Below are 57,671 nucleotides of genomic sequence, written 5' to 3'. Positions count from 1 at the left end.
ACATGATTCGTCGTGGTGTACAAGGTGTTGAGTTCATTTGCATGAACACAGATGCAGGTGCACTTCAACGTTCTAAAGCAAGCGTCAATATTCAGTTGGGTGCAACAGGTTTAGGTGCTGGTGCCAAGCCTGAAGTAGGTGCATCTTCTGCTGTTGAAGCTAAGGCACGCATTGCTGATGCATTGCAAGGTGCACACATGGTCTTTATCACAGCCGGTATGGGTGGTGGTACAGGCACAGGCGCAGGTCCAGTGGTTGCTCAAGTTGCAAAAGAAATGGGTATCTTGACTGTTGGCGTGATCAGCAAGCCATTTGATTTTGAAGGTGCTAAGCGTGGCAAAGTGGCTGAAGCTGGTGCTCATGAAATTGAAAACTATGTAGATTCATTAATTGTTGTTCTTAATGAAAAACTATTTGAAGTCATGGGTGAAGATGCTGAGATGGACAAGGCCTTTGGTTGTGCAGATGATGTATTGCACAACGCTGTTGCCGGTATCGCTGAAATCATCAACGAGCAAGGTTTGATTAACGTCGACTTTGAAGACGTTAAAACAGTGATGAGTGAGCAAGGTAAAGCCATGATGGGAACAGCCACTGTTTCTGGTATGGATCGTGCTCGTTTAGCTGCTGAAGCTGCTGTTGCATCACCATTGCTTGAAGGTGTTGATTTATCAGGTGCACGTGGCGTGTTGGTGAACATCACAGCAAGCCGTTCATTGAAGTTGTCAGAGACTCGTGAAGTAATGGGCGCCATTCGTGGATATGCTGCTGAAGATGCCACAGTGATCTTCGGTACCGTTTACGATGAAAGCTTGGGTGATGCTTTGCGTGTCACAGTGGTTGCTACTGGTTTAAATGGTGGCAAGCGCAAAGAAAAGCAGCCTGAAGTTATTTGGCGTAATACACAAGCCACAGGCACTTATGATGCAGCACCAACCATGGCTGATTTAAGTACTTTCGCACCACAAAGTGCAACAGCAACCATGGCTATGGCAAATACAGCCAGCAACGTTAATGCCGCAAGCATGACTGCGCCAGCGATGCCGGTGGGATCTGCCAGTGATTATGCAAAATATGATGTGCCAAAAGTGTTTCGCAGCAATCGTGAATCAAATGAGCCGCGTTTGGGCGCAAATAGTTCACCAGAAGCGCAAGCAATGATGGATAAGGGTGCTGATTACTACGATATTCCAGCTTTTTTACGTAAGCAAGCTGATTAAGAATTAGTCGTAATTAGAAAAAAGTATAAAAAACAATGGCATACAGATGCCGGTGGTAACGCGCCTCCTGCGAAATGACGACGCATGCGATACCATCGGTGTTCTGGCAAAAATAAATGCCAATAGTTATAAACAAAAATTACTATTTAAATTAGTTAATTTAAAGACCCTTATTCAATGGAGAAGACAATGATTGCAGTAGGACAACAATTACCAAACGCCACAATTCATGAATTTTTAGAAGTTGCTACAGAAGGTTGTTCTGTAGGACCAAATGCTTTTGAAGTGAGCAAATTAACAGCAGGTAAAAAGATTGTTATTTTTGGCTTGCCAGGTGCATTCACACCAACATGCTCAGCTCAGCACGTGCCAGGTTACGTGGCTAACTTTGATGCGATCAAAGCCAAGGGCGTTGACGAAATTTGGTGCTTATCAGTGAATGATGCATTTGTGATGGGTGCCTGGGGTAAAGACCAAAAGGTGAACGGAAAAGTTCGCATGATGGCAGACGGCGCAGCAGAATTGACCAAGAAGCTTGGTTTGGAATTTGACTTAACAGCTCGTGGTATGGGTGTTCGTTCACAACGTTATTTGATGATTGTTGATAATGGCGTAGTGAAGCATTTGGCTGTTGAAGCGGCTGGTAAGTTTGAAGTGAGTGATGCGGCTTCTGCACTAAAAGCACTTTAATCTATAGATAAATCATGTTGAAACAGCGCACCATTGCAGCCCCTGTTAAAACCGTTGGTATTGGATTACACACGGGCCGCAAGGTGACGCTTAAATTAATACCTGCACCAATTAATACAGGCATTATTTTTCATCGAGTCGATTTACCCAATGCCCCTGGCATCAAGGCTGATGCTCACTTGGTGACTGATACACGTTTGGCCACGGTGTTACAAAATGGCGACACTCGAGTTTCTACCGTAGAACATTTGTTATCCGGTTGCGCAGGTCTTGGCATTGATAACTTGATCATTGAATTAGATTGTGAAGAAGTGCCTATCATGGATGGCAGCGCAGCTTCATTTTTATTTTTAATCGAATCAGCAGGCCTTCAAGAGCAAGAAGCTCCTCGTCAGTTCATTGTGATTAAAAAGCCAGTTGAAATCAGAGAAGCTGGCAAATTGGCACGCTTGGAACCTTTCGATGGATTCAAGTTAGATTTCACGATTGATTTCAAACACCCTGCAGTCGATAAGACTGGTCAAAGACATGTGATTGATTTTGCAGACAGCACGTATGCAAGAGAAATTGGAAGAGCCAGAACATTTGGTTTTGCTCATGAAGTAGAAGCTCTGCGCGAAATGGGTTTAGCTCGCGGCGGTAGTTTGGATAACGCGATTGTGTTGGATGAGCACAGAATTTTAAATAATGAAGAATTGCGATATGACGATGAATTCGTGCGTCATAAGATTTTGGATGCGATTGGTGATTTGTATTTAGCAGGCCATCCAATTGTGGGCGCTTATATTGCAGAGAAGTCAGGCCATGCTTTGAACAATGCATTGCTCAGAGCTTTATTTGCAGACCCAACAAGTTATGAAATAAAAGGCTTTGACGAAGCCAGTGCGCCACAAGCTTATCAATTAAAAAATAAGCCTTTGTTTGCCTAAAAATTAGGCAAATCAGCCTTTTTTCCGATTTTTTAAGAGTTTTTCAACCGCGATCCGCAGCGGAGAACTTTCATCGAGCTGATTCATCAATTTAGACCAAGATTTTTCAGCGCTTGAGGGAAAAACAGGGGGTTTTTCAGTGCTTTGAACCTTGTTTGGGGCTGGTATTCCAAGCCCTCCAGGAGCCTGTTTAACGGCCAAAGAACGGGCTTGATAACCTTGTTCTTGAAGTTTTAAGAGTATTGAGGGGGCTTTTTGACTGATTCGGGTTGCAATGGCTGCATTTGATACCAACAGGGTCAATTGCCCTGTTTCATCTGAAAAGCCACCTGCTTTAACCAAGCCAATAGCCTTCTGAAGCCCATTTTGATTGAGGCTCAGGTCAATCGCTTGCTGAACTAAAAGATTGTTTTCTGCCCTTTGCAGCAGGTCTCCCAGAGGGGTATTTTTTTCAATGCAAGCTAATGCATCACGGGCATTCGCAGATGTCCGTCTGGGTGCTAAACTTTGAGGCTTAAATTTCCTCGCAAAAGTCATGGTTACTGGTCTTCTTAAGAAAATATTTGGCAGTCGAAACGATCGACTCTTAAAACAATATAAGCGCATTGTCGCTCAGATTAATAGTCTGGAGCAGGGCATCGCCTCGCTTGACGATGCTGCATTGCAAGCAAAGACAGCTGAATTCAAGTCAAAACTGGCTGCAGGCCAAACAATTGATGAAATCTTGCCTGAGGCTTTTGCGGTTGTTCGTGAGGCCAGCAAGCGTGTCATGAACATGCGTCATTTTGATGTTCAGATGATTGGTGGCTTGGCTCTTCACCAAGGAAAAATCTCTGAAATGAGAACCGGTGAAGGTAAAACCTTGACCGCAACTCTCCCTGTGTATCTGAACGCCTTAACAGGTAAAGGTGTTCACGTTGTGACGGTCAACGATTACTTAGCAGAGCGTGATGCTGAGTGGATGGCAAAGCTCTATAACTTCTTGGGTCTAAGTGTTGGCATTAATTTGTCACAAATGGAACACGAGGCCAAGAAAAAAGCTTACAACTCAGATATCACCTACGGAACAAATAACGAATTTGGTTTTGACTATTTGCGCGACAACATGATTCAAGAATTGGATCAGCGTGTGCAGCGTGGTTTGGCATACGCCATCGTTGACGAAGTTGACTCAATTTTGATTGACGAGGCACGCACGCCTTTGATTATTTCTGGTCAAGCGGAAGATCACACAGAAATTTATGTGGCGATGAATGCATTGCCACAATATTTAACTCGTCAGTACGGCGAAGAAAAAGCAGACGGCTCAGGTGTTATCACCCCAGGTGACTACATTGTTGATGAAAAATCTCACCAAGTATTTTTGACTGAAGTGGGTCACGAAAAGGCTGAGATTGCTTTGGCTCAAATTGGTTTGATCAAAGAAGGGGAGTCTTTGTATGCTCCTCAAAACATCACTTTGATGCACCATGTGTATGCTGCTTTAAGAGCTCACACACTATTTAATAAAGATCAGCATTACGTTGTACAAAATGGTGAAGTTGTCATTGTTGATGAATTCACCGGACGACTCATGCAAGGACGTCGTTGGTCAGATGGTTTGCATCAAGCGGTTGAGGCAAAAGAGGGTGTGGCGATTCAGCACGAAAATCGCACCTTGGCGACGATCACCTTCCAGAACTATTTCCGTATGTACAGCAAGCTTGCTGGTATGACGGGTACAGCTGATACAGAAGCTTATGAGTTCCAAGAGATCTATGGTTTGGAGACAGTGATTGTTCCTCCTAATCGCGTCAATGCCAGAATTGATAGACAAGATCAAATCTATCGTTCATCGATGGAGCGTTACAACGCTGTTATCAAAGATATCCAAGATTGCTATGAGCGCGGTCAACCAGTGTTGGTTGGTACCACATCGATTGAAAACTCAGAGTTAATTTCATCATTATTGGATAAGGCTAAATTGCCTCATCAAGTATTGAACGCAAAACAACACGCCAAAGAAGCTGAAATCATTGCGCAAGCGGGTCGTCCAAAGATGATCACCATCGCAACCAACATGGCTGGTCGAGGCACGGATATTGTGTTGGGCGGTAACGTTGAAAAACAAGCTGGCTTGATTGAGCAAGATGCTGCGATTTCTGCACAAGATAAAGCTGCTCGCATTAAACAGTTGCATGATGAATGGCAAGGTTTGCACGACCACGTGGTGAGTGCAGGTGGTTTGCATATCATCGGTACTGAGCGTCATGAAAGTCGTCGTGTTGATAACCAATTAAGAGGTCGTGCTGCGCGTCAGGGTGACCCAGGTTCATCAAGATTCTATTTGTCATTGGATGATGCTTTGCTGCGCATCTTTGCTGGTGAGCGTCTGAAGTCCATCATGGATCGATTGCGCATGCCTGAGGGTGAGCCAATTGAAGCCGGCATGGTGACTCGCTCAATTGAGTCTGCACAGCGCAAAGTGGAAGCTAGAAACTTTGATATTCGTAAGCAGTTATTGCAATACGACGATGTGGCCAATGATCAGCGTAAAGAAGTTTATCGTTTGCGTAATGAGGTTCTTGAATCAAAAGATGTTGGTGATTTAGTTGCTAACTTGCGTGAATCATATTTCACAGATTTGTTCCATGATCATATTCCTGACGAGTCAGTGATTGAGCAGTGGGATGTTGCTGGATTGCAGCAAGTGTTATCGAACGATTGGGGCTTATCAGTTGACTTACAAGCCATCATTGATGCTGCAGACACTATCGAGCCGGAAGATCTGCTTGCCAAAGTATTGGAAAGCGCTAAGAGTCTTTACGATGCAAAAGTTGAATTGGTCGGTAGAGAATCTTTTGCTAAGTTTGAATGTTCAGTGATTTTGTATGCTCTAGATACTTCTTGGAGAGAGCATTTAGCCGCTTTGGATCATTTGCGTCAGGGTATTCATCTGCGTGGCTATGCACAAAAAGATCCTAAGCAAGAATATCGCCGTGAAGCATTTGAATTATTTGCTCGCTTGCTAGACACAGTGAAGTTAGAGGTGACTCGCACCATCATGGTGGTCAGAATTGAAACTGCTGAAGAGTTAGAGCGTGCCTCAGAATCCATCCAAGAAGATTTGGCGGATGTGAAGGGTGTTCAGTATCAACATGCCAGCGCTGATCAATCAGATGATGAGCCTACTGCACGTGCTGCGGCCCCTCAAGCTGCTCAGGCTGGCCCTAAGGTGGGTCGCAATGATCCTTGCCCATGTGGTAGTGGGAAAAAATACAAGCACTGCCACGGGCAGCTCAGTTAATTGAATGTTTGTTTGAATCATTGACTCATTTTTAGAGATAAAACACCATGCCAGTGAATTCCCCATTACCGATTGCCAGTGAATTAAGTCCTGTGAATGGTGTCCGTTTGGGGCATGCAGAAGCTGGTATTAAAAGACCTGGCCGCAAAGATGTTCTGATCATTGAACTCAATGAGGGCTCTAGCGTTGCTGGTGTTTTTACAAAAAATCGCTTTTGTGCGGCGCCAGTGCAAATTTGTAGAGAGCATTTACAGGCATCAGCAAACAGTGGTGCGGATATTCGAGCATTGATCATCAACACAGGTAACGCCAATGCAGGCACAGGTGAGCCTGGTTATAAAAATGCGATGCGCACCTGTGAAGAGTTAGCAAAGTTGATGGGCTTGAAAAAAGAGCAAATCTTGCCTTTTTCAACTGGAGTAATTCTTGAGCCTTTGCCAGTAGAAAAGGTGATTGCTGGTATGCCTCAAGCGATTGGCAATTTAAATGCGGATAACTGGTTCAATGCTGCTCATGCCATCATGACCACTGATACTCAGGCAAAAGCATATTCGAAGCAAGTTGAGATCAATGGCAAAACCATCACCTTGACTGGTATCAGCAAGGGTGCTGGCATGATTCATCCGAACATGGCCACCATGTTGGGCTATGTGGCAACTGATGCGAAAGTACCGCCGGCTTTATTACAGCAATTAACCACAGCGGCTGCTGATTTGTCTTTCAATGCCATCACGATTGATGGTGATACATCCACCAATGATTCTTTCATTGTCATGGCCAGTGGGGCTAGCCAAGTAGAGATTCCAGCTTCTGGTCAGGCACATGACATCTTCCGCCAAGCATTGATTGAAGTTTGTCAAAAATTGGCTCAAATGATTGTGCGAGATGGTGAGGGTGCGACTAAATTCATCACGATTCAGATTGAAGGCGGTAAGACCGACGCTGAATGTAAATTGGTGGCTGAAGCGATTGCTCATTCACCGTTGGTGAAAACCGCATTTTTTGCCAGTGATCCTAATTTAGGTCGAATCTTGGCTGCGATTGGTTATGCCGGTATTGCAGATCTTGATGTTGGACGTGTGCAGTTATGGTTGGATGATGTTTGGGTTGCCAAAGATGGTGGCCGTCATCCTGAATATAAAGAAGAAGATGGGCAGCGTGTGATGAAGCAAGCAGAAATCACGGTTCGCGCTAACTTAGGTCGAGGTCAAGCGACTCAAACTGTCTGGACCTGCGATCTATCTCATGAATATGTTTCTATCAATGCGGACTATCGTTCTTAAAGCGATCCCGCTGAATTTACAAAGATCATAGGAAAGTCATGTCTGATAAGTTTGATCGTTTAGATAATCTATTGCAAAGACTTGATGAGTGGATGCCAAAATCTTTGACAGAAAAAGATTGGAATTCTGCGGTTGCTTTTAGGTGGCGTCGCAAAGATACGCTCTTGGGTAAGTTGGGCTATCTACAAGCTGTGCATCACATCTCTGGCATCACATTCAAAGACCTTCAGCACATTGAGCGTCAAACAGATCTCATTTATAACAATACCAAGCACTTTGTTGAAGGTAAGCCTGCTAACAATGTGTTGTTAACGGGCGCTAGAGGCACTGGTAAATCATCTTTGATCAAGGCTTCTTTGAATGAGTTTGCTGCGCAAGGTTTGCGTTTGGTTGAAGTCGATAAAGAACATTTAACAGATCTTGGTGACCTCACTGATTTGTTGGCAGCGCGACCTGAGAAATTCATCATCTTTTGCGATGACCTCTCTTTTGAGGATGGAGAGTCAGGTTATAAATCTTTGAAGTCTGCTTTGGATGGTTCTATTTCTGCGCAGGTTGATAATATTTTGATTTACGCAACATCTAACCGTCGTCATTTGTTGCCTGAGTACATGTCTGACAATGAATCTTACCAACATGGCGCCGATGGAGAGTTGCATCCTGGTGAAGTGGTTGAAGAGAAGATATCTTTATCTGAAAGATTTGGTTTGTGGATTTCTTTTTACCCTCCAAAACAAGATGAGTACCTTGATATCGTTTCGCACTGGCTCAAACATTTTGGCTTGAGCGAAGAAAAAATTGCTGCAGCAAAACCAGAAGCTTTGATTTGGGCATTAGAGAGAGGCTCAAGATCAGGACGAGTGGCTTGGCAGTTTGCGCGTCATTGGGCTGGACAGCAGAATTGATGACATTGGCTGCCGAACAAGAGCCGACATCATCCAGACCGGTTGTAGAGGTTGCAGTAGGCGTTTTAATCGATGGTGCCGGGGCTGTATTGCTTGGCCAGCGCCCAGAGGGAAAGCCTTATGCCGGTTACTGGGAGTTTCCTGGTGGAAAAGTAGAGGCTGGTGAAACTCTTTTCGCAGCTCTTTCTCGAGAACTTCAAGAAGAAATTGATGTGCGCATTGATCAAGCAGATGAGTTCATGGTTTTAGAACATGACTATCCTCATGCGTATGTGCGCTTACATATTTGTTTCGTGAAGTCTTGGCAGGGTCAGCCACGTGGATTAGAAAATCAAGCCCTAGGATGGTTGAACATCAAAGATATTGATCAGCTTGGCATCGCAGGGTTTGATCCAGTCTTACCGGCTACATTACCAATTTTGGAAAAGCTAAAGAGCTTAAAAGTTTTTTAGAAGTTATTTTTAGAAATTACAAAGAGATAGTTCAAAAGGAACATCTTCTGCAAAAGCTCTTGGCTTAGCTTCACCATCACAAGTCATGAAGCGAGTCCAAAGCATGTACTTGTTGGCACTGATTTCAGGAATCAAGTGTGCTTGATGAATGCCAACACGCATCAATTGATATGTTTTACCAGAAAGCATTTGTTGGTAGGAGCCTTTAGGCGCAAGCATTTCAGCAGGTTTGCCTGAGCCTCTCAATAATTTTAAGAATAGCTGGCTGGCATATTTCCATGACATCAAGGGCTCTACAAATTTCTTTAAATTCGCACGACGTATATTTGCGTCTGTGAATTGCCATGCGTAATACGCTGGTAAATCTACTGGACTGGTACCACCTGGGATGCTTAGACGTGAACGAATCAAATTCAACCACTCACTCTCTAAGATCTGAGCATTGGTCTTGCCGGTCTGATTAATCTTGCCCCAGATGATGTTCATTTCTTCAAGCGTGTTGAGCAAAGCATCTTGATCAATGTTGCTAGAGTTCTTCAAAGATAACAAACTATTTTTTTGGCGATCAAGCTCTTTCATGAGACTTGATTTCAAATCTGCGCGTGCAGTGATTTCACCTAAGTCAAATAATATTGAAATGGCTTGATGTTGATCTCTTGCATCATCTTTTTCTACGAAGTACTCGAAACGGTCAAAGAGGTACTCCAGTCTCAAAAGACTGCGCACCAGTTCATTGAAGGGGTATTCGTAAATAATCACAGATTCATATTCTAGACTGAAATTCTGTGATTTTTGGCAAAAAAAGAGCCTTTTTAACTACTTTTATGCCTCAAAAGTATTTGATGAAGTCGTTGGGCCTCAATCTTTAAATCTTCAATCCCTTGATTGTTTTCAATCACGTGATCAGCAATCACCAGTCTGTCATGACGGCTGGCCTGACTGGCAATGATCTTTTGAATCATGCCTATTTCAAGACCATTTCTTTCTTGGACCCTAGCAATTTGCTGGGTTTCTGGGCAATCAATCACCACAATACAGTCCAAGGCTTTTGGGGATTGATTGATCCAAAAGCTGGATTCAACCAATAAAGGCACCACGTAAACAAGGTAAGCGGGGTTCTTGGCTTGATGTAGGAGGCTCAAGCGCTTGGTTTCTTGATAAATCAAAGGATGGGTGATCTTTTCAAGCTTTTCTTTGGCTTTGGGGTCAGTAAAAACAAGTTCCCTCATCTTTTGTCTGTCCAAAGACCCATCTTTGAGCAAAAACTCGGGACCAAAAGATTGCTCAATGGCGCTCATCGCCAAACCATTGGCTTTTGTGATGTCATGAGCAATGAGGTCGGTATCGATGATGGCTGCACCACATTTCTCTAGCTCTGTGGCAACGGCACTTTTCCCGCTGCCAATACCTCCGGTCAACCCAACCCTCAAAAGATGAGATGGATGAGTGGGGCTATTCGAAGACTTGTTTTTTAAATCTGCCATAACAAAACAATGATGCCACCAAATGCAATAAAAGGGCCAAAAGGAAATGCATGGCTGTGATCTTGTTGATGAATCTTTAACCAAGCATAACCACCGATCAGGCCAGAAGCGGAGGCAATCAACAGTATGTAAGGCAAGCTTTGAATGCCTAAGCAAGCGCCAAGGCCAGCCAGTAATTTCGCATCACCCATACCAATGCCGTGATGTCCTCTGATTTTTAGATACAGTTGGTTCAGTGCATAGAGACTCACAAAACCAAACACGGCTCCCAGAATGGATGATTCAGTATCGGCCCAAGCAAGCCCCAGGAAAATATTTGCGACAAGCCCGTAAGCCATCAATCCATAGGTCAGGTAGTCGGGCAAGATAAAAGTCTTGAAGTCTATCCAAGACAGTATCAATAGGGCGCCAATGATGATGATGGCGGAGAAAATTTCAATCAAAGAATCTGTCCCATTTCAAAAATTGGCAAATACAAAGAAATGACCAAGCAAGCAATGATAAGCCCCATGATGATCATCAAGCATGGCTCAATGCTTTGAGCCAATTGATCAATCATGTGGTCTAAGTGATCTTCTTCTTGATTGGCGATATTGGCAAGCATTTGAGGTAAATCTCCTGAAACTTCACCCACTTTGATCAACTGAAGTTGCTCTTTTTGACTTAGTAGAGATTTTCCGGATATTTGTTTGATAGATTCCGAGAGTGACCAACCTTGTGCCAAGGAAACATTGATTTGTGCGCAAAAATTAAAACTGATCCAGTCGTTTGAATGCAGGGCCGTTTGTTTTAAGGCCTCAAGAATTGGCACGCCTCGAGAAGTTAATAATGAGATATTCCGACTCCACTGAATCAGTAAAGAACTTCTTCTGATCGAGCCAACAATGGGAAGGGTCAGTAAGAGTTGATCAACCACCTGTTGCGTTTGAGTGTGACGTCTCCAAATGAGATGAAATGCTCCCAGTAGACTTCCGAGTGCAATCGCTACCATCAGAGAATAATTTTGCACCCAGTGAGAGCCTTGAATTAACAATCTTGTTGGCCAGGGCAGCTCTGCCTGAAAGTTGGCAAACATATTTTCAAAGCTTGGTATCACCCAATGAAACATGGCCAGCAAGACAAGGCTTGAGACAAAGAGAACGATGCATGGGTAACTCAGTGCTTTTTTAATCTTCTTTTGAAGCTTAATTTGTTTCTCAAGATAAATCGATGCTTGCGACAAGCTGTCTAAAAGATTGCCGGTGGCTTCTCCTGTTTGAATCAAGCTGACACAAAATGGATGAAATCCCATTTTAGATAATGAGTAAGTGAGGCTGTTGCCAGTGGCCAAAGATTTTTGGATGGTGTTCAGCCCCATCATTTGAACGGCATCTAGCAAAGACAAACCAGACTTCAAGAGGGAATAGAGTTGTCTGATCAAGTGAAGTTGAGTAGCGTCTTTCATGCGAATTGACGCCTGATTTCATCTTCAGAGCTGAGCCCTGACGCAATAAGAGTTTGCGCAGATTCTTTCAAAGTCGATATTTTTTCAGTGTGACATTGAGTTTGGATAGCACTTAAGGGAGCTTCGCTTTCAATCAGTTGTCTGAGCTGGTCAGATACGCGCATGACCTGATGAACAGCCTTTCGACCATGAAAGCCACTACCGTTGCAAATGGAGCATCCTGCTATCAGGTCTTTTGATGAATTCCCTGAGCAGGCTGTACAAAAAATGCGCACCAATCTTTGAGCTGTGATGCAGCTGACATTGTTTGCAATATCACCGTGCAAACACCCTAATTGTTTTAATCTGAAGATTGCGCTGGGCGCATCGTTGGCGTGCAGCGTCGCTAAAACCAAATGACCTGTTTCTGCAGCCTGTAATGCAATTTTTGCTGTGACAGCATCTCTGATTTCTCCGACCATGATGACATCGGGATCTTGTCTCATCAATGCCCTTAATGCCACATCAAAGCGCAAGCCTGCTTTCTCATTGATCGGCACCTGATTAATGCCCTGTAGTTGAATTTCAACTGGATCTTCAATGCTCGTGATGTTACGGCTCCCATCCATCAAATACTTGAGGCAGCTATAAAGCGTTTGAGTTTTGCCACTGCCGGTTGGCCCGGTGACCAAGATCATTCCTTGAGCCTGATCAAGGCATTGCAGTAAATGTTGCTTTTGATTTTCATCAAGACCAATCTTGCTGATATCAAGATCACCTTCTTGTTTACTTAATACCCTCAAAACAATTTTCTCGCCATGCAGTGTGGGTAAAGTTGAAACACGGCAATCGATGTTGTTGATCTGTGCGCTCTGCGAGCTGCTCAATAACATTTGACCATCTTGAGGCAAGCGTTTTTCAGAAATATCCAAGCGCGCCAAAATTTTGATCCGACTAGATAGTCGGTCATGCCAATGTGCAGGGGAACTGCTTAAGTGACTCAGGCAGCCATCAACGCGCAAGCGCACATGGCTTACTCCGTTTTCTGGCTCAATGTGAATATCGCTGGCTTTTGCCAGGAGTGCTTGATCAACAATGTCTTGCCAGTAATGAATGATGACATCATCTTGTTCAATCATTCGGCTGATAAATGCGAACCGTCTTAATGATCTGTTCATCTACCTGGATGATTTCCATGACCACACCACCTATTTTGACGCTCACGTTGTTGTCTGGAATATCCTCGAGTGTCTCAATCAATAAACCATTCAAAGTCTTGGGCCCATCGGTGGGAAGATCAAGATTTAAAAGACGATTCAAATCACGCAAACTAGCAGTGCCATCTGCAATGTAGGTGTCGTCATCAGACCATTTTGTTTTGATGGCAAGGTCTGGCAGAGATGTTGTGAATTCACCAATCAACTCTTCCAAGATGTCTTCAATCGTCACAAGTCCTTGAACAATACCGTATTCATCGACAACGAGTCCAATGCGCTCCTGATTTTCCTGGAAGAATTGAAGCTGTTGCAAAACGGGGGTGCCACTTGGAATGAAATAAGGCTCGCTCAATAATTCTTTGAAGTTGTTGTGCTTTAGATCTTCATCACCTAATAAGCTCAGAGCTTTTCTGACTGCCAGGATGCCAATCACTCGATCAGAATCTTCATCGCAAACCGGTAGCTTGTTGTGATAACAAGTTTCTAGTTGATGAATCACATCTTCAATTGGTTTTGAAAAATCGAGAACTTCCATGCGTGATCTTGGCGTCATCACATCATCCACCTTGATGCTTTCAAGGTTGAATAAATTAACCAAGATGCTTCTGTGTTTATTTGGAATGAAATGGGTTGACTCAAGAACGACTGAGCGTAATTCTTCTGGCGTCATTTGAGTGTTTTGATTTGCTTTTGTGTTTACCCTTAAAACTTTGAGTAAGCCTGACACAAATACATTGATTAACCACATCGCGGGTTTGAGAATCACGATCAAGGGTCTGATCACCCAGCTTGTGAAAATTGCGAATCTTTCTGGATAAGTTGCGCCGATCACCTTTGGAGTGATTTCACAAAAAATAATGATCAATACAGCAGCAACACCAGTGCTGATTGAAAGAACAGATGCGTTGTTGCCAAAAGCATGCATGGCGATGGCAGTTAATAAAACAGGTAGGATCGTATTGACAACGTTATTGCCAATCAAGATAACTGATAACAATTCCTCTGTTTTTGAAAGAAGAGTTTGCGTGTTTTTTGCTCCGCGGTTGCCGCGGTTAGCCAAGTGCCGGATTCTGTGACGGTTGGCTGCCATCATGCTGGTCTCAGTGATTGAGAAAAAAGCAGAAATAGCCAAAAGTAAAATTACTAAACCAACTTGCGCCCACCAAGGCCAATCATTGAGCCACGAATCCATGAATGCTTTCTTAAGCAAAGAACATGAGGGTGACTATAGCAAACTAAACTTGGTTTGTATTGTTAAAGCCTTACAAATACTGGTGTGAAACGCTGATTCTCTTGTCAGAAAGATCTGACAAGGAAAAAAGGCTTAGCTTGAGCGTTTGAGCGAGTAATCACAAAGATCAATCAAGCTTTGTGTCGCTGCGTTTTGAGGGAAGCATTTCAAAGATTCTCGTGCCAATTGAGCTTCACGCAAGGCTGCAGCTTCTGTGTACTTGATCGCATCAGAATTCATGATTGCTTGGTAGACTTGTTGAAAGAGATCTTCTGGCAGTTCTTCTGCTTGTTCAATGGCAGATCTGATCAAAGATTTTTGTTCGGGAGTGCCGTGATCGAGAAGATAAATCAATGGCAAGGTTGGCTTTCCTTCGCGCAAATCATCACCAGCATTTTTACCCATCTGTTCTGCGCTGGCGGTGTAGTCAAGAATGTCATCAACCAATTGGAATGTCGCGCCGATGTGCTTGCCGTAGGCCTGTGCGGCAGCATATTGTTCTGGAGTCGCTTTTGCTAAAAGGGCGCCAAGAGCAGATGAAGCTTCAAACAACTTGCCAGTTTTAAAGTGAATCACTTGCATGTAACGCGCTTCATTGACATCCGGGTCATGCATGTTCATCAACTGCAACACTTCGCCTTCAGCAATGGTGTTTGTGGCATCAGCCAGTATTTCCATGATTCTGATGTCGTTGGGCGCCACCATCATCTGAAAAGCTCGTGAATATAAAAAATCGCCCACCAAAACACTGGCAGCGTTTCCGAATGCAGCATTGGCTGTTGCTCTGCCGCGACGCAAATGAGACTCATCCACCACATCATCGTGCAACAAGGTGGCGGTGTGGATGAATTCCACCACGGCTGCCATGTCTAGATGATGTTTTAAGGGGGTGCCGTTTGAGATGGCCTGACTGGTTAACAGTAGGAGGGCCGGGCGTATTCTTTTACCGCCAGCTTCAATGATGTAGGCGGAAATTTGATTGATCAGGGCGACTTCAGAGCTTAAGCGTGAGCGAATAACGTCATTCAGCGACTGCATATCTGCTGAAATAGGACTTAAAATTGTCTGTAAGTTAGTGCTCATTAACTATTTATACTTCCCTGTTTTTAACTCTTATTAGTTTAACCTATTGAATTAGTTAAGTTTTATTATAAAAAACATGAGAATGTCTCTTAGATTCCTCTGAATTTTACTTTTTGACTAGAAATATAGCTAGAGCTATAATTTAGGGCTCTACACGGCACGGGGTCGTGTGGATATTTATAGAAAGATTTCAATATGTACGCGGTCATAAAAACCGGTGGCAAACAATACAAGGTTGCTGCTGGTGAAAAATTGAAAATAGAACAGATACCAGCGGATGTAGGCAGTGAAATCACTATTGACCAAGTTCTCGCCGTAGGCGAAGGCGAATCACTGAAGTTCGGTGAGCCATTGGTGAGTGGTGCAACTGTTAAAGCCACTGTTATTTCTCAGGGTCGTCATGACAAAGTGAAGATTTTTAAGATGCGTCGACGCAAGCACTACCAAAAGCGTCAAGGACATCGTCAGAACTTTACTGAGATTTTGATTAACACGATCAAGGCCTAATAGGCAGAGGCGGAGTAGAAAATGGCACAGAAAAAAGGCGGCGGTTCCACACGTAACGGCCGTGACTCAGAGTCAAAACGATTAGGCGTTAAAGTTTATGGCGGTCAAGCCATCAACGCAGGCGGCATCATTATTCGTCAACGCGGTACACGCGTTCACCCAGGTGTGAACGTTGGTTGTGGCAAAGATCACACATTGTTCGCATTGGTAGATGGTCATGTTCAATTTGGCGTTAAAGGTGCAGATAAGAAATCATTCGTTTCTGTACTTCCGACAGCTTAATTAGCCTTAACTGAGATAACGAAGAACATTCAGAACTCAGCATAAGGCCTCGCCAAATAGCGAGGCCTTTTTTATTGGATCTTATGAAATTTATCGACGAAGCTCGTATTGAAGTAGTGGCAGGCCATGGCGGCTCTGGAAGCGCTTCGATGCGTCGCGAAAAATTTATTGAATTTGGCGGACCGGATGGTGGTGATGGCGGTCGAGGTGGCAGCGTGTATGCCATCGCTGATCGAAACATCAATACCTTGGTAGATTATCGTTTTGCTAAAAAACATTTGGCGCAAAATGGTGAACCAGGCAGGGGTGCGGATTGTTATGGTCGCGCAGGTGAAGACATTGAATTGCGTATGCCAGTGGGCACCATCATTCATGACATGGATACCAATGAAGTCATCGCAGATTTGACTTATCACGGTCAGCGTTTGTGTTTGGCCAAAGGTGGCGCTGGTGGTTGGGGAAATTTACATTTCAAGAGCAGTACCAATCGTGCGCCAAGACAAAAGACCAGTGGTTTACCTGGTGAAGAACACAAGCTCAGATTAGAACTAAAAGTGTTGGCTGATGTTGGTTTACTGGGAATGCCTAACGCTGGCAAGTCAACATTGATCACAGCAGTCTCGAATGCACGACCTAAGATTGCAGACTATCCCTTCACAACTTTGCATCCTAATTTAGGTGTGGTGCGAGTAGGCGCTGAGCGAAGCTTTGTGATAGCTGATATCCCAGGATTGATTGAAGGTGCAGCAGAAGGTGCTGGCCTTGGGCATCGTTTTTTACGACATTTACAGCGTACCAATTTATTGTTGCATTTGGTCGATATGGCTCCATTTGATGACAATGTCGATATTGTTGGAGAAGCCAAAGCGATTGTGAATGAGCTGAAGAAATACGATGAATCTTTGCATGACAAACCTCGTTGGTTGGTTTTGAACAAGGTCGACATGATTCCTACTGAGGAACGTGCAGCCAAAATCAAAGCTTTCATCAAGGCTTATGGTTGGAAAGGTCCTGTCTTTGAAATTTCAGCTTTGACTGGAGAAGGTTGCCAACAACTTTGTTATGCGATTCAGACGGATTTGGATGCTAAAAAAGCTCAGCGAGATGAGGCTGAAGAACATGATGCTGATCCACGTTTTCAGAATCAAGATTTGGATGACGACGAAGTTAATGACTAAAAGTTAATGATTAAACATTAACGACTAAAAATAAATGTATTCAAGGAGTGCCTGGTGAGCAAAGCAATACAAGATGCAAATTGCATCGTGATCAAAGTAGGTTCAACACTCGTGACCAATCGTGGTCAGGGGCTTGATCATGCGGCGATTGGTCGTTGGGCCGCTCAAATGGCTGAATTGCGCACAATGGGCAAGCAAGTAGTGATGGTCAGTTCGGGTGCGATTGCAGAGGGCATGCAGCGCTTGAATTGGACCAAGCGTCCTACCGATATTCATGAATTACAAGCTGCTGCTGCTGTTGGTCAAATGGGCTTGGTGCAAGTTTATGAAACTTGTTTTGCTCAATATGGCATTAGAACGGCACAAGTGTTACTCACCAATGCTGACTTGGCAGATGAGCAAAGAAATCAAAATGCACGCATGACTTTATTGACTCTTCTAAAGCATGGCGTTGTGCCTATCATCAATGAAAACGACACTGTGGTCACTGATGAAATCAAGTTTGGTGACAACGATACTTTAGGTGCTTTGGTTACCAATTTGATTGAAGCGGATGCTTTGATTATTTTGACTGATCAAGGTGGCTTATTCAGCGCTGATCCACGCAGCGATTCAAATGCACATTTGATTCAAGAAGCACAAGCTGGTGACCCTGCTTTAGAAAAAATGGCTGGTGGTGCAGGCAGTGATATTGGTAAAGGCGGCATGCTCACAAAAGTATTGGCAGCAAAGGTTGCTGCTCAGTCAGGTGCTGACACTGTGATTGCGTCTGGTCTTGAAGACAATGTCTTGGTTCGTCTGGCTAAAGGTGAGCCTATCGGCTCTCAGCTCACAGCTAAGAAGTGAGCAAGTCTAAATAAATCTTAAGCTTAAGGTTTTAGCAAAGGAATGATTTCTTTTACGCTTCTGCGTGGAATCACGCTTTCACAAAAGGCATCTTTAACCAGAGCAGCATGATACGAGTTGTAGCTTGTATTTCTAATGCCTTGCCAACGACTGTTGGCAGATTTACTCCACTTACCGTCCGATAGCATCGTGGCATACAGGCGCCACTCATATTTTTCACAACGAATTCCTTCGTAACTAACTTGTTGGGCGCCACTGGATGAAGTGATGACAACAACATAGCGAATCACTCCATCCTTGCCAATATTGATTGATTGCGCATCCAATGAAAATTGAAGTTGAGTGGCTGTTGAAACATAAAATGGTTTTAAGTCTGTGGTTGGTGGAGTAGCTGGAATCTTAACCTCTATCTCTTGCCAAAAGCGCGGGGCATCAAAATCATCCTCATCAGCTGGATCTAGTGTTCTATATTGTGCAAAAGATAATGAACTTGCCAGAGCTAAAAAGATAAAAAATGTCTTAAAAAAGAATGTGATTTTCAAGAAGGCTCCGAATCTTTTTTGATCTCATGATGAGAGGTTTTACAAAAGTCTAACGGTGAACCCCAAGGCATCATCATCATGCGAGGTCCGCGGGAGATATACCTGGCCAACTCAGATAAGGCCAATTCATATACTTCACGTTTGAAATCAATCACCACATCCAACGGAATCCAATAAGGACTCCAGCGCCAGGCATCAAATTCTGGGTGGTCTGTGGCTCGCAAACAAACATCGCTGTCACGACCCACCATGCGTAAAAGGAACCAAATTTGCTTTTGGCCACGGTAAGCTTGGCGTGTTGAGCGACGGGCAGTATTTGCTGCTGATGGACGACGCAAGAACTCCTGTGGCACGTCATAACGTAGCCATTCACGGGTTCGTCCAATAATTTGGACGTGTTGCGGCTCTAGACCGATCTCCTCATGCAACTCGCGATACATTGCCTGCTCTGGGTTTTCACCGTGTTGGATACCACCTTGCGGGAACTGCCAAGAGTGCTGGCCAACACGTTTCCCCCAAAATACTTCGTTGCGTTGATTGAGTAGAACGATGCCGACGTTGGGTCTGTACCCTTCTCTGTCGAGCATATTCGTGCCTTAATCCTTTAATCCTTTAAAATCAATAAATTGATTATAGCTATATAGCCTATCCATTATTTTATAAAGTGAACCATGAAAGCCAGTCAATTTTTTATCCGTACCTTAAAAGAAGCCCCAGCCGATGCGGAAATCGTTTCCCACAAGCTCATGATGCGTGCTGGCTTGATACGAAAGCTGGGCGCCGGCATCTACAACTATATGCCCATGGGTCTTAAGGTTATTAGGAAGGTCGAGGGCATCATCCGTGAAGAGATGGATAAGGCTGGAGCCGTTGAGCTTTTAATGCCAGTTGTTCAGCCAGCTGAACTATGGCAAGAAACAGGTCGTTGGGACAAGATGGGCCCAGAGTTATTGCGCATCAAAGACCGTCATGATCGCGACTTTTTGATTCAGCCAACGTCTGAGGAAGTGGTGACTGACATTGCTCGTCATGAAATCAAGAGTTACAAGCAATTACCCGTCAATTTTTATCAAATTCAAACAAAATTTAGAGATGAGCGCCGTCCACGCTTTGGCATCATGCGCGGCCGTGAGTTCAGCATGAAAGACGCTTATTCTTTTGACAGAGATGTCGAAGGTATGAAAGTGTCTTACGCCAAGATGTTCGATGCCTATACCCGCATTTTCCAGCGCTTAGGACTGAACTTCAGAGCCGTTAATGCAGATAACGGTGCTATTGGAGGAACTGGTAGTCAAGAGTTCCACGTGATCGCAGATACGGGAGAGGATGCCATTGCATACTGCCCAAGCTCTGACTATGCCGCAAATATTGAAACTGCTGAAGCGCTTTCATTGATTGCAAGCAGAGGCGCTGCCTCTCAAGCGATGGCCTTAACACCGACACCTGGTCAGGTGAAGTGTGAAGAGGTGGCGCAATTCTTAAAGTGTTCGATTGAGAAAACAGTTAAGTCAATTGTCTTGGCGGTTGATCAAGAAGAGGGTGCGAAGCTATTTTTATTATTGATTCGTGGCGATCATGAATTAAATGAAATCAAAGCAAGCAAAGTGCCAGGCTTAACTGACTTCCGTTTTGCCACAGAAGCAGAGATCATTGAGTATTTTGGTACTCCTCCTGGCTATTTAGGCCCAGTGAAAACAAACAAGCCATTGACGATTGTGGCCGATAGAACAGTTGCCAATATGAGCGATTTCATTTGCGGTGCTAATCAAGAAGGCCACCATTTAACAGGTGTTAATTGGGGTCGTGATTTACCTGAGCCAATCGTCGCTGATTTGCGCAATGTGATTGCTGGTGATTCATCACCAGATGGTAAGGGTGTTCTAGAAATTTGTCGTGGTATTGAAGTGGGCCATGTGTTTCAGCTAGGTACCCGTTATTCAGAGTCGATGAATGCTGTTTATTTAGATGAAAAAGGTCAGTCTCAACCAATGGTGATGGGTTGTTATGGCATTGGTGTGACTCGTTTATTGGGCGCTGCGATTGAGCAACGTTTTGATGATCGCGGCATCATGTGGCCAGTATCGATTGCACCGTTCCAGGTGGTTTTATGCCCAATGGGTTATGACCGTTCTGACATGGTTCGCGAAGCTGCTGACAAACTCTACCAAGACTTAATGTCTGCAGGCATCGAGGTAATTTTGGATGATCGCGGCGAGCGTCCTGGTGCGATGTTTGCAGATTGGGAATTGATCGGCGTGCCATACCGTGTGGTGATTGGTGAGCGTGGTTTGAAGGAAGGTCAGTTGGAGTTTCAAGCTCGCACCGATGCTGAAGCATCAGTGATACCAGTAGGTGATGTCGCTAAAAAAGTGACTGATTTAGTGAAAGCTCAATTAGCATCTTGAGGATTCGTTCAAATCAAAAGTAAGGCCCACAAAAAAGCCAGATCATTGATCTGGCTTTTTGTTTGAATGTTTAAGTGAAAATTAAGTGAAAAATATTTAACGCTTGAACATATTCCCCATGCCCTTGGCTGCCATGCCACCGAGCATCTTTGCCATCTTGCCGCCTTTGAATTGTTTCATCATAGATTGCATTTGTTCAAATTGAGCCAAGACACGATTCACTTCTTGTACTTGAACTCCTGCACCAGCAGCAATACGACGTTTTCTACTTGCTTTAAGAAGTTCAGGTTTTCTTCTTTCTGCTGGCGTCATGCTGTCGATGATGCCTTGTGTGCGCGCCACTTGTTTATCAGCAACACTCATGTCCTGCTTGGCGGCTGCTTGAGCAAACTTTGCCGGTAATTTATCAATCATGCTACCTAAACCACCCATTTGGCGCATTTGCGTGATTTGCATGCGGAAATCATTTAAATCAAAGCCACCTTTTTTAACTTTGTCAGCTAATTTTTGAGCTTGGTCGAAATCAACATTCTTTTGTGCTTGTTCAACCAATGCCAGAATGTCGCCCATGCCCAAAATGCGGCTGGCCATTCGGTCCGCATCAAATGGTTCAAGACCATCCAGCTTTTCAGCAACACCTGCAAACTTAATTGGAACGCCGGTGATATGTTGAACTGAGAGCGCTGCACCACCTCGTGCATCACCATCTAGCTTGGTCAAAATCACACCGGTTAATGGCAGTGCTTCATTGAATGCTTTTGCTGTGTTGACAGCATCTTGACCCAACATCGCGTCGACCACAAAGAGTGTTTCGATTGGGTTCAAGATTTGATGCAAGGAACTGATTTCTTGCATCATCATTTCATCAATACCCAGGCGGCCTGCCGTATCCACAATCAATACATCGTGATAGTGGCGTTTGGCCCAATCCAAGGCATCGCGCGCAATGTCTTTGGGCTTTTGGTTTTCATCGCTAGGAAAGAAATCTGTGCCAGCTTGCTCGCTGACCATTTGTAATTGTTTGATGGCGGCTGGACGGTAAACGTCGCAAGACACGGTCAATACTTTTTTCTTCTGTGTGTCTTTTAACCATTTAGCTAATTTGCCAACAGAAGTTGTTTTACCCGCACCTTGAAGACCTGCCATCAAAATAATGGCCGGTGGTTGAGCTGCTAAGTTGAGTCGACCCGCGCTTGGATTGCCCATGATCGCGGTGAGTTCTTTTTGAACAACACCCACCAATGCTTGACCAGGGCTTAAACTATCAAGAACCTCAACTCCAAGAGCTTTTTGTTTGATGTTATTGATGAGTTCTTTGACAACGGGGAGTGCAACGTCAGCCTCTAATAGGGCTAAACGTACCTCGCGAAGCATTTCGGCGGTATTTTCTTCGGTCAGTCTGGCCTGACCTCGCATGGTTTTAACCACACGACTTAAACGATCTGTTAGATTTTGAAACATATGAGCATTAAACTGTAGATATGAACATTTTAGGTCACCCCAGCTTCGCATGGATACCCAGCGCTTTATATTTCTTGTTTTTTTTACGAGAAATCAGGGTTTACTCGCAAAATTCTGAAAAGAATCAAGACTCTCCAGTGGTGTCGAGTCTATCCCAATGGCTTTTGTTGCCGATCATTCTTTTGCATGGCGTCACCTTGCATGAATCTATCTTTACTCAGCAAGGTTTCATTTTTGGTTTTGCCCAAGCCCTATCAACCATGGCTTGGATTGGTGTCACATTTTTTTGGTTTGAAAGTTGGTATTTACCAATCAAGGGCTTGAGAGCAATCATTTTGTTGGCGGCCTGTGTCACAGCCATCTTGCCGATCATTTTTTCTGGATCAGTTCTATCAGCTCGCTCCATTGATGATCCATGGTTCAGAGCTCATTTCATTGTGGCGAATGTGGCCTATGGTTTATTGAGCCTTGCTGCGCTTCATGCCATTTTGATGCATTGGCAAGATCGTCATTTGCACATGCCAACTCATGACAAAGCAAATAGTTTTTTTGCTAAATGGGGTAATCGTTTGCCACCATTGATGAGCATGGAAAGCATTCTTTTTAGAATCATCACGGTTGGATTTGCTTTGTTAACTTTGACTGTGTTCTCTGGATTGTTTTTCAGCCAAGCATTGTTTGGGCGCGCTTTGTTTTGGGATCACAAAACAATTTTTGGATTCTTATCTTGGGTGATGTTTGCCGGATTGTTGATCGCACGCTGGCGTGTTGGCTTGCGAGGTTTAACAGCCGTTCGTTGGGTGCTGGGATCTTTTGGAGTTTTATTGATGGCTTATGTAGGTAGTCGTTTCGTTTTAGAGGTATTGATCCAACGATGAAATGGTTACTCTTCACCTTGATCCTCACGGGTTTGATCATTTGGTGGCGTTATGCGCAAATTTCTCAAAACAATCGATCAAGTGCCAAGCCGCAAGCAAAGCCAGCGCCCAAGACCTCATCTCCAGCCAAATCAGTTGAGCCCAAAAATATGGCGCAGTGTCCTCATTGTGGTTTGAGGTTTCCGCAAGGTGAAGGAGTCGGTGCCTATTGCTCTCGTGAGCATCGTTCCAGTATTGATCCCAAAGGTTGGTGGGGTGAAGCAGAGTGGATCAAATCTCCAAACTATGATTCGAGACCTGAAGGGATTCCGGTTGAGCTGGTGTTGATGCATCACATCAGTTTGCCGCCAGGGCAGTTTGGTGGGAATCATATCGCTGATTTTTTTCAAAATAAATTAGACCCCAAAGCACATCCTTATTTCGCGGAAATTGCCGACCGACAAGTGTCGAGTCATTTTTTAATTCGGCGCGATGGTCATGTTCAACAGTTTGTATCAACTTTGAATCGTGCTTGGCATGCAGGGGTCTCTGATTATTTTGGGCGCGAGCGCTGCAATGATTTTTCAATTGGTATTGAATTAGAGGGTAGTGATGATGTGCCTTTTGGTCCAGCCCAGTACACGGCACTGAAAGAATTGGTCGCCGCTTTGCAAAAATTTCATCCAATTTCTGCCTTTGCTGGTCACAGTGATGTGGCTCCTGGTCGAAAAACTGATCCAGGGATTCACTTTGAATGGCAAAGATTTGCTCAGGATGCCAATATCCCGTCAAGGCAACTTCCCTACGGTCTTGAAAACAGAAATTAGGCTTTTCAATTAAGTCTTAGCTTATTGGGTTAGTAAGTACTAACCATCCAAATATTTATTCTAAAAAGCCCTAAAACGGTGCCAAAAAATCAATAAAAAGTGGCTCAGATTAGGGATTTCGATAGGTATTTTTGACAAAAAATCCTTATCAAAATAATCATAAATACCCTATACTTAGTACCGTTGTCGCAGGAAAAACACTAAATGTAGTGTTCTTTACAGCGAATAGCCGTTGAAAAAATCAAAAAAATAGACTTTTTACCCAATTAATACATATATATAGATAGATAAAGGGAGTTCGAATGACCTACGTAGACCCACAAGTTTCAGGCCAAACATCCAATCCATTTTCTGGCCAAGCAACTGGTCAAGTTAGTCAAAGTCCTTCAGAGGGCTTTGTGGCCGGTGGGGTCGGTGGTGCCCAGGCAACTCAATTAAGCGATTACAAAATCATTCGTCGCAATGGTTCAGTTGTATCGTTTGAACCATCAAAAATTGCCATCGCAGTTACAAAAGCATTTTTAGCAGTTAATGGTGGCCAGGGTGCTGCATCAGCACGTGTGCGTGAGCAAGTAGAGCAATTAACTCAAGTGGTTGTGCGAGCTTTATTGCGCAGCCGTCCTAATGGCGGAACTTTCCACATTGAAGATATTCAAGACCAAGTTGAATTGGCGTTGATGCGCAGTGGTGAGCACAACGTGGCGCGTGCTTACGTGCTTTATCGTGAGAAGCGCAATCAAGAGCGCGCAGCTCAAGTGGCAGCTCAGCCGGTAGCTCCAATCGTTGATCACCCAGGAATCAACGTGAGTGACAACGGTGTGATCAAGCCATTAGATATGGTTGCGTTACAAATGGTGATCCAGGCTGCTTGTGAAGGTTTAGGTAATGCAGTGAATGCAGAGCCAATCATCAAAGAAACTATCAAAGGTTTGTATGAAGGCGTTCCAATGGCTCAGGTCTATGACTCAGCTATTTTGGCTTCACGCACATGGATTGAAAACGATCCAGCCTACAGCCAGGTGACTGCACGTATTTTGATGCACACCATCCGTAAAGAAATCCTAGGCCGTGAAGTACCACAAGGCGCAATGGCTGCTGAATACATCAGCTACTTCCCACAATTCATCAAGCAGGGCGTGGATGCAGAGTTACTAGACAAGCGTTTATTGACTTATGACTTGGTTAAGTTGGGCGCCGCTTTGAAAGCTGATCGTGATTTGCAGTTCAACTATTTGGGCTTGCAGACTTTGTATGACCGTTATTTCTTGCACATTGAAGATCACCGCATTGAAATGCCTCAGGCATTCTTCATGCGCGTGGCGATGGGCTTGGCATTGAATGAAGTGAATCGCGAAGATCGTGCAATTGAATTCTATGAAATCTTGTCAACATTCGATTTCATGTCCAGCACACCAACTTTGTTCAACTCAGCCACATTGCGCTCACAGTTGTCTAGCTGCTACCTCACAACAATTCCAGATGACTTGGATGGTATTTACGAAGGTTTGAAAGAAAACGCTTTGTTATCTAAGTTTGCAGGTGGCTTGGGTAACGACTGGACGAATGTGCGTTCTTTGGGCAGTCATATCAAAGGAACTAATGGCAAATCTCAAGGCGTTGTACCGTTCTTGAAGGTGGTGAACGACACAGCGGTTGCGGTTAACCAAGGTGGTAAGCGTAAAGGCGCGGTTTGTGCCTATTTAGAAACTTGGCACTTAGACGTGGAAGAGTTCCTAGAGTTGCGTAAGAACACTGGTGATGACCGTCGTCGTACGCACGACATGAACACCGCTAACTGGATTCCAGACTTATTCATGAAGCGTGTGATGGAAAAAGGCGAGTGGACATTGTTCACGCCATCAACTTGCCCAGATTTGCACGACAAGTTCGGTTTGGAGTTCGAAAAAGCATATTTGGCTTATGAGCAAAAAGCAGCCAACGGTGAAATCAAGCCATTCAAAAAGGTCAGTGCCTTGGATATGTGGCGCAAGATGTTGGGCATGTTGTTTGAAACAGGCCACCCATGGATCACTTTCAAGGACCCATGTAACGTTCGCAGCCCTCAGCAGCACGTTGGCGTGGTTCACTCATCAAACTTGTGTACAGAAATCACTTTGAACACCAATGAGACAGAAATCGCTGTTTGTAACTTGGGTTCAGTGAACTTGGCTGTTCATTTGAAGACCGATGCCAGCGGCAATTTGGTACTTGATCACGAGAAACTCCAAAAAACCATCCGCACAGCGATGCGCATGTTGGATAACGTGATTGATATTAACTATTACGCAGTTGCTAAAGCCCGTAACTCAAACATGAAGCATCGTCCAGTTGGTATGGGCATCATGGGCTTCCAGGATTGCTTGCACATGTTGCGCATTCCTTATGCCAGCGATGCAGCGGTTCAATTCGCTGATGAATCTATGGAAGCTGTTTGCTATTACGCTTACTTGGCCTCAACAGAGTTGGCCGAAGAGCGTGGCACTTACGAGACTTACAAGGGTTCTTTATGGGATCGCGGCATCCTGCCACAGGATTCAGTGAAATTGTTAGCTGAACAGCGCGGTGGCTATGTTGAAGTTGATATGTCATCTAAGATGGATTGGACACCAGTGCGTAACCGTATCAAGCAGTTCGGTATGCGCAATTCAAACTGCGTGGCGATTGCACCAACAGCGACAATCTCTAACATCATCGGTGTTTCAGCTTGTATCGAGCCAACATATCAGAACTTGTTTGTGAAATCTAACCTTTCAGGTGAATTCACCGTGGTGAACGACTATTTGGTTCGCGATTTGAAGGCTCGTGGTCTGTGGGATGAAGTCATGATTGCTGACTTGAAGTACTTTGACGGCTCATTGTCAAAAATCGATCGCATTCCTCAAGATTTGCGTGATTTGTACGCAACAGCATTTGAAGTTGAGCCCCAGTGGTTGGTTGAAGCTGCCTCACGTCGTCAAAAATGGATCGATCAAGCTCAGTCATTGAATATTTACATGGCGGGTGCATCTGGTAAGAAATTGGATGACACCTATAAGCTTGCTTGGTTGCGTGGTTTAAAAACAACATATTACTTGCGCACGATTTCTGCCACTCACGTTGAGAAATCAACGGTCAAAGGTGGTGCTTTGAACTCAGTGTCAAACGGTGATCCAACTTTGGCAGCGGCTGCGGCAGCAGCAGCTGAAGCAGATGGTCCGGTTTGCACAATGCGCCCAGGCGATGCTGGCTTTGACGAATGCGAAGCTTGCCAATAAGTCGTATAGTTGATGCTTATAAAAATGCAATTTAAAAAGAATTTGGAGAACACATTATGTTGAATTGGGAAGAAGAGACGGCCGCAACACCAGTTGCAAAAGCAGCGCCAGTAATGACCCCATCTGTTACTGCGGAAAACAGTCCTTTGCCAAACCGCCCAATGCCGATGCCAATGTCATCAGCATCAGCTCCTTCAGCAACGATTGACCCAGAAGATGCTGCTGCTCGTCGCGTGAACGTGGCCGATAAGCGCATCATCAACGGTTCAACAGATGTGAACCAATTGGTGCCATTTAAATATAAATGGGCTTGGGAGAAGTATTTGGCTGGTTGCGCAAACCACTGGATGCCTCAAGAGATCAATATGACTCGCGACATCGCTCTTTGGAAAGACCCTAATGGTCTAACTGAAGACGAGCGCCGCATCATCATGCGTAACCTAGGATTCTTTGTGACAGCTGACTCATTGGCAGCCAATAACATCGTTTTAGGTACTTATCGCCAGATCACTGCCCCAGAATGCCGTCAATATTTATTGCGTCAGGCTTTTGAAGAGGCGATTCATACCCATGCCTACCAATATATTGTGGAATCTTTGGGTCTAGACCAGGCTGAGATCTTCAATGCGTACCATGAAGTGAAGTCAATTCGTGACAAAGACGAGTTTTTGATCCCATTCATCGATGTTTTGACTGATCCATCATTCAAAACAGGTACTCCGGAGAACGATCAGAAGCTTCTCCGCTCACTAATTGTGTTCGCTTGCATCATGGAAGGTTTGTTCTTCTATGTTGGTTTTACGCAAATTTTGGCGATGGGCCGTCAAAATAAGATGACCGGTGCCGCAGAGCAGTATCAGTACATCTTGCGTGATGAGTCATTGCATTGCAACTTTGGCATCGACATGATCAACCAGATTAAGTTGGAAAACCCACATTTGTGGACGCCAGAGTTCAAAGAAGAGTTGCGCGGTTTGTTCGAAAAAGCGGTTGAGTTAGAGTACCGCTACGCCGAAGACACTATGCCTAGAGGGGTTCTAGGCTTGAACGCGCCAATGTTCAAAGGTTACTTGCGCTACATTTGCAACCGCCGTTGCATGCAAATTGGTCTTGAAGCAATGTTCCCGAACGAAGAAAATCCATTCCCATGGATGAGCGAAATGATCGACTTGAAGAAGGAAAGAAACTTCTTTGAAACTCGCGTTATTGAATATCAAACTGGTGGTGCGTTGAACTGGGAGTAAATTTTTTTTAAAATAATTAATGACAACGCATCTCTTAAGTTGTACTATCACGAAAGTTATAAAAACACTAGGAGAAAAAACTGTTGATAGGTAGTAGCCAACAACACGGATTAAAACCGAAAACTCTGAATCATCAGAGCGAGTTGTCATCTATTTCTTTTGATAGTTCTAAACGTTCTTCTGACTTATTTAAAAAGCCGTCACCTGCAGAGGTCACGGCTTTTTTTCCAAGATTCATTAGCGTGCGACGTGTAGTGAGTGGCGCGCCGATGAATGGCTCGCTCACACGAAGTTGGTGTGGTCGGGTTTCTTTAATCAGTAGTATTAGTAAATCACTCTCACGTGAAGGAGTTTAATATGGCAACTGCCAAGAAAAAACCTGCTGCAAAGAAACCAGCTGCTAAAAAAGTAGCTGCAAAGAAACCAGCTGCTAAAAAAGTAGCTGCTAAGAAGCCTGCTGCTAAGAAAGCTGCTGCTAAGAAGCCTGCTGCTAAAAAAGTAGCTGCTAAAAAGCCTGCTGCTAAAAAAGCTGCTGCTAAAAAGCCTGCTGCTAAGAAAAAAGTAGCTGCTAAGAAGCCTGCTGCTAAAAAAGCTGCTGCTAAAAAGCCTGCTGCTAAGAAAAAAGTAGCTGCTAAGAAGCCTGCTGCAAAAAAAGCTGCTAAAAAAGTAGTAAAAAAAAAGTAAGTAAGCCTGCTGCTAAAAAGCCGGCTGCTAAAGCTGCTCCTGCCTCAACAGCAAAGACAGTTTTAAATCCGGCTGCTGCTTGGCCTTTCCCAACGGGTTCTCGTCCTTAATTTATTAGGGACTGGTTCCCAGAGGGAATCAAACCCGCTATAGCTTAACGCCTTAGCGGGTTTTTTCTTTGGTGGAACTGATGAGTTGCTAGTTTAGAAATTAGTAGCTGTAGCCAAATGCTTGTTTGAACTGCATTTGAATGGCTTCTTGAGATGGGCAATGATTTTGAGGACCTTGGCTGGCAATTTTGATGGAGCCCATTAAGCTTGCTAAGCGACCGGTCACTTCCCAATCAAATCCTTGCTCGATACCATAGAGTAATCCACCCCTGAAAGCATCCCCGCAACCAGTTGGATCAATCGCTTTTCCGACAGGCACCACTGGAATTTCGATTTTCTTATCTTGGGTATGGATTTCTGCTCCTTGAGCACCTTTGGTGACAATTAAAGCTGAAACCCGTTCCGCAATCTTTTCTAAAGATAGGCCAGTTCTTTGAGCCAGCATTTCACCTTCATAGTCATTCACGGCCACATAGGTTGCTTGCTCAATGAAAGCCAAGAGTTCTTGACCATCAAACATTGGTAAGCCCTGGCCTGGATCAAAAATGAATGGAATCTTTGCATCTGCCAATTGCTGACAATGTTCGACCATACCTTGTCTGCCATCTGGAGCCACAATCGCAATTTTTGGTAATTCAAGTTGCTTCTTCTGGCGTTGATTGATCACCTCAGCCACTGTGTTCAGATGTGACTCACCCATGGCGCCAGGATGAAAAGCGGTGATTTGATTGTTATCGCGGTCTGTTGTGATCATCGCTTGAGCAGTGAAAGCTTCTGGTAATTCGCGAATATGATCAGCGCTGATGTTGTATTTGGCTAATTGATCAAAGTAAGAGCCAGCATCGCCACCAACAGTGGCCATGATGATCGGCTCGCCACCCAATAGTTTGTGGTTGTAGGCAATATTGCCAGCACATCCACCAAATTCTCGACGCATGCTTGGAACTAAAAAGGCAACGTTCAAGATATGAATTTGGTCTGCCAAGATTTGATCTTGAAAGCGACCTTCAAAATTCATGATGGTGTCGTAGGCGATAGAGCCACAAATTAAGCTAGACATAAAGTTCCTTGGGTGGGTAAATTGGTTTAAATGAATGAAATGTGCGAATTATTGGGGTGATGTTTCCGTTGGCCTGTCATCAACATAGAGCAGGCGCACTCTAAATCCAGCAGCTTGTTGGGGTAAGCTCAAGAAAACATTGCTTGAGACTTCCTGAAGCGCTTGTGAACCCTTTGGAGTGATTTTGGCATCATCCTCTGGTAACCAATCTTGAGGGCTGAGAAGTTTCTCTGAGATCACCGCATCATTGGCATCCGTGATGGTGAGCATGACATGTGGCCAAGTGATTATCAAAGGTAATTTATTGCGGATTTGTAGTTCTAGTATTCCGGTGGCAGTTTGATTATTGCCAGGATTGATTTTTAGATTGGCTAATTCAATGGCCCAAGCAGAAAAGTCTCTTAAAGGGATGTCTTGGCAAGCAAACTGTTTGCAAAGTGACGCATCGATAGATTTGAACGCTTTAAACAAAGGTTCTTGAATACTGGTAGGCGCTTTGGAGATTTGTAATGCAATGGCATGTCTGCCAAGGTGCATTAGTTGTAAAACAATCACCATCATTAATGCAACTAAGCTGACCCAGCCAAACGAAGTGAGAAGTTGATTCTTTATTGGGGAGATAGCCGACTTGCTTAAGTTTTCGCTAGTTTTTGCTGTTTTTTTTTGAGTGTCAGAAGCTTGGCTTATTTGGTCTGAAGTTAATTGGCCAGTTAAGCACACCCAACCATCACATTCACGCCAAACGTGCAGTTGAATCCATGGTTGATAAGTTCCGATGACTTCTTCAGCTTGGCGCTCAAGAATGCCTGATAAAACAATGTGACCATTTGGTGCAATGCGTTGGCAAAGTGCTGGGGCAAGAACTTGAAGTGGATTGGCCAAGATGTTCGCAACCACCACATCGTGCTGGCTATGAGTGCCATCTTCTTCTGGCAATCTAAAGTCAACAGTTACTTCATTGCGTTCGGCATTATCTTTGGCGGAAATGACTGCTTGAGGATCAATATCAATGCCAAGTGCGTCACCGCAACCCAAACGTTTGGCAGCAATTGCCAAAATGCCTGAGCCACAACCGTAGTCTAGAAGTGTTTTGCTGGATAAATCAGGGTGCTCTTCCAACCATTGCATGCACAACTTCGTGGTTGGATGACTGCCTGTACCAAAAGCAAGTCCAGGATCAACGGCCAAACAAACCGCGTTTGGATCATTGGGGGCATCGTGCCAAGATGGCACCACCCACAAACGTTGACCTACTTGAATAGGTTCAAACTGTGATTGTGTGAGACGCACCCAGTCTTGTTCTTCAACGCTTCTTTCTGAAGGGGTGTTGATCTGAAAACCGGCTTCAGTCAAAGTCGAGGAAATTTCTGTAGCACTCAAGCCTTGTTCATCAAAGAGCGCTATGACTTGAGATTGTTCCCAAGCTTGTCGATCAGGCGTTAGACCTGGTTCTCCATACAAGGGTTTTTCAGATTCAGTGTCGGCAGCTGCATCACTGACCGAAATCGATAGGGCGCCCAATTCCATGAGAGCATCCCCGAGATCTTCTGCAAGATCTTCGGAGACGGTAAATACAAGTTCACGAAATGCCATGGAAGAGTAAGTAGCTAATGGCTATGAATTACTTCGTGTTGCCACGTTTTGATGCTGCTTGCTCCTCAAGCTTGTGCTCTAGGTAGTGAATGCTCGTACCACCTTGTTCAAACTTTGGATCTAACATCAATTCACGATGCAAAGGAATGTTGGTCAAAATGCCGTCGATCGCAACTTCAGATAAAGCGATGCGCATGCGGCGAATCGCTTGTTCACGAGTTGTGCCGTAGGCAATCAATTTACCAATCATTGAGTCATAAGTTGGTGGCACAAAGTAACCAGCGTAAGCATGGGAATCAACGCGAATGCCAGGGCCGCCAGGCATGTGCCAAGATTGAATGCGACCTGGGCTTGGCATGAATTTCACAGGATCTTCAGCATTGATACGGCATTCAATGGCATGACCTCTGAATTCAATGTCTTTTTGACGGAAAGGTAACTTTTCGCCAGCCGCAATGTGAATCTGTTGCTGAACAATATCAATGCCAGTGATCAATTCAGTCACTGGGTGCTCAACTTGAACACGGGTGTTCATCTCGATGAAGTAGAACTCGTCGTTTTCATATAAAAACTCAAAAGTACCCGCACCGCGATAGCCAATTTTTCTACAGGCTTCAGCACAACGCTCGCCAATTTTGGCAATCAAGCGACGATCAATGCCAGGTGCTGGAGCTTCTTCAATCACTTTTTGGTGACGACGTTGCATAGAGCAATCACGCTCACCTAAGTACACGGCATTTTTATGGGTATCGGCCAGAATCTGAATTTCTACGTGGCGAGGGTTCTCTAAGAACTTCTCCATATAGACTTCTGGATTACCGAAAGCACGACCAGCTTCTTCGCGAGTCATATTCACGGCATTGATCAAGTGCGCTTCAGTGTGAACCACACGCATACCTCGACCACCACCACCACCGGCGGCTTTGATGATCACCGGATAACCAACTTTTTTAGCCGTGGCCAAAATTTCTTTTGGGTTATCAGGCAAAGCGCCTTCTGAACCTGGAACGCATGGCACGCCTGAACGAATCATGGCTTGCTTGGCAGACACTTTGTCACCCATCAAGCGAATCGATTCTGCTGTTGGGCCGATGAACACAAAACCAGATTGTTCAACGCGCTCAGCAAAATCAGCGTTTTCTGATAAGAAGCCGTAACCTGGGTGAATCGCTTGAGCATCTGTCACTTCTGCAGCAGAAATGATCGCTGGCATGTTCAGATAGCTCAGAGCTGATGGTGCTGGACCGATACAAACAGCTTCATCAGCTAATTTGACGTATTTGGCATCGCGATCTGCTTCTGAGAACACGACCACTGTTTTGATGCCCATCTCGCGACAGGCTCTTTGAATACGAAGTGCGATTTCGCCGCGATTGGCGATAAGAATCTTTTCAAACATTGGGTAACCTTTGTGAGCTTTAGCTTGAATTAGCCAATAATGAAAAGAGCCTGACCGAATTCAACGCCTTGGCCGTTCTCACACAAAATTTCTTTAACGACACCTGATTTATCAGATTCAATTTCGTTCAATAACTTCATTGCTTCAATGATGCAAAGTGTTTGACCTTCTTTGACCGTGTCACCAATCTTCACAAAAGAATCGGCGCCTGGTGTTGGAGAGCGATAGAAAGTGCCCACCATTGGAGATTTCACAGCATGACCAGTTGGTTCTGCAGGAGCCGCTTCTGCTGCAGGTGCAGCCGCCGCCGCTGGCGCTGGTGCTGCCGGAGCCGCTGCTGGAGCTGCGGCATAAACTTGTTGGACTGGTGCTGCGATTGGGGCTGGATTTTTAACGATTCGGACTTTGTCTTCACCTTCTGTTACTTCTAGTTCTGAAACGCCAGATTCGGCTACTAAATCGATCAAAGTTTTGAGTTTTCGTAAATCCATGATGCCCTTCCTGTAAATTTTTACTGAGAAGTGATTATAGCGTTATCTATCCATGAACTGAGCTCATCTTCGCTTATTTTGCCTAGTTTCGTCTTAATAATGGCTCCTTTACGGTCTACCATCACCGTAAAAGGCAGGCCTGAGCTGGGATTTCCCATATTTTTAGCCCAAGTTGCCCCATCCAAACCACCCAAAACAATGGGATAGTTCACCGGGGTTTTTTCTAGAAATTCACGTATGTTAGATGGTGAATCGACACCGATACCGACAAATAGAACATTTTTAGCAGCATATTTGGTCTGTGATCGCACCAATTCAGGCATTTCTTCAACGCAGGGTGGGCACCAAGAAGCCCAGTAATTGATGATGAGGATTTTTCCGCGCCAATCGGATGTTTGATGCATTTTTCCATCTGGGGAGCGCAATTCTCTGGTGAGTAATTCTTCGATAGCGGTGTCGCTGGCTTTTTCAGTTCTGTATTTGTAGCTCGACAAGCCCATGCCTAAAACTGCAGCCAGCGCTCCAGCGATCAAGATTAAACCCCATTGGCGTTCATTCATGTTTTTCTTTCCGTTTTTCAATGAATTACCTTATTTTGCACGGATGTTTGGATAAAATCTTGGCATGCATCTTCATATCCTAGGTATTTGCGGTACTTTTATGGGCGGTATTGCCGCCATCGCACGTCAGGCAGGTCATCGAGTGACTGGTTGTGACGCCAATGTTTACCCACCAATGAGCACTCAACTCGAGGCTCAGGGCATTGAACTGATCGAGGGATTTTCTCCAGATCAAATTTCTTTAAAACCCGACTTATTCATTATTGGTAATGTGGTTTCTCGCGGCAATCCATTGATGGAGGCCATTTTGGATCAAGGTCTTCCTTACCAATCTGGACCTCAATGGTTGGGTGAGCAGGTGTTACAGGGCAAGCATGTTTTGGCTGTTGCTGGCACTCATGGAAAAACCACCACCACTGCGATGCTCACCTGGATTTTGCAAGCGAATGGCTTAGAACCTGGATATTTGATTGGCGGTGTACCAAATAACTTCGACGTATCTGCGCGCTTGGGTAAAAAGACAGGTGATCAAGCCGATGCTCCTCATTACTTTGTGATCGAGGCTGATGAATATGACACAGCATTTTTTGATAAGCGTAGCAAATTTGTTCATTACAGACCACGAACAGCTATTTTGAATAACTTAGAGTTTGATCATGCGGATATCTTTGCTGATATCACTGCCATCGAAACTCAATTTCATCATTTGGTGAGAACTGTTCCAAGCGCAGGTCGTTTGATAGTGAATGGCGCTGAACAAAGTTTAGAACGAGTGGTGCAACGTGGGTGTTGGTCAAGTCTTGAGCGATTTGCTTTACCTGAGCAATCAATCAAGCCCGGGGATTGGTCTTTGATAGATACATCAAAAGATGGTTTCAAAGTCATATATAAGGGCCAAGAGGTCTCAGAGGTTTGTTGGGATGAGGATGCATCTGTTACTGGTCGACACAATCAATTGAATGCTTTAGCGGCCATCGCTGCTGCGCATCATGTGGGTATTTCTGCACAAAAGGCCGCGCAAGCATTGGGCACATTCAAGAATGTGAAACGTCGCATGGAAGTGATTGGCCGAGTCAATGGCATCACCATCTATGATGATTTTGCGCACCATCCAACAGCGATTACCACCACGGTGGATGGCTTAAGACGTCGAGTAGGGCGTGATACCAATACACGTATCTTGGCCGTACTGGAACCACGTTCAAACACGATGAAGTTGGGCGTGATGAAAAGTCAGTTGCCTGATAGTTTGCAAGACGCTGATTTGGTTTTTGGTTACGGCTCAGCCACTGGTAAGGATGCATTGGGCTGGGACTTGAAAGAGTCTTTGGCGCCGCTCGGTTCAAAAGCTGAAGCGTTTGATGATTTAAATCTTCTCATGGCAGCAGTGAAGCAAGCAGCAAAACCTGGCGATCATATTTTGGTGATGAGCAATGGTGGTTTTGGTGGTGTGCACCGCAAGCTTTTAGAGTTGTTGAAATAAAAAATTATTCTTTGATAGAAATTAATTCTTTGATAGAAATTAATTCTTTGGTAGAGATTCATTCTTTGATGACTGAACTTAAGAAGGTAAAAAAATGACAAAAAATATGGCCAAGCGTTTAGAGAATAAAGTTTGCATCATCACTGGCAGCGCCAATGGTATTGGTTTTGCCACTGCACAAAAGTTCTGTGATGAAGGTGGTATTTCAATCATTTGTGACATGAATGACGCACAGGTTCAAGCGGCTGTTGATCAGCTGAAATCAGCGGGTGGCCAGGCTGACGGCTTTGTGATGAATGTCACGAATCGTAAAAATATTGATGAGGTCGTGGCAGCAGTGATCGAGCGTTACGGCCGCATCGATGTTCTCATCAATAACGCTGGTATCACCAAGGATGCACGCTTGGTCAATATGACTGAAGAGCAATTTGATGCGGTGATCGATGTCAATCTAAAAGGTGTCTTTAATTGCACCCAGGCAGTTGTGCCGCACATGTTGCAAGCTGGACGCGGTTCAATCGTGAGCGCCTCAAGCGTGGTTGGTTTGTATGGCAACTTTGGTCAGACAAACTATGCCGCTACCAAATATGGTGTGATTGGTTTTACAACCACGTGGGCCAGAGAGTTGGGCCCTAAAGGCATCCGTGTAAATGCCGTTTGCCCTGGATTTGTGGAAACAAATATTTTGGCATCTATGCCTGAAGATGTTTTGAAAGGTATGAAAGATCGTTCATGGTTGCGCCGCCTAGGTAAGCCAGAAGAATTGGCCAATGTGTACGCATTTTTGGCCAGCGATGAATCAAGTTACATCAACGGCATCGCCCTAGAAGCCAGCGGCGGGATATCTCTTTAATGCATTTGTTGTATGAAGATGGCGGCGACATAAAAATTGCCACCCTGATGGCTCAAGCCTCAGAGGGTGAAGCATTGGCCGTTGAAAGTTTAGGCGGCAAACGTGGCAAGCTAAAGGCCAAAGATGTTTGGTTGCGTTTTGAAGATTCAAAACCAGAAGAATTGTTGGCATCAGCCAAAAAGCAAGCTGAAGAAATTGATTTAGATTTTTTGTGGGAATGCGCTGGACCTGAAGAATTCATTTTCACTGATTTGGCCAAAGAGTATTTTGGTGAGACATCCAGTCATATTCAAAAAATCAGTTTGGCGGTGGCCTTGCACAGTGCCCCCATTTATTTTCGACGCAAGGGCCGCGGTCAGTTCATGCGCGCTCCAGAAGATCAGCTCAAAGCAGCACTCTTAGCAGTTGAAAGAAAAAAAGCCGAGTTGATCAAGCAAGAGTCATGGGAAGCTCAACTAAAGCTAGGTCAGTTACCAGAAGAGATTGCACCGCAGGTTAATGCTCTTTTATTCAATCCTGATAAAAATTCAACAGCCTATAAAGCTGTTGCAAATGCAGCGCAGACTTTGAAGGGTGGAATACCTGAGTTATTTTTAACTTGTGGTGTTTTGAGTTCTGCCTTGGCTTATCACGAAGGTAAATTTTTAAAAGAACATTTTCCGAAGGGTGTTGGTTTTCAGGTTCAACTCCAGGCCAATGAGCAATCGGCTTGGGAGGAAGCACTTCAGAAGCTACCTGTGGCGGATGTCAAAGCTTTTTCAATTGATGACGCCAGCACCACTGAAATTGATGATGCTTTTTCTGTGAGCACTCTTGATGTTGCAGGTATTGGTCAGTGCCACCGTGTCGGCGTTCATATTGCGGCACCTGCTTTAGCGATTCATCGAGGTGGTGCCTTGGATGAGGTTGGTCGAAAAAGATTGTCAACAGTCTACTTCCCGGGTGGCAAGATCACCATGCTGCCAGACGAAGTGATCGATGTGTTTTCTTTGCACGCTGCAGATTCAGCATCACTTGATTTACCTTTGAGACCCACGGTCTCTTTGTATGTGACCTTGAATCCTGATGGTCTTCCAATCTTAGAGGGTGACCATGCACCAGTAACCAAGGTTGAGAGAGTGCCGATGGCATCAAACCTTCGTTTGGATGATTTGGAGCATTTGATCACTGAAGAATCTTTGATGGATTCAAAAAATGCAGCAGCGATTCCTTATCAAGGTGAGCTGAATATTCTCTGGCAGTCCGCAAAGCAATTGCATGCCAAGCGACAAGAGCAACGCCTTGCCAATGGATTGAAAGAGGAAACCCTGGGATTACCAGATCCATCGGCATTACCGCGCGACTTTAATTTCAAGGTCACAGAGGGCGTGGTTGAAATCACTCCTCGTCAACGAGGGTCGGTGCTTGATTCAATCGTTGCTGAATGGATGATTTACTGTAACAGCACGTGGGGTAATCAACTAGCCAGCCACAGCGTCCCAGGAATTTATCGTGCGCAAAAGGGCTGGGGCCCACATCGCACGCGCATGCAAACAATGCCTGGACCACATGAAGGTTTGGGAGTCGAAAACTACGCTTGGTGCACTTCTCCATTGAGACGCTATGTTGATTTAGTCAATCAATGGCAATTGATTGCCATGGCTCAGCACGGTGTAACCGCTAAGTTGGTGGCACCCTTCAAGCCTAAGGATGCTGATTTGATGGCGATTGCAGCAGATTTTGATGGCACCTATGCTGCTTATGGGGAACATCAAAATCAAATGGAAAACTATTGGTGTTTGCAGTATTTAAAACAAAAGGGTTTACCTTGGAGAGGTGTTGTGAGACATCTCAAGGAAGGGCAGGCTCGAGTCGAAGAAATTCCTTTGCGTTTGAGTGTTCTAGAATTGGCTGAGCAAGCAAGAGGAGCTCGGGCTGAAATTGAAGTGGTGGATATTGATTTCTTGGCTTTAGTAGCAAGCGTGCGTTACTTGGGTTTAATTCAATCTGATGCAATTGAAAATGAAGAACTGGATGAATTTGATGAGCTTGAGGATGTAAATAATCTTCAAGATGCTGATGCATTAAAAGCGGTTCCTGAAAATGATGTCAAGCCAAGTACCGCTGAATAAGTTTTTAATTATCGATTGGCAAGATTGGAAAAAGCCAATTGTTTATGCACTGCTTGCTTCATTTGTATTGCATGCAATCCTATTAGCGTTCAAGTGGCACGCTGAATCAGAACAAGAGCGACGCTTAAAAACCCCGTTGAGTGTTGTGTTGGTCAATGCCAGCAGTCCAGTAGCACCTGTGAATCCAAAGCGATTGGCTCAAGTTAATTTAAATGGTGGTGGTGAGTTAACTGAGGGGCAAGCAAGTGCTCTGCGTCGTGCCGATCCGAAGTTGGCCGAACAGTTAGAAAAAATGCAGGCTGATCAAAAACGATTACTGTCACAGGTGCAAGCCGGGCGAGAAAATCAAGCCAGTACTTTGCAGGGTAAAAGTAATTTGGCAACATCAGAATCAAATCCACTTGAAGCAGAGTTGGCCAAGCGTTTGCAAAAGCAAGGTCAGCAACCAAGGCGCGCCACTGTCACTGCCACCAGTGCCAAATCGGTGGTGTTTGCACAGTATCACGATGCCATGCGTCGTCAAATTGAGGCCCACGGCACCACTCACTTTCCAAGAGTTGGTGGTAAAGCTTTGTACGGCAGCTTGGTCTTGATGGTCAGTGTTGATCAACGTGGCAGACTCAGTAAAGAGGGCGTGACAGTGATGAAGTCCTCTGGTAATCAGGAGTTGGATCGCCAGGCGATCGCCATCATTCGATCAGCGGCTCCTTTTGGGCGATTCACAGATGCAATGAGGCAGCAAATAGATGTTTTGGATTGGGTATCAACCTTTGACTTCACCAGAGATGGCGGTGAACTAAAACTAGATGTAAAAAATTGATACACTGACTCAAACAGATGAACACCATGAGCCAAGCAATGACTGATCAAGTGAACCCCAAGGATTACCCAGGCAAAGATGCCTACGCGGTCATTGGGAATCCTATTGCTCATAGTAAGTCACCATTGATCCATGAGGTTTTTGCAAAGCAAACTCAGCAGGCCATTCATTACGGTCGAATTTTTTCAGAGCTGGATGATTTTAAAAAAACGACTCAAGAATTTTTTGAGCGCGGTGGTAAGGGTTTGAATGTCACCATTCCGTTTAAGTTACAAGCCTATGAGTTAGCTCAACATAAAACGCCGCGTGCGCAGTCTGCACAAGCGGCGAATATGTTGTGGGTTGAAAACGGTCAATTATGGTGCGATAACTCTGATGGCGAAGGTTTGACGCGAGACTTGCGCCGCTTGTTGAAGCAGCGCTCTGGAGCTGCCTTGAATGGCATCAATGTTTTAATTTTAGGTGCAGGTGGTGCGGCTCAAGGGGTGATAGAGCCTTTGATGGGTGCTGGTGTTGCCAGCATCACCGTGTTTAATCGCACCCATGAAAAAGCTGAAGCGCTGGTCAAGCAATTCACAGGGGTGGCAACTGAAGCCAAAGTTCATTTGAAGGCACAGCCTTTGGCTGAGCTTAAGAATGGCTCATATGATTTGATCATCAATGCAACTGCAACTGGCTTGAGTAACGAGTCACCAATTGCCAAAGATGTTTTGCAAGCCATCATTCATCCTGATACTTTGGCTTATGACATGGTTTACGGTAAAGAAACCTGTTTCATGCAAGATGCCAAAGCTCTTGGCATTCAGGCAGTCGATGGCTTGGGCATGCTGGTTGAGCAAGCGGCGCTTGCTTTTGAAACTTGGCGTCAATTGGATTTAGAAAAGACTCCCTTGGATATCAATGGCGCGATCGCTGCCGTGAGAGCCAGTTATTAATTCAATGAAATATTTGCGTTATTTCATCATTGTTTTTATTGCCAGTGTTATTGCTTTACAAGCTTTTTTCTTTTTACAGATTCTTGCTTGGCAATGGGTCAATCCCAGTGTCACGGCATTCCAATTGGCCGAACGTCATCGCTTGTGTGGTTGGAGCATTCCTTATATTCATTCTTGTGAAATTAAACGAGAGTGGATTGAATTTAAAAAAATACCCAAGCATTTAAAGCGCGCAATCACCATCAGTGAAGACAGTGATTTTTACCGCCACCCTGGTTTTGAGCCGCAAGCGATGAAAGATGCTTGGGATAGAAATCAAAAAAATAACAAACATTTAAGAGGTGGTTCAACCATCACGCAGCAGTTGGCGAAAAACTTATTCTTGTCTGGCGAGAAAAATTATGTGCGTAAAGGACAAGAGTTCATCATCACCGGCATGTTGGAATTGGTTTTATCCAAAGATCGTATTTTTGAGATTTATCTCAACAGTGTTGAGTGGGGTGAAGGGGTGTTTGGTGTTGCTGCAGCCTCGCAACATTATTTTGCAGTTAAACCTGATCAGCTCAGTGTTGAGGAGGCGGCATCATTGGCATCGGCCTTACCAGCGCCTAAGTGTTATGACAAGGTCAAATATTGCAGCAAAGCCAGAGTGAATTTTCCAGCAAGGATTGATTTCATTTTAGAAAGAATGAATAAGTGATCTGCATTGCAAGCGCATGCTGCAATATAAAAACTAGGCAGTGACTAGGAAGCAACTAAGCTCAGAAGTTTTCTCAAAGAAAAATCGCAAGCTTGCTGACGTATCTGCTGACGGTTGCCTTCAAAGTGTTTTGTTTCGCTGACTATCTGATCATTGGCTAAAGCCCATGCAAAACAAACGGTGCCGATTGGTTTTTCTGGACTGCCACCGGTAGGACCTGCAATCCCTGTGATGGAAAGAGAAAGATCAGAGCCGCTGTTTTGTTTGGCACCAAGAGCCATCGCGCGGGCCACTTGATCGCTCACTGCACCATGCTGCTCGATCAAGTTTTGTGACACATCGATGTCTTCAGATTTGGATTGATTGCTATAAGTGACATAGCCACGCTCAAACCACTCACTGGATCCTGCTAGCTCGGTGATGCTGGCGGCCACCATGCCGCCTGTGCAAGACTCAGCTGTGCTGAGATGCCAGTTATTTTTTATGAGTACTCTTGCTAACTCTTGAGTGATCTCATGAAGATCGTAGTTGCTTGAAGTGTTCAAAATACTCTGACCCAAATGGCAATCACCAACAGTGTGGCGATGGCTGCCGCGATGTCATCAATCATCACACCAAAACCACGCACCACCCAAGATGGTATTTTTTTGGGTTGATCTAAGCGTTCAACCTTGGGCTGCCAAGTTTTGAAATAACGATCAATCGTTTTGATCGGACCTGGTTTGACCGCATCAAAAAATCGAAATAACAAAAATGCGCCTAGTTGACCCCAAATATCTGTTGGCATGATGATGAATAGAATCAACCAGAAAGCAATGAACTCATCCCAGACAATGCCACCGTGATCAGGCACACCTAATTCTTCACCAACCTTGCCACAAATCCAGATGCCGGCAATTGCACCAAGGGCAATGATCCATGCAATCGTGTGAGTGGAAAAAAGAATTTCAAATAATAAATAGAAAGCCCAGGCATACAGTGTGCCGACTGTTCCAGGGGCTCTGAAGGAAAGGCCTGAGCCAAAGCCAAAAGCTAAAGCGCGCTCTGGTCTAGACCAAATCCACGTGCGTTGCGGTTGGATACTCATTTGATTTATTTAGCTTGGCGCAATGCATCGCGTGTGGCGATGGCAGCTTGTCTTGCAGCATCTGCAAAGTTTCCATCTTGACTCGCATACAGAATGGCTCTTGAAGAATTGATGATCATGCCTGTGCCAGGAGCGTTTGCGATCGTGCCTGCTTGAACCGTTGCAGGAATATCGCCACCTTGAGCGCCAATGCCCGGAATGAGTAGTGGCATCTCGCCAACAATCTCTCGTACTTTGGCAATTTCTTCTGGGAAAGTGGCTCCGACCACCAAGCCTAATTGCCCGGTTTTATTCCACTGACTGCTGGCCAGGCGAGCCACGCGTTGGTAGAGCAACTCTTTGTCCGCTTGACCTTTCTCATTAACTTCTAAAAACTGCAAATCTGAGCCACCTGGATTGGAGGTGCGACATAAAACAATCACACCTTTGTTAGCGTATTTCAAATAGGGCTCTACTGAATCAAAGCCCATGTAGGGGTTCACTGTCACGGCATCTGCTTGATAGCGATCGAATGCTTCGATGGCATATTGCTGGGCTGTGCTGCCAATGTCGCCGCGCTTGGAATCCAGAATCACGGGCACTTGTGGGTGTTGACGATGAATGTGATCAATCAGTTGTGCCAACTGATCTTCGGCCCCATGAGCTGCAAAGTAAGCAATTTGTGGCTTGAATGCGCAAACCAAATCAGCAGTGGCATCAACGATTTCTCGACAGAAAGCCAAAATAGCGCCACCTTTGCCCTTGATGGAAGCGGGAAACTGTTTTGGATCTGGGTCGAGTCCAACGCACAGCATGCTGTCTTGGCTAGACCAAGCATGGGCCAGTTGTTCGGTGAATAAAGGACGGTTTTTCATGGCTATTTCATCAATCTTTCATCTAATCACATTAATATCTCATGAAAATCTCTAAAGAATTGAATGTGATGCTTTAGTTTTCTCAGACTATAGGATAAACTCCGCGAACCCCTGTGGCTAACTCCTCAACATAAATAGTTGAAAAACAAGATCGGAGCCCCGGCATGATCAACCTATTCGTATTACAAAAAGGTCGCCTAGCCCAGGAGCAGGTGGATGACCGTCAAGAACTCCTAAAGCACCATAACCCTATTTGGATTGATGTTGTTGACCCTGAAGAGGAAGAGCTTCAGTGGATCAAAGAAGCCTTTGGCGTCTCCCTGCCCGAACTAGAAGATCTAGGCGATTTAGAAGCATCCGCTCGTTATTTCGAAGCGGAAGATGGCCATTTGCACATCCGCACGGATTTCATTTTGGATGATGATGAAAACCCACGCAACGTGCGAGTCGCTTTTGTTCTGACTGACAATATTTTGTTCTCGATTCATGAACAAGATTTACCTGTGTTCCGCTTGGTTCGCTTGCGCGCTCGTTTGCGCCCGGGCTCAGTGAGAAACGCTAAAGATGTTTTATTGGATTTGTACTCAACAGATGCTGAGTATTCTGCGGATGCTTTGGAAGAGGTTTATGAAAACCTTGAAGAAGCAGGTAAGCGCGTGTTGACTCACGACGTGACGGACAGTGATGCTGCTGGTGTTTTGGAAACAATTGCCAAAGAAGAAGATTTGAATGGCCGCATTCGTCGCAATGTGATGGACACGCGCCGCGCTTTATCATTCTTGATGCGCAGCAAGTTGTTATCTGATGAGCAGCAGGAAGAAGCTCGTCAGATTTTGCGAGACATTGACTCATTAGAAAATCACACGGCTTTCTTGTTCGACAAGATCAACTTCTTGATGGATGCCACCGTTGGTTTTATTAACATCAATCAGAATAAGATCATCAAGATCTTCTCCGTGGTATCGGTTGCTTTGATGCCGCCAACCCTCTTGGCCAGCATTTGGGGTATGAACTTCGAGCACATGCCTGAGTTGCGTTCGACGATTGGCTATCCATTGGCCATCATGGTGATGTTGATTTCATCTGCGATTCCTTTGATTTACTTCCGTAAAAAAGGTTGGATGAAGTAAGTGGTCATTTAGATTGAGTGCAGCAATTACTTAAAGTGATCAAAAGACTTTAAGTATTGCTCGCTCAGCGAACTCGAGAGTTCTTGATCATGGCCATCAATCAGTCGAACCAATTTTTCAGTTCGCTCGGTGATCGATCCAATTTTGGTCAATGCAAGACCTAGGCGTGAAGCTAATTCTTTTATCTGTGCAGATTTTTCTTTGGCTGCCGTGAAACACAATTCGTAGTCATCGCCGCCCGTTAATTTACATAAACGTTGTAGTTCAATGGATTTGCCGTTGAGGATCTTTGAGCCTGGTGCCTGGTCAATCAAAATATCTGCGCTGACCGATGATTGACGCAAGATGTGACTTAAATCACCCAGCAATCCATCAGAAATATCAATCGCTGCATGAGCAATGCCAAGCAAGCTTTGCCCGAGTTCTGTTCTGGGGGTCGGGTTGTGCATGCGCTGACTGACTTCGGTAAACTCTTCAGTAGATAAAGACCACTCTTGACGCAAAGCGCCAAGACTCAGTCTGGCATCACCCACTTCATGGGAGACCCAAATATCGTCGCCGACTTGAGCTTTATTTCGGCTCAAAGATTGATCTTTTGGCACTTGACCAAAAATCGTGATGCTGATGGTGAGTGGTCCTGCGGTGGTGTCTCCGCCAATCAATTGACAATCATGTTCATTGGCCATGTCCCACAGGCCATTAGAAAAAGACTCTAGCCAGTCAACTTTGACTTCTGGCATGGCAATCGCCAGGGTAAATCCAAGGGGGCTTGCACCCATGGCTGCAAGATCCGATAAGTTAACTGCCAAGCATTTGCGTCCAAGCAGATAGGGGTCTGCACCCGCTAAGAAATGACGGCCCTCCACCAACATATCCGTACTGATCGCAATTTGTTGATGATTGCTGGGGTTGATCAATGCGCAATCATCGCCAATGCCCAATGCGATCCCTGAGTTTGGATGATCGACAGAGCGCCGTTTAAAAAAGCGTTCGATCAAATCAAACTCTCCCGGCGTGCTGCTTGAAGGGGATGTGCGTGTTTGAGATTGTTCTTGACCCATGTATTCATTGTATGACCATTGCTCAAAAGGGATCTTTCCCCTACAAAATAAGGGTAGGAATCTTAGAGATTGGACGGTTTTGTCAGAACAGGACTAGAATCTAGTTACAAATTAAAAAAGTATCAAAAATAGTAAGACATAAAAGCAAGAGACAAACATTCAAAATAAAACTCAACATACCCACTTTGTTTGGGATTGAAAGAATTATTCAATGACAACAGCTGACAATAAAAAAAGTTCTAGTGATCAACAAAAAGAAGCGCTTCGCAAAGCCGCTCTTGAGTACCACGAGTTTCCAACGCCAGGCAAGATTGCCGTCACACCCACCAAACAGTTGACCAATCAACGTGACTTGGCATTGGCTTATTCACCAGGTGTTGCAGCGGCTTGTGAAGAAATCGTCAAAGATCCTAGCAATGCGTTTCGTTACACATCCCGTGGCAACCTTGTCGGTGTAGTGACCAACGGTACAGCTGTTTTAGGTTTGGGTGATATTGGTCCTTTAGCCAGTAAGCCTGTGATGGAAGGTAAAGGCGTGCTCTTTAAGAAGTTCGCCGGCATTGATGTGTTTGATATTGAAATCAATGAAAAAGATCCAGATAAATTAATTGAAATCATTGCCTCGATGGAGCCAACTTTTGGCGGTATCAATCTAGAGGACATCAAGGCTCCAGATTGCTTCTACATTGAGCGCAAGTTGCGTGAGCGCATGAAGATTCCAGTCTTCCATGATGACCAACACGGTACAGCGATCGTTGTGGGTGCGGCGATCATGAATGGCTTAAAAGTCGTTGGTAAAGACATTAAAAAAGTGAAGTTGGTGACTTCAGGTGCTGGTGCTGCGGCCTTGGCATGTTTGGATTTGTTGGTTGACTTGGGTATGCCCATCGAAAATATTTGGGTGACTGACTTGGCGGGTGTGGTTTACAAAGGCCGAAAAGAGTTGATGGACCCTGATAAAGATCCATTTGCGAAAGAAACCAATCAGCGCACTTTGTCTGAAGTGATTGAAAAAGCCGACGTATTTTTAGGTTTGTCTGCAGGCGGTGTTCTAAAGCCTGAGATGGTGGCAAAGATGGCAGCAAAGCCTTTGGTTTTTGCTTTGGCCAATCCAACACCAGAAATTTTGCCGGAAGAAGTGAAGGCTGTGCGTGATGATGCCATCATCGCAACTGGCCGCACGGACTATCCGAATCAAGTGAATAACGTTTTGTGCTTCCCGTTTATTTTCCGCGGCGCTTTAGATGTTGGTGCAACCACCATCACCCGTGAAATGGAAATTGCCGCCGTGACTGCGGTAGCTGAGTTGGCTCAAGTAGAGCAAAGCGATGTGGTTGCTTCTGCTTATGGCGCAAGCAATTTATCGTTTGGTCCTGAGTATTTAATTCCAAAACCATTTGATCCTCGTTTGATCGCCATCATTGCCCCAGCGGTAGCAAAAGCTGCGATGGATTCTGGTGTGGCTACTCGCCCAATCAAAGATTTCGCGGCCTACAAAGATCAGTTGCAGCAGTTCGTGTACCACTCTGGCACGATCATGAAGCCTTTGTTCTCTGTTGCCAAAAAAGTTCCAATGGGCAATAAGCGCATTGTTTTCTCTGAAGGTGAAGATGAGCGCGTATTGAGAGCAGTTCAAGTGTTGATCGACGAAAAGATTGCCAATCCAATTTTGATTGGTCGTCCAGCAGTGATCACACGCCGCATCGAGCGTTTTGGTTTGAGAATGACGCCAGGTGTTGATGTTGAGATTTGTAACCCTGAGCAAGATGATCGTTATCGCGATTACTGGCAAAGCTATCACCGCATGACTGAGCGCAAAGGTGTGACAGAGTCATACGCTCGTTTAGAAGTGCGTCGTCGCAATACTTTGATTGGTTCTTTGATGGTTCAAAAAGGTGAAGCAGATGGATTGATCTGCGGCACGATTGGACAAACAGGTGCGCACTTGCACTACATCGATCAAGTGATTGGTCATGAAGCAGGTGCTAAGACATACGGTGCTATGAATGCTTTGGTATTACCAGGCCGTCAAGTTTTCTTGGTTGATACGCACATCAACATTGATCCAAGTGCTGAGCAATTAGCAGAGTTGACGATTTTGGCGGCTAAAGAGTTGCGAGCTTTGGGCATTGAACCAAAAGTAGCGTTGTTGTCACATTCGAATTTTGGTTCTAGTGATGCGCCATCAGCCATCAAGATGCGCGACACCTTGACGATTTTGCGTGAAAAAGCACCTGAGCTAAAAGTGGATGGTGAAATGCACGGTGATTGTGCTTTGGATGAATCAATCCGCAAATCAATCATGCCGGAATCGACATTGAATGGCGATGCCAATTTATTGGTCTTGCCAAACATCGATGCTGCCAATATTTCTTATAACTTATTGAAAACTGCGGCAGGTAACGGTATTGCGATTGGCCCAATTTTGTTGGGTGCGGCAAAACCGGTGCATATTTTGACGCCATCTGCCACTCCACGCCGAATTGTGAACATGACAACCTTGGCAGTTGTAGAGGCAGCGCAGCAGAAATAACTCTTAAATCCTATATGTGAGCGAATGCTCACATATTTATTTTAGTATATAAAACAATGGCTTATTAAAAATAAGCCATTGCGTCACTTGTTTTTGGGGGTTAAAAAGGGTACTCTACTCCCCATCATGACGACGAATATTTCAGAAAACAATCTTTACGGTCAGCCTGCTCTGGCCAATCTGAGCTCGTCTGTTGCCAATACACAGGCCTTAGGGCCAAAAACTGCGCCTACTTGGCGCACTGCCCTTGCCGCACGCGAAGCAGGCCCTACAGCCGCCTTACGCGCTGTACGCACCAATATTGTTCAGTCTATTCGTGCATTTAGAACTGCTGACTTGATGGAGGCCGCGGAAGAACTGGGTAATCATTTCATTTATGCCAATGCAACCGAGGCCATCACCAAATCAGAAGTCTTGGACCGAATTGCCAAGGGTTTTTATTTCCCAAGACAGCAGGCGAAAAATTTTGACAACTTATTAGATTCATTGACAACTTTGATTGATCGTTCTGGACCGCAACCTGGTTTCGTGATCGTTCTCGAAGGTTTGCCATGCACCCACAAGTTTGACAAAGAAGCGCGTGAAACTCTTTTAGATGTTTTCAGAGACGCCGTTGAGTTTTGGGCGGATCGTCGCGTATCTTGCAGAGTTTTTTACTCGTTCGCGTGATTTCAATTCAGAGTTAAATCAGAACAAATTAACCAATCAAATCAAATAAAAAAGCCGCTGATCAGCTCAGCGGCTTTTTTTATGTCTGTACTTATTAGAACTGATTCCAAATAGTGTGTATTGCTGCCAAAGCAACGATACCAGCAGTTTCAGTTCTCAGAATGCGTTGCCCCATCGATACCGGAATGAAGCCCGCTCGTTTGGCTTGCTCTTCTTCTGATTCACTCAAGCCACCTTCAGGGCCAATCAACAAGGTCAGTGCTTGAGGCGTGCAACGCTTTAAAACACTGAGCATCGCTTGATCAGCGCGAGGTGACAGCATGATGCGCAAGGCTTGATCATGTGGATTAAGACTGGCCAACCACAGGGGTAAATTTTGTACTGGTGCCAGCTGGGGAATCACTGTTCTGCCTGATTGTTCTGAGGCGGCTACCAGAATGCCTTCCCAGTGGATGGCTTTTTTGGCAGCACGTTCGCCATCGAGTCTCACCACTGAGCGCTCGGTGTGCAATGGAATCACAGAAGAAATGCCCAGTTCGACTGACTTTTCAATGAGCCAGTCCATTTTGTCGCTGCTGGCCATGCCTTGAGCCAGGGTGATGGGGGATTTTGTCTCGGTGCGGCGATTTTCTGAAATCTCAGAAAGACGCACAACCGCGGTCTTTTTATCCATGGCCACCAAGCAAGCATTGGCGGTTAAACCTTTGCCATCAAAGACTTGGAATGTTTCGCCGGAGTCAATTCTGCGGACTCGCAAATGATGGGCTAATTTGACATCCAGGATCATTTCATCGCTGATGTCGACGCCAGGTTTTGGCCAAGGGCCAGGAAGATAAAAATGAGACATAAAACAATCATAAGCGATGAGGCGCCAATGATAAAATGCTGAGTTTTGAGGGATAGAGACTTTTTCTGTGTTTTTGGCAGAAAAATGGCTTTCATCTAAAACAAGCCGCAGGGAAAAACATGTCGTCACAGCAAAAAAATATGGCCAATGCAATCCGTGCATTAGCAATGGATGCAGTTCAACAAGCCAATTCTGGACACCCAGGTATGCCGATGGGCATGGCAGAAATTGCGGTAGGTCTGTGGGGGCAGCATCTCAAACACAACCCTAAGAATCCATTGTGGATGAATCGTGACCGTTTTGTTTTGTCCAATGGTCATGGCTCGATGTTGTTGTATGCCTTGTTGCATTTAACTGGTTACGACTTGCCGATGCAGGAGTTGAAAAACTTCCGTCAATTGCATAGCAAAACAGCGGGTCATCCTGAGTACGGTATCACACCAGGTGTAGAAACCACGACCGGCCCATTAGGCCAAGGTATTACCAACGCAGTTGGTATGGCTCTTGCTGAAAAACTATTGGCAGAAGAATTCAATCGTCCTGGTTTAGATATTGTTGATCATCACACGTATGTGTTTTTAGGTGATGGTTGCTTGATGGAAGGTATCAGTCATGAAGCGTGTTCATTGGCAGGCACTTTAAAGCTCAATAAATTAATTGCTTTGTGGGATGACAACGGTATTTCAATTGATGGCAAAGTGGTTAATTGGTTTGCTGAAGACACACCTAAGCGTTTTGAGGCTTATGGCTGGAATGTGATTCGCAATATCAATGGTCACGATGCTGATGCAGTGGCTGCTGCGATTACCAAAGCTAAAAATAGTGACAAGCCAACCTTCATTTGTTGCAAAACTTCGATTGGTCAAGGTTCTCCTAATTTGGCAGGCACTGACAAGGTTCACGGTGCTCCTTTGGGCGCCGCAGAGATCGCTGCAACACGTGCTGCAATTGGTTGGAATCACGGTCCCTTTGAAATACCAGCTGATGTTTATGCATCATGGGATGCAAAAATTAAAGGCGCTAATTTAGAGACAGAGTGGAATAGTAAGTTTGGTGCTTATCGCACCAAATATCCAACAGAGGCGCAAGAGTTTGTGCGCCGTATGTCAGGTGAGTTGCCTGGTGACTTTGATAAAACTGTCAGCACTTATTTAGATACTTGTGCGCAAAAAGCTGAAACGATTGCTACGCGCAAAGCCAGTCAAAATGCGATTGAAGCTTTGGCTCCAGCGTTGCCAGAGTTCATGGGCGGTTCTGCTGACTTAACAGGTTCAAATTTAACCAACTGGTCAACTTGCAAAGCGGTTCGTGCAGACCAGTGGGGTAATCACATCAATTACGGTGTTCGCGAATTCGGTATGAGCGCGATCATGAACGGTATTGCTTTGCATGGTGGTTACATTCCATTCGGTGCAACCTTCTTGACCTTCTCAGATTACAGCCGCAATGCTTTACGTATGGCAGCCTTGATGAAGTTGCGTAGCATTTTTGTGTTCACGCACGATTCAATCGGTTTGGGTGAAGACGGTCCAACGCATCAATCAGTTGAGCATGTGGCCAGTTTGCGTTTGATTCCTAATATGGATGTGTGGCGTCCTTGTGACACCACTGAAAGTGCTGTCGCTTGGGCCCATGCGGTGAAGCGCAAGAACGGCCCATCTAGTTTGATTTTCAGTCGTCAAAACTGTCCGTTTGTGAAGCGTGATGCCAAGCAAACTGAAGCGATTCAAAAGGGTGCTTATGTGATGCGTGATGCTAAGAATGCTCAAGCAGTCTTAATGGCAACAGGTTCGGAAATAGCGATTGCTTTGGATGCGGCGGAACTCTTAAAACAAGAGGGTATTGCGGTGCGCATTGTGTCAATGCCATCAACCACTGTGTTTGATCGCCAAACTAAAGCTTATAAAGATTCAGTATTGCCAGCCGGTTTGCCACGCATCGCGATTGAAGCAGGTGTGACCGATTACTGGTGGAAGTATGCCTGCGCCGCAGTTCATGGCGTTGATACATTTGGTGAATCAGCTCCAGCCGGCGTTCTTTACAAGCATTTTGGTTTGACGGCTGAGTCAGTCGCTAAAACAGTGCGTCAATGTATTTGAACAATCGAATAAACAAAATAGAAAAACATCACAGCGCAAGCTAAGAAAAACAAGATTTTAAGAATTTAGATAAAGGGAGTTGTTATGACGATTAAAGTCGCAATCAATGGTTATGGTCGTATTGGTCGCATGGTGGTGCGCGCGATTTATGAAGAGAAGCGCGATGACATCAAGGTGGTAGCGATCAATGGTTTGGGTGGTATTGATATCAATGCTCACTTGACACAATATGACTCAGCCCACGGTCGTTTTCCAGGTACTGTGACGGTGGATGGTGATCACATGGTGATCAATGGTGACCGTATCAAGATTTTTTCAACACGCAATCCCTTGGAAACTACTTGGGGTGATTTGGGTGTTGATGTTGTTTTAGAGTGTTCTGGTGCTTTTACTTCAAAAGAAAAAGCCATGGTGCACATTCAGCAAGGTGCCAAGAAAGTTGTTATTTCTGCTCCTGGTGAAGAAGATGTGGATGCCACGATTGTTTATGGTGTTAATCACCAAGTGCTGAAAGCCAGCGATCAAGTGATTTCAAACGCGAGCTGCACAACCAATTGTTTGGCGCCAGTAGTAAAACCATTATTGGACTCAATCGGTATTGAATCAGGTTTGATGACCACGATTCATGCTTATACCAATGATCAAGTGTTAACTGATGTGTATCACAAGGACATGCGTCGCGCTCGTTCAGCCACGATGAGCATGATTCCAACAAAGACAGGTGCTGCTAAAGCAGTTGGTTTGGTATTACCAGAGTTGCAAGGTAAGTTTGATGGTTTCGCGATGCGCGTGCCAACGATCAACGTATCCGTGGTTGATTTGACATTCACACCAAGCAAAGCCACAACGGTTGAAGAAGTGAATGAATTCATCAAAAAGGCGAGCGAAAGCGGCCCATTGAAAGGTATCTTGGGTTACAACACCTTGCCTTTGGTTTCAATTGATTTCAATCATGATCCACGTCCAAGTATCTTTGACAGCACTCAAACGCGTGTGTCCAAAGATGGTAAGTTGGTCAAAATCCTTGCTTGGTATGACAACGAGTGGGGTTATAGCTGCCAGATGTTGAATGCGACCAAGGCATTGATGGCCGCGAAGTAAGAAGTTGTGAATTTGGGGTAAAGGTTATTAGTGAAATCGGATGACCTTGCCCACACTTTTTGAGCAGTATATTTACTAATGAGTTTTACTAAAAGTGGATTTTGGGGCGCTATTTGGCAATACCTAGTTTGTTACCCCCCCATCATTTATAATCTTTAGAATTAATGACCTTATTTAGCGTGGTGGATTTGTGGTGTTTTTTAAAAAATTAGTCAATTTTTTTTTGAGTATTTATCATAAGCGATTAATTTTATTGTGAAAAATAGCCAAAATTCGGGTCAGCCCTTCCTCCAAGAGAAAAATCCTTTGGTGGTCATTCTCATGGCTACCAAGAATGGTGAGCGCTTTTTAGCAGATCAATTAGACTCTTTAGCAGATCAATCTCATCAAAACTGGGTCCTGATTGCCAGTGATGATGGCTCCACTGATAACACTGTCACAATTTTGAAGAGTTATCAGGCCAAGTGGCCAGCAGGTAAGCTCATCATCAAAGAGGGTCCAAAACAAGGTTTTTGCGTCAACTTTCTATCGATGGCCTGCGATCCTGCTATTCGCGCAGACTATTACGCCTTTTGCGACCAAGATGACGTCTGGCTGAGTAAAAAATTGACTGTTGCAATAAAAAATATTGCAGAAAATGAGAAGAGTGGTTTTTCATATGTCTATTGTGGCCGGACGGCTTATGTTGATGAGAGGCTAAAAAAAATAGGCTGTTCACCACAATTTTCCTTTCCAAGAACTTTCAGAAATGCGCTGATTCAGAACGTCGCTGGTGGAAATACGATGGTATTTAATCAGTTTGCAAAGAATGCCTTGGAAAAAGTTGGGATTGTTCGGCACCCGTCTCATGACTGGTGGCTTTACCAACTAATCACCGGTATGGGTGGGCTTGTTTTTTATGATTCAATACCTCAAGTACTTTATCGCCAACACAAGGATTCGTTAGTGGGTGGTAACACCTCATTTTTAGCGAAAATGAAGCGCACTTTAAAGGTTTTTAATGGTCAGTTCAGGTGTTGGAGCGATCAAAACATAGTTGCTTTGTTTTCTGCTAAGGAATTATTGACGCATGGCAGTCTAGAAACCTTGGAATTGTTTGAAAAAATGCGCCATGCAAAATTGAAAGATCGATTTCGTTTGTTGGAGGTTGCGGGTTTATATCGCCAAACCTGGCGTGGGACAATTAGTCTTTTATTGGCTGCTTTATTTAAAAAGATCTAATGCAAAATTTCTCTGCTTCTCCTCGTGAAATAGTTGCTAGTTTTTGGCGTCACCGAGAGCTGATTTTGGCGAGCGTTAAGAGGGAGGTTTTAGGCCGTTATCGTGGTTCGATGTTAGGGCTATTGTGGTCTTTTTTTAATCCATTGTTCATGTTGACCGTCTACACTTTCGTCTTTAGTGAAGTATTTAAGGCTCGCTGGAGTGCAGATAGCGAGTCTAAAACTGAATTTACCCTCATGCTTTTTGCAGGATTAATTATTTTTAACCTGTTTGCCGATTGTATTAACCGGGCGCCGAGTTTAATTTTATCCAATGTTAACTATGTCAAGAAGGTAGTTTTTCCATTAGAGATATTGCCTTTTGTAACTTTGCTGGCAGGCATGTATCACGCACTTATTAGTTTTGCTGTTTGGCTTATAGCCTATGCGATTTTCTTCGGCGTGCCTCATGTAACGGCGCTCTACTTGCCATTACTAATCGTGCCATTTGCACTTTTTATTATGGGGCTGAATTGGTTCTTGGCTTCATTAGGTGTTTATTTCCGCGATGTTTCTCAGTTTATTGGCGTGATTACCATGTCCATGATGTTTTTGAGCCCTATTTTTTATCCAGCCACTGCGTTGAATGAGGCTTATCGCCATTGGCTATACCTCAACCCACTCACGCCAGCAATCGAGCAAATCCGAGATGTACTGTTTTGGGGGAAGCTCCCCGATTTTGCATTGCTTGGACTTTACTGGCTTTCTACCGCCATCATTTCTTGGTTGGGTTTTGCCTGGTTTCAGAAGACGCGGAAAGGATTCGCCGATGTTCTCTGAAATCGTCATCAAGGTTGAAAATCTCAGTAAGTGTTACCAGATCTATGATCAACCACATGACCGACTCAAACAATTTATCTTGCCGCGATTGCAAGACATGGCGGGTATGCCCTTTAAGCAATACTTTCGGGAGTTTTGGGCGCTGAAAGATGTTTCGTTTGAGGTTAAAAAAGGAGAAACCATTGGAATTATCGGACGCAACGGCAGCGGTAAATCCACGCTATTACAAATGATCTGCGGTACGCTCAACCCGACGGGCGGTAGCATCCAAATCCAAGGGCGTATCGCTGCGTTACTTGAACTTGGATCAGGTTTTAATCCTGAATTCACAGGTCGGGAAAATATTTATCTAAATGCAAGTATTCTTGGTTTGAGTGCGGATGAACTTGCTGACTCTCTCAACTTAATTATAGAGTTTGCAGATATTGGTGATTTCTTAGACCAGCCTATAAAAACTTATTCAAGTGGAATGGTTATTCGCCTTGCCTTTTCTGTCGCTATTTATAGCAATCCAAATATTTTTATTATTGATGAAGCCCTTGCAGTGGGCGATTTTATTTTTCAGCAAAAATGCTATAAAAAACTTAAAGAAATGCAAGATCAAGGAGTAACCATAATATTGGTCAGCCATGATTTTTCGTCAATTGTTCAGTTTTGCAAATCTACCTATGTAGTAAAAGATGGGGAGTTGGTGTTTGGAGGCACATCTAAAGATGCCGTTAATTTTTATAAAAAATTGTATTCGTGTTTCACTGACCTACTCGAGAAGCCTGAAGATTTGCCAATAAAAGTTTTTGATATAGATGCGTTAATGTGCTCTCAATATCAGATATCAAAAAACTTGATTAATTATGGGGACGTTAAAGCTGAAATATATGATTGGGGCATTTTAGATCGCGACTCTAATGTTGCTCAAATCATTTTCTCTGAGTCAACCTATGAAATTGTTATTAGAATTAAGTTCAACAAGGACTGCCATAATCCTATCATAGGATATTTTTTTACTGATAGACAGGGCCGTGAGATTGTTGGTACCAATACAGAGTATCTAAAAAAGTCAGTTGGTACTAGGAAGGCTGGCGAAAAACTAGAGATTAGATTTAAGCAAAGATTTGGGTTAACGAGCGGGGAATATAGTTTCAATATAGGTTGCAGTGAGTATATTGGAGGTGTATTGATTGCTCATCATCGTTTATATAATTTACTAAATATACATGTGACATCTGATTTATTGGGTGTGGGCTTCTTCGTGCCTGAAACTCTGCTAGAAGTGAGTTCAATACAGTGAAAAAATCAACTCTGGATCAAAGATTAAAAATCGCTCACTTTGGGGCCTTCGATCATGACAGTTATGGAGACTTAATTTTCCCATTTGTTGTAGAGCACTTTTTACCTGAATTTCAGTTTGTTCATGTATCTCCCACTGGAAAGCGAACCCAATGGCCAGATGCTAAACCTACAATCTCAGTGTCGGAAGCATTTCAAATCAATGATTGGGATGGGGTTCTTGTTGGTGGTGGAGATATCGTTGATTTTGTTGGCGGTAGCGAGGTTGCTAGAGTTGCAGAATCTACTTTTTGGAATGAGTCTCCTCTGTTATCTGAGGAAGTTTTGTTTAGCCTTTGGGGTGGAGCTAGTCTATTAGCTTCAAAGCTCAACATTCCATGCGCATGGAATTGTCCAGGCGTCCCTAGAGAGCTTATATCAAAAGGCGATTCTTATTTAGCTTCGAAGGCAATCCAAAGCGTTGAATATTTAGCGGTGCGGGATATTTACAGTGCAGATAGACTCGCTGCAATGAAAAACAATACCTTAGCGATTGTCCCCGATAGTGCGCTGATGATTAATGAGGTGTGGCCTAGAGATGATCTTAAAATCAATGACCCACAGCCCTTAATCCTATCATTAACACCATCAGATCTCCAATATAGATTTAGTGAGGTTGAGTCCCTCATAAGCTTATTACTATCTAATAATAGTCAATTTGATGGGAAAGCAATTATCTTGCCTTTAATGCGCTGGCAAAAATTTGAGTATCAGAATAAGTTTTCGTTTCTTCAAAAAAAATTCAATATATCTTTTGGTGGGCCAAACCTTTCTCTTAAAGAGTGTGCTTTAGAAATTTCTCGAGCAGGCGCATATATTGGAAATTCTTTGCATGGCTTGATTACTGCATTATCTTATGAAAGGCCAGCAATTCATATAAAGCCAATAGGCTTAGATGCAGTAACAAAATATAAGGGATTTTCTCATTTTTTTAAAAACGGCGATTGTCTGCTGTCAAATACATTTACAGGGGTAAATATACCTAAACCTCCGTCTCATAAGGAGATTGATGATTTAAAAGAACTTGTAGTTATGCACTTTGATAGGATCAGGGGCACTCTGACAAATAGTGTGGGGATTGATAAGCAAAAACCCTGGGATGAAGTTTGCTTGGCGAACGATGAAGAAGTCCAAATACTTTCTTTGTATGGTCTTACACCATTTAAATTATTGGAAGGTCGCGATATCAGGATTGAGCACTTAAGTTGCGATGTCCAAGGGTTAAATCAAGCCATCTCGGACCGTGATGCACAACTACAGGCATTAAGTCAGACTGTTACTAAACGCGACGATCAAATTCAAGAGCTGCATATCTCTGTTGGTGAACGCGATATCAGGATTGAGCACTTAAGTTGCGATATCCAAGGGTTAAATCAAGCCATCTCGGACCGTGATGCACAACTACAGGCATTAAGTCAGACTGTTACTGAACGCGACGATCAAATTCAAGAGCTGCATATCTCTGTTGGTGAACGCGATATCAGGATTGAGTACTTAAGTTGCGATATCCAAAGGTTAAA

52 protein-coding genes and 2 pseudogenes (1 of these 54 running past the window's edge) are annotated in these 57,671 nt (G+C 44.4%); 32 read left to right on the top strand and 22 right to left on the bottom strand.

Annotated features, from left to right (window positions below):
- From ftsZ to lpxC, 3 genes are all read left to right on the top strand, one after another.
- Nucleotides 1–1,220, top strand: partial view of a cell division protein FtsZ gene (ftsZ, locus tag ICE88_RS03380; RefSeq protein WP_216249436.1) — the 3' portion only. Its footprint begins 91 nt before the window's first position; the window shows 1,220 of its 1,311 coding nt (coding positions 92–1,311); the start codon falls outside the window, past its left edge; it ends in the stop codon at nucleotides 1,218–1,220.
- A gap of 189 nt (nucleotides 1,221–1,409) precedes the next feature.
- Nucleotides 1,410–1,910 carry a peroxiredoxin gene (locus tag ICE88_RS03375; protein ID WP_215290694.1) on the top strand — a complete coding sequence of 167 codons (501 nt, stop codon included), beginning with the start codon at nucleotides 1,410–1,412 and terminating at the stop codon, nucleotides 1,908–1,910.
- Nucleotides 1,911–1,924: 14 nt separating this feature from the next.
- A complete protein-coding gene (lpxC, locus tag ICE88_RS03370; RefSeq protein ID WP_216249433.1) occupies nucleotides 1,925–2,839 on the top strand; it encodes a UDP-3-O-acyl-N-acetylglucosamine deacetylase in 915 nt (304 codons plus the stop codon).
- Nucleotides 2,840–2,851: 12 nt separating this feature from the next.
- On the opposite strand, the gene ICE88_RS03365 is transcribed toward lpxC, so the two are convergent.
- Entirely contained in the window at nucleotides 2,852–3,376 is a 525-nt protein-coding gene (locus ICE88_RS03365; RefSeq protein ID WP_216249431.1) for a DUF721 domain-containing protein, read from the bottom strand.
- On the opposite strand from ICE88_RS03365, the gene secA reads away from it, so the two are divergent.
- The 4 genes from secA to ICE88_RS03345 are packed head-to-tail and all read left to right on the top strand — an operon-like array spanning nucleotide 3,375 to nucleotide 8,765.
- On the top strand, nucleotides 3,375–6,125 hold the full coding sequence (gene secA / locus ICE88_RS03360) for a preprotein translocase subunit SecA (protein WP_216249428.1): 2,751 nt from the start codon (nucleotides 3,375–3,377) through the stop codon (nucleotides 6,123–6,125). The two genes, ICE88_RS03365 and secA, sit on opposite strands and share 2 nt — an antisense overlap.
- A 47-nt stretch (nucleotides 6,126–6,172) precedes the next feature.
- Nucleotides 6,173–7,408, top strand: coding sequence for a bifunctional glutamate N-acetyltransferase/amino-acid acetyltransferase ArgJ (gene argJ / locus ICE88_RS03355; protein WP_216249425.1), 1,236 nt, complete (start codon nucleotides 6,173–6,175; stop codon nucleotides 7,406–7,408).
- A 38-nt stretch (nucleotides 7,409–7,446) separates the two neighbouring features.
- Nucleotides 7,447–8,313: an ATP-binding protein gene (locus tag ICE88_RS03350; protein ID WP_216249422.1), complete on the top strand. Its 867-nt coding sequence runs from the start codon at nucleotides 7,447–7,449 to the stop codon at nucleotides 8,311–8,313.
- Nucleotides 8,274–8,765 carry an NUDIX domain-containing protein gene (locus ICE88_RS03345; RefSeq protein WP_255535189.1) on the top strand — a complete coding sequence of 164 codons (492 nt, stop codon included), beginning with the start codon at nucleotides 8,274–8,276 and terminating at the stop codon, nucleotides 8,763–8,765. Before ICE88_RS03350 ends, ICE88_RS03345 begins: the two co-directional genes overlap by 40 nt.
- A 9-nt stretch (nucleotides 8,766–8,774) precedes the next feature.
- On the opposite strand, the gene zapD is transcribed toward ICE88_RS03345, so the two are convergent.
- The 7 genes from zapD to ICE88_RS03310 form a co-directional block, all read right to left on the bottom strand.
- Nucleotides 8,775–9,524 carry a cell division protein ZapD gene (gene zapD / locus ICE88_RS03340; protein WP_216249420.1) on the bottom strand — a complete coding sequence of 250 codons (750 nt, stop codon included), beginning with the start codon at nucleotides 9,522–9,524 and terminating at the stop codon, nucleotides 8,775–8,777.
- Between the two features lie 53 nt (nucleotides 9,525–9,577).
- A complete protein-coding gene (gene coaE, locus ICE88_RS03335) occupies nucleotides 9,578–10,249 on the bottom strand; it encodes a dephospho-CoA kinase (protein ID WP_370624423.1) in 672 nt (223 codons plus the stop codon).
- Entirely contained in the window at nucleotides 10,237–10,692 is a 456-nt protein-coding gene (locus tag ICE88_RS03330) for an A24 family peptidase (protein ID WP_216249417.1), read from the bottom strand. Before ICE88_RS03330 ends, coaE begins: the two co-directional genes overlap by 13 nt.
- Nucleotides 10,689–11,693 carry a type II secretion system F family protein gene (locus ICE88_RS03325; RefSeq protein WP_216249405.1) on the bottom strand — a complete coding sequence of 335 codons (1,005 nt, stop codon included), beginning with the start codon at nucleotides 11,691–11,693 and terminating at the stop codon, nucleotides 10,689–10,691. The genes ICE88_RS03330 and ICE88_RS03325 overlap by 4 nt, the downstream gene beginning before the upstream one ends.
- Complete coding sequence (locus ICE88_RS03320) at nucleotides 11,690–12,811, bottom strand: GspE/PulE family protein (RefSeq protein WP_216249401.1); 1,122 nt, start codon at nucleotides 12,809–12,811, stop codon at nucleotides 11,690–11,692. The genes ICE88_RS03325 and ICE88_RS03320 overlap by 4 nt, the downstream gene beginning before the upstream one ends.
- Nucleotides 12,804–14,081, bottom strand: coding sequence for an HlyC/CorC family transporter (locus ICE88_RS03315; RefSeq protein WP_216249399.1), 1,278 nt, complete (start codon nucleotides 14,079–14,081; stop codon nucleotides 12,804–12,806). The genes ICE88_RS03320 and ICE88_RS03315 overlap by 8 nt, the downstream gene beginning before the upstream one ends.
- Before the next feature lie 132 nt (nucleotides 14,082–14,213).
- The gene (locus ICE88_RS03310; RefSeq protein ID WP_215290716.1) at nucleotides 14,214–15,203 is read right to left on the bottom strand and encodes a polyprenyl synthetase family protein; all 990 of its coding nucleotides are present in this window, start codon (nucleotides 15,201–15,203) and stop codon (nucleotides 14,214–14,216) included.
- Between the two features lie 195 nt (nucleotides 15,204–15,398).
- Between ICE88_RS03310 and rplU the strand changes: the two genes are divergently transcribed.
- The 4 genes and pseudogenes from rplU to proB form a co-directional block, all read left to right on the top strand.
- A complete protein-coding gene (gene rplU / locus ICE88_RS03305; protein WP_089515160.1) occupies nucleotides 15,399–15,710 on the top strand; it encodes a 50S ribosomal protein L21 in 312 nt (103 codons plus the stop codon).
- A 21-nt stretch (nucleotides 15,711–15,731) separates the two neighbouring features.
- Nucleotides 15,732–15,992, top strand: a complete 261-nt coding sequence (gene rpmA, locus ICE88_RS03300; RefSeq protein WP_215290718.1) for a 50S ribosomal protein L27 — start codon at nucleotides 15,732–15,734, stop codon at nucleotides 15,990–15,992.
- An 83-nt stretch (nucleotides 15,993–16,075) separates the two neighbouring features.
- Nucleotides 16,076–17,170 carry a GTPase ObgE gene (gene obgE, locus ICE88_RS03295; protein ID WP_216249397.1) on the top strand — a complete coding sequence of 365 codons (1,095 nt, stop codon included), beginning with the start codon at nucleotides 16,076–16,078 and terminating at the stop codon, nucleotides 17,168–17,170.
- Between the two features lie 54 nt (nucleotides 17,171–17,224).
- Nucleotides 17,225–18,010: pseudogene (gene proB, locus ICE88_RS03290) on the top strand (glutamate 5-kinase); the annotation flags it as partial.
- Between the two features lie 29 nt (nucleotides 18,011–18,039).
- Here proB and ICE88_RS03285 read toward each other — a convergent pair.
- Nucleotides 18,040–18,558 carry a CNP1-like family protein gene (locus ICE88_RS03285; RefSeq protein WP_216249391.1) on the bottom strand — a complete coding sequence of 173 codons (519 nt, stop codon included), beginning with the start codon at nucleotides 18,556–18,558 and terminating at the stop codon, nucleotides 18,040–18,042.
- Entirely contained in the window at nucleotides 18,555–19,145 is a 591-nt protein-coding gene (locus ICE88_RS03280) for an RNA pyrophosphohydrolase (RefSeq protein ID WP_216249388.1), read from the bottom strand. Before ICE88_RS03280 ends, ICE88_RS03285 begins: the two co-directional genes overlap by 4 nt.
- Nucleotides 19,146–19,229: 84 nt before the next feature.
- Between ICE88_RS03280 and ICE88_RS03275 the strand changes: the two genes are divergently transcribed.
- Entirely contained in the window at nucleotides 19,230–20,963 is a 1,734-nt protein-coding gene (locus ICE88_RS03275) for a proline--tRNA ligase (RefSeq protein ID WP_216249384.1), read from the top strand.
- A 96-nt stretch (nucleotides 20,964–21,059) separates the two neighbouring features.
- Here the strand turns inward: ICE88_RS03275 and ffh are convergent, their stop codons facing one another.
- A complete protein-coding gene (ffh, locus tag ICE88_RS03270; RefSeq protein WP_216249380.1) occupies nucleotides 21,060–22,424 on the bottom strand; it encodes a signal recognition particle protein in 1,365 nt (454 codons plus the stop codon).
- A 20-nt stretch (nucleotides 22,425–22,444) separates the two neighbouring features.
- On the opposite strand from ffh, the gene ICE88_RS03265 reads away from it, so the two are divergent.
- From ICE88_RS03265 to ICE88_RS03245, 5 genes are all read left to right on the top strand, one after another.
- Nucleotides 22,445–23,302 (top strand): inner membrane protein YpjD, encoded by an 858-nt coding sequence (locus ICE88_RS03265; RefSeq protein WP_216249377.1) that lies wholly within the window; start codon nucleotides 22,445–22,447, stop codon nucleotides 23,300–23,302.
- Nucleotides 23,299–24,108 (top strand): 1,6-anhydro-N-acetylmuramyl-L-alanine amidase AmpD, encoded by an 810-nt coding sequence (ampD, locus tag ICE88_RS03260; RefSeq protein WP_370624422.1) that lies wholly within the window; start codon nucleotides 23,299–23,301, stop codon nucleotides 24,106–24,108. The genes ICE88_RS03265 and ampD overlap by 4 nt, the downstream gene beginning before the upstream one ends.
- A 302-nt stretch (nucleotides 24,109–24,410) precedes the next feature.
- Nucleotides 24,411–27,362, top strand: coding sequence for a ribonucleoside-diphosphate reductase subunit alpha (locus tag ICE88_RS03255; RefSeq protein WP_216249349.1), 2,952 nt, complete (start codon nucleotides 24,411–24,413; stop codon nucleotides 27,360–27,362).
- Nucleotides 27,363–27,418: 56 nt separating this feature from the next.
- The gene (locus tag ICE88_RS03250; RefSeq protein WP_216249346.1) at nucleotides 27,419–28,606 is read left to right on the top strand and encodes a ribonucleotide-diphosphate reductase subunit beta; all 1,188 of its coding nucleotides are present in this window, start codon (nucleotides 27,419–27,421) and stop codon (nucleotides 28,604–28,606) included.
- A gap of 357 nt (nucleotides 28,607–28,963) precedes the next feature.
- Entirely contained in the window at nucleotides 28,964–29,290 is a 327-nt protein-coding gene (locus tag ICE88_RS03245) for a histone H1-like repetitive region-containing protein (protein WP_255535186.1), read from the top strand.
- A 210-nt stretch (nucleotides 29,291–29,500) separates the two neighbouring features.
- Here the strand turns inward: ICE88_RS03245 and ICE88_RS03240 are convergent, their stop codons facing one another.
- The 6 genes and pseudogenes from ICE88_RS03240 to ICE88_RS03220 all read right to left on the bottom strand — a co-directional run bounded on the left by ICE88_RS03240 (nucleotide 29,501) and on the right by ICE88_RS03220 (nucleotide 34,503).
- Nucleotides 29,501–30,460, bottom strand: coding sequence for a carbohydrate kinase family protein (locus tag ICE88_RS03240; protein WP_216249343.1), 960 nt, complete (start codon nucleotides 30,458–30,460; stop codon nucleotides 29,501–29,503).
- A gap of 48 nt (nucleotides 30,461–30,508) precedes the next feature.
- Nucleotides 30,509–31,018, bottom strand: coding sequence for a DUF3426 domain-containing protein (locus tag ICE88_RS08520; protein ID WP_255535303.1), 510 nt, complete (start codon nucleotides 31,016–31,018; stop codon nucleotides 30,509–30,511).
- A gap of 129 nt (nucleotides 31,019–31,147) precedes the next feature.
- Nucleotides 31,148–32,053: pseudogene (gene prmA / locus ICE88_RS08515) on the bottom strand (50S ribosomal protein L11 methyltransferase); the annotation flags it as partial.
- 28 nt (nucleotides 32,054–32,081) lie between these two features.
- Nucleotides 32,082–33,452, bottom strand: a complete 1,371-nt coding sequence (gene accC / locus ICE88_RS03230) for an acetyl-CoA carboxylase biotin carboxylase subunit (RefSeq protein ID WP_216249335.1) — start codon at nucleotides 33,450–33,452, stop codon at nucleotides 32,082–32,084.
- A gap of 29 nt (nucleotides 33,453–33,481) precedes the next feature.
- On the bottom strand, nucleotides 33,482–33,943 hold the full coding sequence (gene accB, locus ICE88_RS03225) for an acetyl-CoA carboxylase biotin carboxyl carrier protein (protein WP_216249320.1): 462 nt from the start codon (nucleotides 33,941–33,943) through the stop codon (nucleotides 33,482–33,484).
- 20 nt (nucleotides 33,944–33,963) lie between these two features.
- Entirely contained in the window at nucleotides 33,964–34,503 is a 540-nt protein-coding gene (locus ICE88_RS03220; protein WP_216249318.1) for a TlpA disulfide reductase family protein, read from the bottom strand.
- Nucleotides 34,504–34,567: 64 nt separating this feature from the next.
- On the opposite strand from ICE88_RS03220, the gene mpl reads away from it, so the two are divergent.
- The 6 genes from mpl (at nucleotide 34,568) to mtgA (ending at nucleotide 41,405) form a co-directional block, all read left to right on the top strand.
- Nucleotides 34,568–35,986, top strand: a complete 1,419-nt coding sequence (gene mpl, locus ICE88_RS03215; protein WP_216249316.1) for a UDP-N-acetylmuramate:L-alanyl-gamma-D-glutamyl-meso-diaminopimelate ligase — start codon at nucleotides 34,568–34,570, stop codon at nucleotides 35,984–35,986.
- A gap of 94 nt (nucleotides 35,987–36,080) precedes the next feature.
- Complete coding sequence (gene fabG, locus ICE88_RS03210) at nucleotides 36,081–36,839, top strand: 3-oxoacyl-ACP reductase FabG (RefSeq protein ID WP_255535185.1); 759 nt, start codon at nucleotides 36,081–36,083, stop codon at nucleotides 36,837–36,839.
- On the top strand, nucleotides 36,839–38,950 hold the full coding sequence (locus ICE88_RS03205) for a ribonuclease catalytic domain-containing protein (protein WP_216249314.1): 2,112 nt from the start codon (nucleotides 36,839–36,841) through the stop codon (nucleotides 38,948–38,950). The genes fabG and ICE88_RS03205 overlap by 1 nt, the downstream gene beginning before the upstream one ends.
- On the top strand, nucleotides 38,925–39,770 hold the full coding sequence (locus tag ICE88_RS03200) for an energy transducer TonB (RefSeq protein ID WP_216249312.1): 846 nt from the start codon (nucleotides 38,925–38,927) through the stop codon (nucleotides 39,768–39,770). Before ICE88_RS03205 ends, ICE88_RS03200 begins: the two co-directional genes overlap by 26 nt.
- Nucleotides 39,771–39,787: 17 nt before the next feature.
- Complete coding sequence (gene aroE / locus ICE88_RS03195) at nucleotides 39,788–40,705, top strand: shikimate dehydrogenase (RefSeq protein ID WP_255535184.1); 918 nt, start codon at nucleotides 39,788–39,790, stop codon at nucleotides 40,703–40,705.
- 4 nt (nucleotides 40,706–40,709) lie between these two features.
- On the top strand, nucleotides 40,710–41,405 hold the full coding sequence (gene mtgA, locus ICE88_RS03190) for a monofunctional biosynthetic peptidoglycan transglycosylase (protein WP_216249310.1): 696 nt from the start codon (nucleotides 40,710–40,712) through the stop codon (nucleotides 41,403–41,405).
- Between the two features lie 44 nt (nucleotides 41,406–41,449).
- Here the strand turns inward: mtgA and ICE88_RS03185 are convergent, their stop codons facing one another.
- From ICE88_RS03185 to pyrF, 3 genes are read right to left on the bottom strand one after another with little or no spacing between them, the layout of a single operon-like run.
- Nucleotides 41,450–41,953 carry a CinA family protein gene (locus tag ICE88_RS03185; protein WP_370624448.1) on the bottom strand — a complete coding sequence of 168 codons (504 nt, stop codon included), beginning with the start codon at nucleotides 41,951–41,953 and terminating at the stop codon, nucleotides 41,450–41,452.
- Nucleotides 41,947–42,492, bottom strand: coding sequence for a phosphatidylglycerophosphatase A (locus ICE88_RS03180; protein ID WP_216249308.1), 546 nt, complete (start codon nucleotides 42,490–42,492; stop codon nucleotides 41,947–41,949). The genes ICE88_RS03185 and ICE88_RS03180 overlap by 7 nt, the downstream gene beginning before the upstream one ends.
- A 5-nt stretch (nucleotides 42,493–42,497) precedes the next feature.
- The gene (gene pyrF, locus ICE88_RS03175) at nucleotides 42,498–43,346 is read right to left on the bottom strand and encodes an orotidine-5'-phosphate decarboxylase (RefSeq protein WP_216249306.1); all 849 of its coding nucleotides are present in this window, start codon (nucleotides 43,344–43,346) and stop codon (nucleotides 42,498–42,500) included.
- Between the two features lie 164 nt (nucleotides 43,347–43,510).
- Here pyrF and corA point away from each other — a divergent pair, with 164 nt between their 5' ends.
- Nucleotides 43,511–44,476 (top strand): magnesium/cobalt transporter CorA, encoded by a 966-nt coding sequence (corA, locus tag ICE88_RS03170; protein WP_216249290.1) that lies wholly within the window; start codon nucleotides 43,511–43,513, stop codon nucleotides 44,474–44,476.
- Nucleotides 44,477–44,502: 26 nt separating this feature from the next.
- On the opposite strand, the gene thiL is transcribed toward corA, so the two are convergent.
- Nucleotides 44,503–45,537: a thiamine-phosphate kinase gene (gene thiL / locus ICE88_RS03165; RefSeq protein ID WP_216249288.1), complete on the bottom strand. Its 1,035-nt coding sequence runs from the start codon at nucleotides 45,535–45,537 to the stop codon at nucleotides 44,503–44,505.
- Between the two features lie 211 nt (nucleotides 45,538–45,748).
- Between thiL and ICE88_RS03160 the strand changes: the two genes are divergently transcribed.
- Together ICE88_RS03160 and ICE88_RS03155 are read left to right on the top strand one after the other, a co-directional pair.
- A complete protein-coding gene (locus ICE88_RS03160; RefSeq protein WP_216249287.1) occupies nucleotides 45,749–48,070 on the top strand; it encodes an NADP-dependent malic enzyme in 2,322 nt (773 codons plus the stop codon).
- Nucleotides 48,071–48,196: 126 nt separating this feature from the next.
- Entirely contained in the window at nucleotides 48,197–48,739 is a 543-nt protein-coding gene (locus tag ICE88_RS03155) for a barstar family protein (protein ID WP_216249283.1), read from the top strand.
- 94 nt (nucleotides 48,740–48,833) lie between these two features.
- On the opposite strand, the gene ICE88_RS03150 is transcribed toward ICE88_RS03155, so the two are convergent.
- Nucleotides 48,834–49,586 (bottom strand): 16S rRNA (uracil(1498)-N(3))-methyltransferase, encoded by a 753-nt coding sequence (locus ICE88_RS03150; RefSeq protein WP_216249280.1) that lies wholly within the window; start codon nucleotides 49,584–49,586, stop codon nucleotides 48,834–48,836.
- Nucleotides 49,587–49,705: 119 nt separating this feature from the next.
- Here ICE88_RS03150 and tkt point away from each other — a divergent pair, with 119 nt between their 5' ends.
- From tkt to ICE88_RS03120, 6 genes are all read left to right on the top strand, one after another.
- The gene (tkt, locus tag ICE88_RS03145; RefSeq protein WP_216249277.1) at nucleotides 49,706–51,685 is read left to right on the top strand and encodes a transketolase; all 1,980 of its coding nucleotides are present in this window, start codon (nucleotides 49,706–49,708) and stop codon (nucleotides 51,683–51,685) included.
- A gap of 84 nt (nucleotides 51,686–51,769) precedes the next feature.
- Nucleotides 51,770–52,786, top strand: a complete 1,017-nt coding sequence (gap, locus tag ICE88_RS03140) for a type I glyceraldehyde-3-phosphate dehydrogenase (RefSeq protein ID WP_216249275.1) — start codon at nucleotides 51,770–51,772, stop codon at nucleotides 52,784–52,786.
- Between the two features lie 321 nt (nucleotides 52,787–53,107).
- Complete coding sequence (locus ICE88_RS03135; protein WP_216249268.1) at nucleotides 53,108–54,007, top strand: glycosyltransferase family 2 protein; 900 nt, start codon at nucleotides 53,108–53,110, stop codon at nucleotides 54,005–54,007.
- Entirely contained in the window at nucleotides 54,007–54,825 is an 819-nt protein-coding gene (locus tag ICE88_RS03130; RefSeq protein ID WP_216249264.1) for an ABC transporter permease, read from the top strand. The genes ICE88_RS03135 and ICE88_RS03130 overlap by 1 nt, the downstream gene beginning before the upstream one ends.
- On the top strand, nucleotides 54,815–56,113 hold the full coding sequence (locus tag ICE88_RS03125) for an ABC transporter ATP-binding protein (protein ID WP_216249262.1): 1,299 nt from the start codon (nucleotides 54,815–54,817) through the stop codon (nucleotides 56,111–56,113). The genes ICE88_RS03130 and ICE88_RS03125 overlap by 11 nt, the downstream gene beginning before the upstream one ends.
- Nucleotides 56,110–57,671 (top strand): polysaccharide pyruvyl transferase family protein (locus ICE88_RS03120; RefSeq protein ID WP_216249259.1); only part of this gene is annotated, 1,562 nt, incomplete at its 3' end. The genes ICE88_RS03125 and ICE88_RS03120, both read left to right, overlap by 4 nt.

This window comes from Polynucleobacter sp. AM-26B4, from assembly GCF_018882285.1.
Taxonomy (GTDB): Bacteria; Pseudomonadota; Gammaproteobacteria; order Burkholderiales; family Burkholderiaceae; genus Polynucleobacter.
Note: the sequence above shows the minus strand (reverse complement) of the source record. Positions and strands in the feature narration are given on the sequence as shown.

What these genes read in the sequence shown, in the direction of transcription:
- ICE88_RS03375 (WP_215290694.1), top strand. Translation starts at nt 1,410, where the DNA reads ATGATTGCAGTAGGACAACAATTACCAAACGCCACAATTCATGAATTT.
- lpxC (WP_216249433.1), top strand. Translation starts at nt 1,925, where the DNA reads ATGTTGAAACAGCGCACCATTGCAGCCCCTGTTAAAACCGTTGGTATT.
- secA (WP_216249428.1), top strand. Translation starts at nt 3,375, where the DNA reads ATGGTTACTGGTCTTCTTAAGAAAATATTTGGCAGTCGAAACGATCGA.
- ICE88_RS03365 (WP_216249431.1), bottom strand. Translation starts at nt 3,376, where the DNA reads ATGACTTTTGCGAGGAAATTTAAGCCTCAAAGTTTAGCACCCAGACGG.
- argJ (WP_216249425.1), top strand. Translation starts at nt 6,173, where the DNA reads ATGCCAGTGAATTCCCCATTACCGATTGCCAGTGAATTAAGTCCTGTG.
- ICE88_RS03350 (WP_216249422.1), top strand. Translation starts at nt 7,447, where the DNA reads ATGTCTGATAAGTTTGATCGTTTAGATAATCTATTGCAAAGACTTGAT.
- coaE (WP_370624423.1), bottom strand. Translation starts at nt 10,249, where the DNA reads ATGGCAGATTTAAAAAACAAGTCTTCGAATAGCCCCACTCATCCATCT.
- ICE88_RS03325 (WP_216249405.1), bottom strand. Translation starts at nt 11,693, where the DNA reads ATGAAAGACGCTACTCAACTTCACTTGATCAGACAACTCTATTCCCTC.
- ICE88_RS03320 (WP_216249401.1), bottom strand. Translation starts at nt 12,811, where the DNA reads ATGATTGAACAAGATGATGTCATCATTCATTACTGGCAAGACATTGTT.
- ICE88_RS03315 (WP_216249399.1), bottom strand. Translation starts at nt 14,081, where the DNA reads ATGGATTCGTGGCTCAATGATTGGCCTTGGTGGGCGCAAGTTGGTTTA.
- ICE88_RS03310 (WP_215290716.1), bottom strand. Translation starts at nt 15,203, where the DNA reads ATGAGCACTAACTTACAGACAATTTTAAGTCCTATTTCAGCAGATATG.
- rplU (WP_089515160.1), top strand. Translation starts at nt 15,399, where the DNA reads ATGTACGCGGTCATAAAAACCGGTGGCAAACAATACAAGGTTGCTGCT.
- rpmA (WP_215290718.1), top strand. Translation starts at nt 15,732, where the DNA reads ATGGCACAGAAAAAAGGCGGCGGTTCCACACGTAACGGCCGTGACTCA.
- obgE (WP_216249397.1), top strand. Translation starts at nt 16,076, where the DNA reads ATGAAATTTATCGACGAAGCTCGTATTGAAGTAGTGGCAGGCCATGGC.
- ICE88_RS03280 (WP_216249388.1), bottom strand. Translation starts at nt 19,145, where the DNA reads ATGCTCGACAGAGAAGGGTACAGACCCAACGTCGGCATCGTTCTACTC.
- ICE88_RS03275 (WP_216249384.1), top strand. Translation starts at nt 19,230, where the DNA reads ATGAAAGCCAGTCAATTTTTTATCCGTACCTTAAAAGAAGCCCCAGCC.
- ffh (WP_216249380.1), bottom strand. Translation starts at nt 22,424, where the DNA reads ATGTTTCAAAATCTAACAGATCGTTTAAGTCGTGTGGTTAAAACCATG.
- ICE88_RS03265 (WP_216249377.1), top strand. Translation starts at nt 22,445, where the DNA reads ATGAACATTTTAGGTCACCCCAGCTTCGCATGGATACCCAGCGCTTTA.
- ampD (WP_370624422.1), top strand. Translation starts at nt 23,299, where the DNA reads ATGAAATGGTTACTCTTCACCTTGATCCTCACGGGTTTGATCATTTGG.
- ICE88_RS03255 (WP_216249349.1), top strand. Translation starts at nt 24,411, where the DNA reads ATGACCTACGTAGACCCACAAGTTTCAGGCCAAACATCCAATCCATTT.
- ICE88_RS03250 (WP_216249346.1), top strand. Translation starts at nt 27,419, where the DNA reads ATGTTGAATTGGGAAGAAGAGACGGCCGCAACACCAGTTGCAAAAGCA.
- ICE88_RS03245 (WP_255535186.1), top strand. Translation starts at nt 28,964, where the DNA reads ATGGCAACTGCCAAGAAAAAACCTGCTGCAAAGAAACCAGCTGCTAAA.
- ICE88_RS03240 (WP_216249343.1), bottom strand. Translation starts at nt 30,460, where the DNA reads ATGTCTAGCTTAATTTGTGGCTCTATCGCCTACGACACCATCATGAAT.
- ICE88_RS08520 (WP_255535303.1), bottom strand. Translation starts at nt 31,018, where the DNA reads ATGGTGATTGTTTTACAACTAATGCACCTTGGCAGACATGCCATTGCA.
- accC (WP_216249335.1), bottom strand. Translation starts at nt 33,452, where the DNA reads ATGTTTGAAAAGATTCTTATCGCCAATCGCGGCGAAATCGCACTTCGT.
- accB (WP_216249320.1), bottom strand. Translation starts at nt 33,943, where the DNA reads ATGGATTTACGAAAACTCAAAACTTTGATCGATTTAGTAGCCGAATCT.
- ICE88_RS03220 (WP_216249318.1), bottom strand. Translation starts at nt 34,503, where the DNA reads ATGAATGAACGCCAATGGGGTTTAATCTTGATCGCTGGAGCGCTGGCT.
- mpl (WP_216249316.1), top strand. Translation starts at nt 34,568, where the DNA reads ATGCATCTTCATATCCTAGGTATTTGCGGTACTTTTATGGGCGGTATT.
- fabG (WP_255535185.1), top strand. Translation starts at nt 36,081, where the DNA reads ATGACAAAAAATATGGCCAAGCGTTTAGAGAATAAAGTTTGCATCATC.
- ICE88_RS03205 (WP_216249314.1), top strand. Translation starts at nt 36,839, where the DNA reads ATGCATTTGTTGTATGAAGATGGCGGCGACATAAAAATTGCCACCCTG.
- ICE88_RS03200 (WP_216249312.1), top strand. Translation starts at nt 38,925, where the DNA reads ATGTCAAGCCAAGTACCGCTGAATAAGTTTTTAATTATCGATTGGCAA.
- aroE (WP_255535184.1), top strand. Translation starts at nt 39,788, where the DNA reads ATGAACACCATGAGCCAAGCAATGACTGATCAAGTGAACCCCAAGGAT.
- mtgA (WP_216249310.1), top strand. Translation starts at nt 40,710, where the DNA reads ATGAAATATTTGCGTTATTTCATCATTGTTTTTATTGCCAGTGTTATT.
- ICE88_RS03180 (WP_216249308.1), bottom strand. Translation starts at nt 42,492, where the DNA reads ATGAGTATCCAACCGCAACGCACGTGGATTTGGTCTAGACCAGAGCGC.
- pyrF (WP_216249306.1), bottom strand. Translation starts at nt 43,346, where the DNA reads ATGAAAAACCGTCCTTTATTCACCGAACAACTGGCCCATGCTTGGTCT.
- corA (WP_216249290.1), top strand. Translation starts at nt 43,511, where the DNA reads ATGATCAACCTATTCGTATTACAAAAAGGTCGCCTAGCCCAGGAGCAG.
- thiL (WP_216249288.1), bottom strand. Translation starts at nt 45,537, where the DNA reads ATGGGTCAAGAACAATCTCAAACACGCACATCCCCTTCAAGCAGCACG.
- ICE88_RS03160 (WP_216249287.1), top strand. Translation starts at nt 45,749, where the DNA reads ATGACAACAGCTGACAATAAAAAAAGTTCTAGTGATCAACAAAAAGAA.
- ICE88_RS03155 (WP_216249283.1), top strand. Translation starts at nt 48,197, where the DNA reads ATGACGACGAATATTTCAGAAAACAATCTTTACGGTCAGCCTGCTCTG.
- ICE88_RS03150 (WP_216249280.1), bottom strand. Translation starts at nt 49,586, where the DNA reads ATGTCTCATTTTTATCTTCCTGGCCCTTGGCCAAAACCTGGCGTCGAC.
- tkt (WP_216249277.1), top strand. Translation starts at nt 49,706, where the DNA reads ATGTCGTCACAGCAAAAAAATATGGCCAATGCAATCCGTGCATTAGCA.
- gap (WP_216249275.1), top strand. Translation starts at nt 51,770, where the DNA reads ATGACGATTAAAGTCGCAATCAATGGTTATGGTCGTATTGGTCGCATG.
- ICE88_RS03135 (WP_216249268.1), top strand. Translation starts at nt 53,108, where the DNA reads ATGGCTACCAAGAATGGTGAGCGCTTTTTAGCAGATCAATTAGACTCT.
- ICE88_RS03130 (WP_216249264.1), top strand. Translation starts at nt 54,007, where the DNA reads ATGCAAAATTTCTCTGCTTCTCCTCGTGAAATAGTTGCTAGTTTTTGG.
- ICE88_RS03125 (WP_216249262.1), top strand. Translation starts at nt 54,815, where the DNA reads ATGTTCTCTGAAATCGTCATCAAGGTTGAAAATCTCAGTAAGTGTTAC.